This window comes from Streptococcus sp. HMSC067H01, from assembly GCF_001814775.1.
Classification (GTDB): Bacteria; Bacillota; Bacilli; order Lactobacillales; family Streptococcaceae; genus Streptococcus.
Window position 1 is genome coordinate 32531 of the sequence record NZ_KV817803.1, and the last position, 57671, is coordinate 90201.

56 protein-coding genes (1 of these 56 cut by a window edge) are annotated in these 57671 nt (G+C 38.9%); 5 read left to right on the forward strand and 51 right to left on the reverse strand.

All coding sequences use genetic code 11. The features are described from left to right. Positions 1-236: 236 nt before the first annotated feature. From HMPREF2987_RS06650 to HMPREF2987_RS06745, 20 genes are all read right to left on the reverse strand, one after another. Positions 237-1391, reverse strand: coding sequence for an MFS transporter (locus tag HMPREF2987_RS06650; RefSeq protein ID WP_075229850.1), 1155 nt, complete (start codon positions 1389-1391; stop codon positions 237-239). Positions 1392-1661: 270 nt separating this feature from the next. Continuing rightward, complete coding sequence (ftsX, locus tag HMPREF2987_RS06655; protein WP_060955459.1) at positions 1662-2588, reverse strand: permease-like cell division protein FtsX; 927 nt, start codon at positions 2586-2588, stop codon at positions 1662-1664. Beyond that, the gene (gene ftsE, locus HMPREF2987_RS06660) at positions 2581-3273 is read right to left on the reverse strand and encodes a cell division ATP-binding protein FtsE (RefSeq protein WP_075229851.1); all 693 of its coding nucleotides are present in this window, start codon (positions 3271-3273) and stop codon (positions 2581-2583) included. Before ftsE ends, ftsX begins: the two co-directional genes overlap by 8 nt. Positions 3274-3288: 15 nt before the next feature. Further along, positions 3289-4384, reverse strand: a protein-coding gene (prfB, locus tag HMPREF2987_RS06665) for a peptide chain release factor 2 (RefSeq protein ID WP_142995376.1) whose coding sequence is annotated in 2 segments (ribosomal slippage) — positions 3289-4311 and positions 4313-4384 — 1095 coding nt in all. Because the reading frame shifts where the segments join, the coding sequence is not laid out codon by codon here. A 297-nt stretch (positions 4385-4681) separates the two neighbouring features. Then, on the reverse strand, positions 4682-7216 hold the full coding sequence (locus HMPREF2987_RS06670) for an MBL fold metallo-hydrolase (protein ID WP_142995381.1): 2535 nt from the start codon (positions 7214-7216) through the stop codon (positions 4682-4684). Positions 7217-7289: 73 nt separating this feature from the next. Then, a complete protein-coding gene (locus HMPREF2987_RS06675) occupies positions 7290-8000 on the reverse strand; it encodes a LicD family protein (protein WP_075229852.1) in 711 nt (236 codons plus the stop codon). Positions 8001-8003: 3 nt separating this feature from the next. Then, entirely contained in the window at positions 8004-10151 is a 2148-nt protein-coding gene (locus HMPREF2987_RS06680; protein ID WP_075229853.1) for a LicD family protein, read from the reverse strand. 8 nt (positions 10152-10159) lie between these two features. Beyond that, positions 10160-11128: a glycosyltransferase family 2 protein gene (locus HMPREF2987_RS06685; protein ID WP_180364510.1), complete on the reverse strand. Its 969-nt coding sequence runs from the start codon at positions 11126-11128 to the stop codon at positions 10160-10162. After that, on the reverse strand, positions 11125-11961 hold the full coding sequence (locus HMPREF2987_RS06690; RefSeq protein WP_075229855.1) for a LicD family protein: 837 nt from the start codon (positions 11959-11961) through the stop codon (positions 11125-11127). Before HMPREF2987_RS06690 ends, HMPREF2987_RS06685 begins: the two co-directional genes overlap by 4 nt. A 144-nt stretch (positions 11962-12105) precedes the next feature. Further along, positions 12106-13416, reverse strand: a complete 1311-nt coding sequence (locus HMPREF2987_RS06695; protein WP_075229856.1) for an LCP family protein — start codon at positions 13414-13416, stop codon at positions 12106-12108. Next, on the reverse strand, positions 13413-14261 hold the full coding sequence (gene pheA, locus HMPREF2987_RS06700) for a prephenate dehydratase (protein WP_075229857.1): 849 nt from the start codon (positions 14259-14261) through the stop codon (positions 13413-13415). The genes HMPREF2987_RS06695 and pheA overlap by 4 nt, the downstream gene beginning before the upstream one ends. Then, positions 14258-14734: a shikimate kinase gene (locus tag HMPREF2987_RS06705; RefSeq protein ID WP_075229858.1), complete on the reverse strand. Its 477-nt coding sequence runs from the start codon at positions 14732-14734 to the stop codon at positions 14258-14260. The genes pheA and HMPREF2987_RS06705 overlap by 4 nt, the downstream gene beginning before the upstream one ends. Further along, the gene (aroA, locus tag HMPREF2987_RS06710) at positions 14727-16010 is read right to left on the reverse strand and encodes a 3-phosphoshikimate 1-carboxyvinyltransferase (RefSeq protein ID WP_075229859.1); all 1284 of its coding nucleotides are present in this window, start codon (positions 16008-16010) and stop codon (positions 14727-14729) included. Before aroA ends, HMPREF2987_RS06705 begins: the two co-directional genes overlap by 8 nt. Before the next feature lie 89 nt (positions 16011-16099). Beyond that, the gene (locus tag HMPREF2987_RS06715) at positions 16100-16438 is read right to left on the reverse strand and encodes a YlbF/YmcA family competence regulator (protein ID WP_075229860.1); all 339 of its coding nucleotides are present in this window, start codon (positions 16436-16438) and stop codon (positions 16100-16102) included. Positions 16439-16449: 11 nt separating this feature from the next. Continuing rightward, positions 16450-17553, reverse strand: coding sequence for a prephenate dehydrogenase (locus HMPREF2987_RS06720; protein ID WP_075229861.1), 1104 nt, complete (start codon positions 17551-17553; stop codon positions 16450-16452). Between the two features lie 9 nt (positions 17554-17562). Continuing rightward, positions 17563-18729, reverse strand: coding sequence for a chorismate synthase (gene aroC, locus HMPREF2987_RS06725; RefSeq protein WP_075229862.1), 1167 nt, complete (start codon positions 18727-18729; stop codon positions 17563-17565). Between the two features lie 9 nt (positions 18730-18738). Continuing rightward, the gene (gene aroB / locus HMPREF2987_RS06730) at positions 18739-19806 is read right to left on the reverse strand and encodes a 3-dehydroquinate synthase (protein WP_075229863.1); all 1068 of its coding nucleotides are present in this window, start codon (positions 19804-19806) and stop codon (positions 18739-18741) included. 18 nt (positions 19807-19824) lie between these two features. Further along, a complete protein-coding gene (locus HMPREF2987_RS06735) occupies positions 19825-20679 on the reverse strand; it encodes a shikimate dehydrogenase (protein ID WP_075229864.1) in 855 nt (284 codons plus the stop codon). Next, positions 20669-21346 carry a type I 3-dehydroquinate dehydratase gene (aroD, locus tag HMPREF2987_RS06740; protein ID WP_075229865.1) on the reverse strand — a complete coding sequence of 226 codons (678 nt, stop codon included), beginning with the start codon at positions 21344-21346 and terminating at the stop codon, positions 20669-20671. The genes HMPREF2987_RS06735 and aroD overlap by 11 nt, the downstream gene beginning before the upstream one ends. Further along, positions 21343-22506, reverse strand: a complete 1164-nt coding sequence (locus tag HMPREF2987_RS06745; protein ID WP_075229866.1) for a class I SAM-dependent rRNA methyltransferase — start codon at positions 22504-22506, stop codon at positions 21343-21345. Before HMPREF2987_RS06745 ends, aroD begins: the two co-directional genes overlap by 4 nt. 258 nt (positions 22507-22764) lie before the next feature. Here HMPREF2987_RS06745 and HMPREF2987_RS06750 point away from each other — a divergent pair, with 258 nt between their 5' ends. Next, positions 22765-24216, forward strand: coding sequence for an alpha-amylase (locus HMPREF2987_RS06750; RefSeq protein ID WP_075229867.1), 1452 nt, complete (start codon positions 22765-22767; stop codon positions 24214-24216). Between the two features lie 198 nt (positions 24217-24414). Here HMPREF2987_RS06750 and HMPREF2987_RS06755 read toward each other — a convergent pair whose 3' ends face one another. From HMPREF2987_RS06755 to cdaA, 12 genes are all read right to left on the reverse strand, one after another. Next, a complete protein-coding gene (locus HMPREF2987_RS06755) occupies positions 24415-25089 on the reverse strand; it encodes a DnaD domain-containing protein (protein ID WP_075229868.1) in 675 nt (224 codons plus the stop codon). A gap of 8 nt (positions 25090-25097) precedes the next feature. After that, positions 25098-26042: a homoserine O-acetyltransferase MetA gene (metA, locus tag HMPREF2987_RS06760; protein WP_075229869.1), complete on the reverse strand. Its 945-nt coding sequence runs from the start codon at positions 26040-26042 to the stop codon at positions 25098-25100. A 191-nt stretch (positions 26043-26233) separates the two neighbouring features. Then, positions 26234-26746 (reverse strand): adenine phosphoribosyltransferase, encoded by a 513-nt coding sequence (locus HMPREF2987_RS06765; protein ID WP_075229870.1) that lies wholly within the window; start codon positions 26744-26746, stop codon positions 26234-26236. Positions 26747-26886: 140 nt separating this feature from the next. After that, a complete protein-coding gene (locus tag HMPREF2987_RS06770; RefSeq protein WP_075229871.1) occupies positions 26887-27480 on the reverse strand; it encodes a hypothetical protein in 594 nt (197 codons plus the stop codon). Next, positions 27480-29348, reverse strand: coding sequence for an ABC-F family ATP-binding cassette domain-containing protein (locus HMPREF2987_RS06775; protein ID WP_075229872.1), 1869 nt, complete (start codon positions 29346-29348; stop codon positions 27480-27482). Before HMPREF2987_RS06775 ends, HMPREF2987_RS06770 begins: the two co-directional genes overlap by 1 nt. After that, the gene (locus HMPREF2987_RS06780; protein WP_075229873.1) at positions 29345-30544 is read right to left on the reverse strand and encodes a CCA tRNA nucleotidyltransferase; all 1200 of its coding nucleotides are present in this window, start codon (positions 30542-30544) and stop codon (positions 29345-29347) included. Before HMPREF2987_RS06780 ends, HMPREF2987_RS06775 begins: the two co-directional genes overlap by 4 nt. Next, a complete protein-coding gene (dapB, locus tag HMPREF2987_RS06785) occupies positions 30541-31308 on the reverse strand; it encodes a 4-hydroxy-tetrahydrodipicolinate reductase (RefSeq protein ID WP_075229874.1) in 768 nt (255 codons plus the stop codon). The genes HMPREF2987_RS06780 and dapB overlap by 4 nt, the downstream gene beginning before the upstream one ends. A 274-nt stretch (positions 31309-31582) precedes the next feature. Further along, positions 31583-32431, reverse strand: a complete 849-nt coding sequence (locus HMPREF2987_RS06790) for a DegV family protein (RefSeq protein ID WP_075229875.1) — start codon at positions 32429-32431, stop codon at positions 31583-31585. Positions 32432-32434: 3 nt separating this feature from the next. After that, positions 32435-32809, reverse strand: a complete 375-nt coding sequence (locus tag HMPREF2987_RS06795) for a DUF1149 family protein (RefSeq protein WP_001050083.1) — start codon at positions 32807-32809, stop codon at positions 32435-32437. Positions 32810-32880: 71 nt separating this feature from the next. Next, positions 32881-34230 (reverse strand): phosphoglucosamine mutase, encoded by a 1350-nt coding sequence (gene glmM, locus HMPREF2987_RS06800; protein ID WP_075229876.1) that lies wholly within the window; start codon positions 34228-34230, stop codon positions 32881-32883. Positions 34231-34251: 21 nt separating this feature from the next. Further along, positions 34252-35043, reverse strand: coding sequence for a CdaR family protein (locus HMPREF2987_RS06805; protein WP_075229877.1), 792 nt, complete (start codon positions 35041-35043; stop codon positions 34252-34254). Next, on the reverse strand, positions 35030-35887 hold the full coding sequence (cdaA, locus tag HMPREF2987_RS06810; protein WP_075229878.1) for a diadenylate cyclase CdaA: 858 nt from the start codon (positions 35885-35887) through the stop codon (positions 35030-35032). The genes HMPREF2987_RS06805 and cdaA overlap by 14 nt, the downstream gene beginning before the upstream one ends. Before the next feature lie 133 nt (positions 35888-36020). On the opposite strand from cdaA, the gene HMPREF2987_RS06815 reads away from it, so the two are divergent. After that, on the forward strand, positions 36021-36989 hold the full coding sequence (locus tag HMPREF2987_RS06815; protein WP_075229879.1) for an NAD(P)/FAD-dependent oxidoreductase: 969 nt from the start codon (positions 36021-36023) through the stop codon (positions 36987-36989). 381 nt (positions 36990-37370) lie between these two features. On the opposite strand, the gene HMPREF2987_RS06820 is transcribed toward HMPREF2987_RS06815, so the two are convergent. From HMPREF2987_RS06820 to rlmD, 18 genes are all read right to left on the reverse strand, one after another. After that, complete coding sequence (locus HMPREF2987_RS06820) at positions 37371-38750, reverse strand: sensor histidine kinase (protein ID WP_075229880.1); 1380 nt, start codon at positions 38748-38750, stop codon at positions 37371-37373. After that, positions 38741-39400 carry a response regulator transcription factor gene (locus HMPREF2987_RS06825; protein ID WP_075229881.1) on the reverse strand — a complete coding sequence of 220 codons (660 nt, stop codon included), beginning with the start codon at positions 39398-39400 and terminating at the stop codon, positions 38741-38743. Before HMPREF2987_RS06825 ends, HMPREF2987_RS06820 begins: the two co-directional genes overlap by 10 nt. A gap of 19 nt (positions 39401-39419) precedes the next feature. Further along, on the reverse strand, positions 39420-40157 hold the full coding sequence (locus HMPREF2987_RS06830) for a lantibiotic immunity ABC transporter MutG family permease subunit (protein WP_075229882.1): 738 nt from the start codon (positions 40155-40157) through the stop codon (positions 39420-39422). Beyond that, entirely contained in the window at positions 40157-40894 is a 738-nt protein-coding gene (locus HMPREF2987_RS06835; RefSeq protein ID WP_075229883.1) for a lantibiotic immunity ABC transporter MutE/EpiE family permease subunit, read from the reverse strand. The genes HMPREF2987_RS06830 and HMPREF2987_RS06835 overlap by 1 nt, the downstream gene beginning before the upstream one ends. Before the next feature lie 2 nt (positions 40895-40896). Next, complete coding sequence (locus HMPREF2987_RS06840; protein WP_075229884.1) at positions 40897-41592, reverse strand: lantibiotic protection ABC transporter ATP-binding protein; 696 nt, start codon at positions 41590-41592, stop codon at positions 40897-40899. A gap of 306 nt (positions 41593-41898) precedes the next feature. After that, a complete protein-coding gene (gene whiA, locus HMPREF2987_RS06845) occupies positions 41899-42810 on the reverse strand; it encodes a DNA-binding protein WhiA (RefSeq protein WP_075229885.1) in 912 nt (303 codons plus the stop codon). Continuing rightward, positions 42807-43784: a YvcK family protein gene (locus HMPREF2987_RS06850; protein ID WP_075229886.1), complete on the reverse strand. Its 978-nt coding sequence runs from the start codon at positions 43782-43784 to the stop codon at positions 42807-42809. Before HMPREF2987_RS06850 ends, whiA begins: the two co-directional genes overlap by 4 nt. After that, the gene (rapZ, locus tag HMPREF2987_RS06855; RefSeq protein ID WP_075229887.1) at positions 43781-44671 is read right to left on the reverse strand and encodes an RNase adapter RapZ; all 891 of its coding nucleotides are present in this window, start codon (positions 44669-44671) and stop codon (positions 43781-43783) included. Before rapZ ends, HMPREF2987_RS06850 begins: the two co-directional genes overlap by 4 nt. A gap of 51 nt (positions 44672-44722) precedes the next feature. Next, a complete protein-coding gene (locus HMPREF2987_RS06860) occupies positions 44723-45103 on the reverse strand; it encodes a RidA family protein (protein ID WP_075229888.1) in 381 nt (126 codons plus the stop codon). A 9-nt stretch (positions 45104-45112) separates the two neighbouring features. Continuing rightward, complete coding sequence (yihA, locus tag HMPREF2987_RS06865; RefSeq protein ID WP_049494688.1) at positions 45113-45700, reverse strand: ribosome biogenesis GTP-binding protein YihA/YsxC; 588 nt, start codon at positions 45698-45700, stop codon at positions 45113-45115. 8 nt (positions 45701-45708) lie between these two features. Continuing rightward, a complete protein-coding gene (gene clpX / locus HMPREF2987_RS06870; RefSeq protein WP_075229889.1) occupies positions 45709-46941 on the reverse strand; it encodes an ATP-dependent Clp protease ATP-binding subunit ClpX in 1233 nt (410 codons plus the stop codon). Between the two features lie 32 nt (positions 46942-46973). After that, a complete protein-coding gene (locus HMPREF2987_RS10780) occupies positions 46974-47144 on the reverse strand; it encodes a hypothetical protein (protein ID WP_000442255.1) in 171 nt (56 codons plus the stop codon). Next, positions 47144-47650: a dihydrofolate reductase gene (locus tag HMPREF2987_RS06875; RefSeq protein WP_075229890.1), complete on the reverse strand. Its 507-nt coding sequence runs from the start codon at positions 47648-47650 to the stop codon at positions 47144-47146. Before HMPREF2987_RS06875 ends, HMPREF2987_RS10780 begins: the two co-directional genes overlap by 1 nt. Before the next feature lie 126 nt (positions 47651-47776). Then, the gene (locus tag HMPREF2987_RS06880; protein WP_075229891.1) at positions 47777-48295 is read right to left on the reverse strand and encodes a Dps family protein; all 519 of its coding nucleotides are present in this window, start codon (positions 48293-48295) and stop codon (positions 47777-47779) included. 147 nt (positions 48296-48442) lie between these two features. Continuing rightward, positions 48443-50224 carry an ABC transporter ATP-binding protein gene (locus HMPREF2987_RS06885; RefSeq protein WP_075229892.1) on the reverse strand — a complete coding sequence of 594 codons (1782 nt, stop codon included), beginning with the start codon at positions 50222-50224 and terminating at the stop codon, positions 48443-48445. A gap of 10 nt (positions 50225-50234) precedes the next feature. Further along, positions 50235-51971, reverse strand: a complete 1737-nt coding sequence (locus HMPREF2987_RS06890) for an ABC transporter ATP-binding protein (protein ID WP_075229893.1) — start codon at positions 51969-51971, stop codon at positions 50235-50237. Positions 51972-52095: 124 nt separating this feature from the next. Then, positions 52096-52854 carry a triose-phosphate isomerase gene (gene tpiA / locus HMPREF2987_RS06895; protein ID WP_075229894.1) on the reverse strand — a complete coding sequence of 253 codons (759 nt, stop codon included), beginning with the start codon at positions 52852-52854 and terminating at the stop codon, positions 52096-52098. Between the two features lie 116 nt (positions 52855-52970). Further along, positions 52971-54338 carry a 23S rRNA (uracil(1939)-C(5))-methyltransferase RlmD gene (gene rlmD, locus HMPREF2987_RS06900; protein WP_075229895.1) on the reverse strand — a complete coding sequence of 456 codons (1368 nt, stop codon included), beginning with the start codon at positions 54336-54338 and terminating at the stop codon, positions 52971-52973. Positions 54339-54393: 55 nt separating this feature from the next. Between rlmD and HMPREF2987_RS06905 the strand changes: the two genes are divergently transcribed. From HMPREF2987_RS06905 to HMPREF2987_RS06915, 3 genes are all read left to right on the forward strand, one after another. Next, a complete protein-coding gene (locus HMPREF2987_RS06905) occupies positions 54394-55167 on the forward strand; it encodes an aminoglycoside 3'-phosphotransferase (protein WP_075229896.1) in 774 nt (257 codons plus the stop codon). A 9-nt stretch (positions 55168-55176) separates the two neighbouring features. Next, positions 55177-55953 carry a recombination regulator RecX gene (recX, locus tag HMPREF2987_RS06910; protein ID WP_075229897.1) on the forward strand — a complete coding sequence of 259 codons (777 nt, stop codon included), beginning with the start codon at positions 55177-55179 and terminating at the stop codon, positions 55951-55953. Between the two features lie 88 nt (positions 55954-56041). After that, entirely contained in the window at positions 56042-56575 is a 534-nt protein-coding gene (locus HMPREF2987_RS06915; RefSeq protein WP_049504712.1) for a nucleoside tri-diphosphate phosphatase, read from the forward strand. Positions 56576-56933: 358 nt separating this feature from the next. Here HMPREF2987_RS06915 and HMPREF2987_RS06920 read toward each other — a convergent pair whose 3' ends face one another. Then, a protein-coding gene (locus tag HMPREF2987_RS06920) for an Rgg/GadR/MutR family transcriptional regulator (protein WP_075229898.1) crosses the window boundary here: on the reverse strand, positions 56934-57671 show its 3' portion. 120 nt of this gene lie beyond the right edge of the window; only the last 738 of its 858 coding nucleotides appear in the window; the start codon falls outside the window, past its right edge; it ends in the stop codon at positions 56934-56936.

Genomic DNA, 57671 nt, shown 5'->3' on the forward strand with positions numbered 1-57671 from the left:
TAGTTTGCTCTTTGATTTTCATTGAGTATAAAATTACAAAAAAGAATGAGGCCGGGACAAAATCCCGACCTCTTTTTTTATGAATATTGAGCCTTTGATAAAGCAACTGATTGGAGCTTTTCTGAGCCTTCTAAACTCCATAAAACTCTATTGATCATAACTTTATTTTTTTCTACATAACTTTCAACACTTCACTGTATGCTTAAGGACTCGCAAACTCATCATCTTTTCGCTTTTTAAACTCTCTTTTTCAACAGATAGGAAACCAGACAAGAAGTAACAATCATCCATACTCCTAGAATGATAAAGGTCATTCGACCATTCGTTGTTACTAAGCCAATTCCTGAAAGAACAAAGGGTGTTAATGACGCACCAAAACTACATCCCAAAACTGCAAAAGAAGTTGCTTTGTTGAGAAGTTTTGCTGGGATTCTTTCAGATATCAATTGAAAGACTGTCGTAAGAGCGATACTGTAGGCAAATCCTCCTAAGACCGAACCTGCAACGACTACCCAGAGAGAAGGTGAGAGAGCAATGATGATTTGCCCGATACCAAAGGTTACACCCGCAACCAATAAAAGTTTTTCCTTAAAGGCAGAGATGAGGAAAGAAAAGCTAATTCCCGCCAGAATCCCAATCAACTGCATGGCACTGAGTACCAGGCTTGACAATTGAGCATCTCCAAAGCCCGCCTCAATCATGAGACTAGGAATACGGAAGGTAATGGCTGTATTGGTACATACAATGACTGCAGCCCCGATGGCTAGAAAGAAAATCAACTGTTTCATAGAGCGAGTCAATCTTACTACTTCTTCTGTCTTTTGCTTGGACTCATGAACTTCTTCTTTGTTATAAGGGACAAAGAGAAGGAAGAGTACAAGAACCACTAAACCTGCTGCATAGGCTAGGAAGGTTGCGGTCCACCCAAAGGCCAAAAGTTGCCCAACCGCCAAGGTTAAGATAGAGGCACCTACTACCTCGGCAGAACCACGAAAGCCAAGCATCTGGATACGAGTTTTACCATGGTATCGCTCACTGATGATTGAGATAGCCTTGGCGTTCAACATCCCAACACCCAGTCCAAAAAGAAGACGAGTGACAAAGACAAAGTAGTAACCTTGATACCAGAAAGGTGCAGTTCCACTGATTGAAAGGATCAAAAGTCCCAAGGTTAATTGGAGACGCTCAGGAAAAATGCGTTCCAAAACTCCGTTCAATAAGAGCATGGCCATAATTCCAAAGGAAGGGAGACTGACCAAAAGCTCGACCTGACCTGTCGAATAACCCTGGTAATAGTCAAACATAGCAGGGAGGGCACTCGAGATTGAAAACGATGTGATCAATACTAACGACAGAGAGAGCACGCTCGCCTTTTCTAAAAATTGTTTCATCTTATCCTCATATTTCATTCATTTTAGCTAGAAAGAGCTCGTGATTGCTTGTATCGCTTGATGAAAGTGTTTATTCACTACTTCTATCATCGGATTGCCAGCCTCCTTCATCAGCTCTTATGACAAAAAGGTCCTTTCTTATCATACACTGTTTCCAGCAAATTGGCAAGCAACTTGTAGGGCAAGTTCAAAACAAAAAAGCAGGGCAATCTGACTCTCTGAGTCCTCGATGGCATCCCACTTTTAGGTGTTTTATCAATAATAATTGTCTTAGATTTTCAAGAATCGACGCATTGAGATTCCTGATCCAAGTGAACCAATACAGATTCCGATAACAAACAAGAGACCAACCATCAAAGGAATAAAGGTATCTGGTGTAATCAGAGATAGGTTTTGTCCAACCAATGATGGATTAACAGATTGGTAGACACGGTTATAGATAAGATAAACCATGATAGATGGAAGGGTTGCTCCCAATAGTCCAATGAAGGCTCCTTCCAGCAAGAATGGGCCACGGATGTAGCCGTTCTTGGCACCAACCAAACGCATGATTTGGATTTCACGACTACGTGAAATGATGGTAATACGGATGGTATTTGAAATCAAGAAGACTGCGATGAAAATCAAGAGTCCTGCAATGACCAATCCCCATACACGGATGAAGGACGCCAACTTGAAGAGACGCTCCGTATTGGCACCACCGTCTTGAACCTCAGAAACTCCTTCGATTTTCTTAGCTTCTTCAGCGACTGGTTTCACATCACTTGGTGAATTGGTATCGACAATGTAGGCATCATGAAGGGGATTGGCATCACCTTCAAAAACCTTCCACTCGTCACCCATGGTTTCAGTCAGCTTTTCATATTGCTCTTCTTTACTTGAAAAGGTTACATTTTTAACTGATGGCAAAGCCTTAAGGGCATCATAGACCTTGTGGTAATCATTGTTAGTGACTGTCTGGCCTTCTTTAACAATGGTTTCGCTATTGTCTTCAACATCTTTACGAACATAAACCATGACGCGGACGTTGTTTTCAATATCCGTCGCCAATTTTGCAGTATTAAAGATAACTGAGGCAAAAATAGCAACCAAGGTCAAGGTAATCATGACCGAACTGACAGCAGCAATGGTCATCCATCCATTACGCTTTAAACTCTTTAAAGCTTCTAATAGATGGCGGAAAAATCTACTAATCATCGTATCCGTACTCTCCTTTCGCTTCGTCACGAACCACGCGACCATTCTCGATGGCAATGACGCGGTGGCGCAAGGTATTTACGATTTGACTGTTATGGGTTGCCATCAAAACTGTGGTTCCTTGAAGATTGATACGTTCCAAGAGGTTCATGATTTCCCATGAGTTATCTGGGTCCAAGTTACCTGTTGGCTCGTCCGCAATCAAAACCTTAGGATTGTTTACGATAGCACGCGCAATGGCGATACGTTGTTGCTCACCACCTGACAATTCATTAGGGAATGAACGAACCTTGTGTTTCAAACCGACAAGATCCAAGACTTCCATAACACGTTTTTTGATATTACGACGACTTTCACCGACAACCTCCATGGCATAAGCAATGTTCTCATAAACGGTTTTCTTTGGCAAAAGTTTGTAATCCTGAAAGACAACTCCTACGTTTCTACGCAAAAGTGGTACATCTTTCTTTTTAATCTTCACGAGATTAAAACCTGCAACCTGCAAGCTTCCTTTTTCTACTTTAACCTCACGATACAAGGCACGGATAAAAGTTGACTTACCTGCACCTGAAGGACCTACGATATAGGCAAACTCTCCTGGTTCAATACTCACAGAGACGCCACGTAGGGCTGTTGTCCCGTTGTCATACTTTTTGACAACATCTCTCATTTCAATGATCGACATGTGACTTCCTTTCTATTAACTAATACGCCATTTCAGATAAGCATCAATGAATCCATCTAAGTCTCCATCCATAACCTTATCTACCTGCGCAACTTCAAAGCTGGTACGATGGTCTTTGACCATGGTATAAGGGGTAAATACATAGGAGCGAATCTGGCTTCCCCATGTGATTTCTTTCTTATCCCCCTTAAGGGCATCTACTTCCGCAGCTTTCTTTTCCTGCTCCATCTGATAGAGTTTCGCCTGGAGCATCTTCATCGCACGGTCACGGTTTCCGTACTGAGTACGGTCAACAGTTGATGCAACAACAATCCCTGTCGGAATGTGGGTCAAACGAACACCCGTAGAAACCTTGTTGACGTTCTGGCCACCTGCTCCACCCGATCGGAAAGTATCCATCTTGATATCATCTTCTCGGATGTCAACTTCAATAGTATCATCCAACTCTGGCATAACTTCTACAGAAGTAAAGGAGGTGTGACGACGCTTAGCTGAGTCAAATGGTGAGATACGTACCAAACGGTGAACTCCCATTTCTGACTTGAGAAGCCCATAAGCATTTGGCCCTTCAAAAGACAAGGTCACCGACTTAATTCCTGCTTCATCACCAGCTTGATAGTCCAAGACTTCAACCTTGAAGCCTTTAGCATTTCCGTAACGAGTGTACATACGAAGGAGCATATCTCCCCAGTCTTGGGCTTCTGTTCCTCCAGATCCTGGGTGAATCTCTAAAATAGCATTATTATGATCATAAGGCTCTGACAAGAGCAGAGTCATCTCATAGCTAGTCATCATCTGATCTAGCTCAGCTAGCTTCTCAACCAACTCATCCTTGACAGACTCATCCTCTGCTAAAAAGTCTAGTAAGATTTCAACCTCATCCTGCAACTCTTCCATAGTATGGAAGGTATTGTAGGTATTTTTAAGTTCATTTAATTCTTGCGACGTTTTTTGAGCCGCGATATTATCGTTCCAAAAATCAGGTTCTGTCATTTTGTTTTCCAAAATGGCAATTTCTTCTTCTAACCCTTCGAGGTCAAAGAGACCCCCTAAAAGAAGCTAATTTTTCACGATTGGCGTCAATTTTTTGACGAATTTCTGAAATGTCCATATATACTCCTTTTTTGCATCGTTTTATTATACCATAATTTTTCTTATTTATCTAATCAGTCGGTTTTAAAATTTCTTATCAAAATATTTCGATTTAAAGACAAAGAGGATGTTTTCAACAACTTAGGGTATAAAGAATCAAAAAAACACCCCAAAGCTGATCAATATTCTCATCCTAAAAACATTGATCAATTCTTTGAGATGTATATAAATACTATTTCATGAGAAAACTAGGTAGTGAGTGAAAGACTAGCACAAAGGAAGTTTTCTCGAAAACTTAGTAAGAGGTAAAAAGCACTTATTCTTTATCTGCCTTCAAAGTCGGTTTTGTTTCAGCAGCTTCCTCTTTTTCATTGGCTTCTGCTGACTTTTCTTCCTTATCTGCTGGCTTATCAGAATCCCTCTTAGGATCTTCTTGACTTCCCTGAACTTCTTCTTTGTCAGGATTTAAGCTCCAAATGCCATCTTTATTGACCTTGTAGCCATCAGGTGTTGTTCCATTTCTTAGAAGTGAACCATCTGCTTGGAAATAATACCAATTGCCATTCAGCTGTTTCCAACCAGTTTGCATAGCACCATTAGCATCAAAGTAATAACTTTCACCATTTACTTTGTATAGTCCAGTTGCCATCTGACCAGTTTCAACGTCAAGATAATACTTAACCCCTTTATCTTGGAACCAACCTGTCTTCATAGCTCCGCTACTTGCAAAGTAGTAATAATGATTGTCTAGCCATTTCCAACCAGTCTGCATAGCTCCGCTTGCATTAAGGTAATAACGAGTGCCATCAATTTCTTGCAGGCCTGTGAGCATGATACCTTCCTTGTCTAGATAGTACCAGATATCCTTATCTTTGAACCAGCCAGTCTTCATGGCTCCGCTACTTGCAAAGTAGTAGTAATGATTGTCTAACCATTTCCAACCTGTTTGCATAGCTCCACTTGCATTAAGGTAATAACGAGTGCCATCAATTTCTTGGAGGCCTGTGAGCATGATACCTTCCTTGTCTAGGTAGTACCAAAGGTTCTTATCTTTGAGCCAACCTGTCTTCATCGCTCCACTGCTTGTGAAGTAGCTATAATGATTATCAAGCCACTTCCAACCTGTTTGCATGGCTCCACTTGCATTAAGATAATAACGAGTTCCTTCGATCTCTTGTAGGCCAGTTAGCATAACACCTTCTTTATCCAAGTAATACCAAGTTTCTTTATCCTTAATCCAGCCTGTTTTCATTGCTCCAGAACTTGCAAAATACTTCCAATGACCTTCAATAAGGGCCCAGCCTGTCTGCATGATACCATTGTTATCAAAGTAGTAGCTTGATCCATTGATTTGCTTCAAGCCAACTGTTCGAATACCATCTTCATCATAATAATACCAGTTTGAACCTAGCTTTTGCCAACTAGAAGCTGTACCATCTGTTTGCAGAGCACCATTACTTGCAAAGAGCATCTTCTTGCCTTTGAAGACTTGTAAGCCCGTCAGCATTTTCCCATCTTTATCAAAGAGGTACTTTTGCCCATCAATTTCAGCTAGTTCATTATAAAGTCTTGCGCCTGTAGAGCTGATATAATACCATGAGCCATCTTGCTTAAACCAGCCCTCATACTGCATCTTACCATTGCTATTGAGGTAATACCAGTTGCCTTCCAATTTTTCCCTGCTATCATTCAAATGAATCCATTTGTTTGCCTGCATTTGACCTTTACCGTTAAAGAAATAATAGATATTATCTATCGTTCGCCACCCAATGGCCATTTCATTATCAGTCAAACGATATTTCCAGTAACCATCTTCTTGATACCATCCTTCAGTTACTGTAGGAATATCTGGGAAAGAATTAGAAACGTTTGTAAATCCAGTATCACTAATATTAAATACTGTCGCATCTTGAGTTTTACTTGAAGCATGAACTACCTGAATATTCTTCTTTTTCAAGTAGTCTCTAGTTGAAGCCAAATTTGCATCATTAGATGATGTATGTACCACCATACTAGGTGAAAGAGAATCTAAAAAAGGAATTGTATTTGAAATTTGAGCATCATAATGATGATTCCATTTCATCATGTCTACTTTGCCAATTTCTGGACCTAATCTATCCTCAGCACCTTCAGCATTATCTAAGTCACCACCAAGATATATCTTTTTCCCTGCAACAGTCACTACTGCAACCAAGGAATTCGAATTATCATCATAGACTCTTTTCAATTTGCCATCCGGACCATACTCATTTTTATAGTTGTAGAGTTGGATATCCATATCACCCAATTTGAAGCGACTATCTTCTTCCTTAATATCTTGAACAATAGTTACTCCTTTTTCACGGGCAACATTGAGTGCATTATCATAATTAAAAAGATTATCCCACAAACGCCACTTACTAGTAATTCTCTCATCAGTATATTTTTTTAAATAAAGTTTTCCGACTGGATAACGTTTTAGAATTTCATCCGCGCCACCGATATGATCACTATGGACGTGCGTTCCTAAAATAAAATCCAATTTTTGGATACCAAGTCGATTTAAATGACGAAATAGTCTATCTTCCAAAACTAGTTCATTCTGTCTTGAGATACCAACTCGACTTGGATAACGTGGATCCGTTCCATCTGGAAAATCATAATCTTCCCCCATGTCAATTAGGGCATAGTGACCATTGCTCTCCAATAGAATGGCATCACTTCCTGAAGCTCCCTTGGTATTGATAAAGTGAATACGATTCCCAGAACCTGCCGAAATAGTGTCAGCCTTTACTGCTTGCAGGTGATTTGCAGTAACTGACAAGAGTATGATACTAAATAAGATTGACTTTTTTAACTTTTTCAAATCTATCACTTCTTTCCTTAAAACTTATCTGGTGTCATTCACAAATAGACTTTGTAATTCATTTGTAAGTGTACTTAGCTTATTTCTTTAAAACAACTCGGGCTAATTTTGCATCACCTTGTTTATAGATTGGATTTTCTTTCCAATTATAATTGGTATTTGGAGTTTCAAAATCAGCTCCATACAAGTGACTGATATAGTCTCTAGTATTCTCTGGAATTTTCACATCTACGCCCTTAAAGTTAGAAACTTGCAATTGACTGAATGGCAATTCGTAATGATAGACCTCATGACGAGTTGGTACTCCCAAAGCATTAATCATAAAGAAAATCGTATCGGAGGAGATTGTTTCCCCTTTTTTATCATAAACAATAAGATCTACATTCAAACCTTTAAAGCTGTATGATAGTTCTACCAATTGTTCATTGTAGTAAAATTCTTTGGTTCTTGAGAAACCTCTTTCCAAGAGATATTGTTCATCCTCTACAAAGCGTTGATAATCTGGAATAATGATGCCAAAATCCATATCCAGGTCATGGCTAATAAAATCATTTTCTCTAAAAAAGCCTAATAGAGTCCCAAAATCCAACCAAATATCATAATTTTTTAAAGGAGAACTATAAATAGTTTGAAGAATTTCTTCAAAGTTGTCTTTTAACAACTCACTTCTTTTGGAGTCCAATTCAACGTTCGCTTTGTCATTGAGACTTTTAATGATTGGTAAGTTCTTGATGAGGTCTTTCTTGTCCCCTAAAAGACTTGCCAAACTTCTTTTTAACCATTGTAACACGTCTTACACCTCTTTTATATAAGCGACAAAATCATCATGTTTCACTCGTTTTTCAACTGGTGGAATTTCCATAAAATCATCACCGTAGATAGCTGACAAGATCTGGTGAGAAGCTTCTGGAATTTTATAAATTCTATCTTCGAATGGGCTATCCATTACTTTATCAAGCAACGTCTTCTCAAATTTTGTAGAAGTTCTCTTATTTTCCATCAAGTAATCAATCGAATCATTATCATTAGCCTGCATTGAGAGAAGGTTCATTTTTTTATTCCAAGTTTTAACTCTTGTTAAACGGAAAACAAGTACTAATAGATATCTGACAATATTCTTCAATCCGGCATTTTTACTATGAATACCATAGAGAGTATAAACAGAAAGTCTGCGATAGGTATCTAGTTTAACCATCTCTTTATTGACATCAGCATAATAATCAAATGGGAATACATCCACACAAATTCCTAGATCGATATCATTTTCAATGTAATTGTTTTCATACACCGTACGAGCATCATAAACTCGATAAAATGGATAAGGATAGCGACTGTCATTTTCCCAAGATACTACTTTGTAGATAGGGTCATTGTCCCGTAGAACTGCTTGGTATAGCTTGTCATACTCATCACGTTTCAATGAGATATCAACATCATCATCCCAAGGAATATACCCCTTATGTCGAACGGCTCCTAATAGAGTTCCATAAGCCAAAGAATAATTAATATTCTCTTTTTCACAGAGATTGTGGATATAATCCATTACCCCTAATTCTACTTCTTTAATCTCTTCTTCAGACAGTCTTCTGTATCCATCTCTCTTTTTAGAAATAACAGAGAAATAATAGCCTGAGATTATAAACAGAATACAACCTAATAATGAGATACCATAGAAGGTTGAACTCAAGAATAAGTTAGAAATCAAGATAACGACTGTCATCAGTAATCCTGAAACAAGCTCATGATCAATTCTATCTTCCTCTTTGTCTTTTTTGAATTTTCTAAGACTTGCAAAGATAAATGAGAGCATAAAAATAGCGATCGGCATGATACCAAAGATTCCGTTATAGAATAATAACTCTAGGTATCCATTGTGAGTTAAGTAATGTTGTTTAATGATGTATGCACTTGCATCATAAGTTTTCCCTAACTCATACCAGTTTCCTGCTGAGTAACCAAATAGAGGTCTCTTTGGAATAAACGAAGCTGTCGATTGCCAAATTGCAAAGCGGTTATTGGAAATATTTTCTTCGCTAGTATCAGTTCGCTCTAAAGTCAAATTATTGTTTTCACCTTTTTCTTTATTGAGCTGAATTTCTGCAGAGTGAGCTTTCAAATACAGATCACTACTGTACTTGACACCATTATAAGATAAAAATACTAGTCCAACTGTTAACAATACAGCGACAAAAGATTTTAGCTTGTTACGGAATTCAAATTTCACTAAAGAATATAGAAAAGCGGCCACAACCAAACAGATGTAAGTCGTTCTTGAACCAGATAAAACGATATAAGCGAAATTAAGAATAATGGATGAAATAGCTAAGGTTTTAACTAGTTTACTGAAGAAAGTTAGTCTCATCCCTAAGTAAATAATAATAATTAAGGAAATAATCGATAAATAGTTAGGACTTGCTAAAATACCAAATAGACGGGATTCAACAAATCCTTGACGAATTAACAAGCCTTTATAGTCGAAAACTCTGTAACCAATCAACATTAAGAATTGAACAAGAGAAATGAAAACTCCCACAGTATTAGCTACAGTAATCACTGAGAAGAATAGGTTAAATAAAAGTCGAGACTTTTCTTTGGTAAAGGTCTGAAAAATTGGATAAATAGCAAAGAAATAAATAAAGAATACTACTAAGTTCTTAATATTCGTTGAAAAGCCATACTTAATCACCAGTAAACTTGTGATAATATTCATGGCAAAAAAGAGGATTAAGTACTCAATTTTTCTAACAAATAAATAAGCTTTTTTTACAAAGAAATTATACAAACCTAGTAAAACTCCCATCAGAGTCATACCTAAGGTAACAAATTTATTTGCAGAGATGAATTGAAGGGGGACAATGAGTCCCGCCATACAATAAAAAGATATGACTGATAAAAATACCAGATTAATTTTAAAATAGTTTTTCTCAATAATAGAAATCATTTTCTCTCCTAACGGTTATGTTGACCAAGTAAAATCTGTGTGTAGAGCTTTCTGCTGAATAGTAGAGCTAGGAAACTTATTTTTCTAGCATTGGTAAATCTAGCATCTCTTAAAATGTTCACTCTATTCTGTTTTAGATAGTGTATCAATTTATCTTCCAATAGTTTATCTTTAAAATCAGAATCAACTAACAACCTATCCAAGACATAGAAATAGGCCCAATTTAAACGCATCGTTGCAACATCAGCGATTGCGGGATAGTGCTCTCTTATTATATTCGCATTTTGCTCATATGCTTCAATCACATTTAAGAATTTTAATGAGAATTTTTGTGTAGTAATACTGTTTTCACGATGAACATAATAATACTTCTTCTCATTAGTCGCAACAACATTCTGGCACTGATCCAATAAACGAATCATAATAAAAGCATCTTCAGCAATTTTTCCAACTTCAAATCTAAGATGATTAAAGAGTTCTTTTTTATATAATTTATTAACAGCAGTCACAGACAAAATCTTTGCTTCCATGACCATTTTTATGGCTTCTTCTGAAGAAAGTTCCCAAGTTTTAATCTCTGAGACTTGTTTTTCAGGTATTTGATGATAAACATCATAATGTCCACACATAGAGAGATCTGCATTTGCCTCTCTTAAATGATGGTAGAGAGTCTCGTACATATCTTCGTCAATATAATCATCGCTATCAATAAAGCCAATTAAATCTGAACTTGCTTCATCAATTCCTCTATTTCGAGCATCAGACAAACCACCATTTTCCTTATGAATAACCCGAATTCGTTGATCTCTAAGCGCAAGTTGATCACATAGTTCACCACTCTTATCAGTCGAACCGTCATTGACAAGCAGTATCTCAAGATTACTATAGGTCTGTTTTAAAATAGACTCTACACATCGTTCCAAATAAGCTTCTACATTATAGACAGGAACAATAACACTAATTTTTTCTTCCATCATGCTCCATATTCTCCCTTATATTCTCTATAACTCTTATCCATATCTGCTATAACGGCATCATGGTGAGGGACTTGCTTATCCGCTGGAGGCGGTGTCATGTAATCACCAAAAGCAATGCTAAGATAGGCATCATAACCAATCGGAATAGGCATTTCTGTTCCTTCAAATGGCAAGAAAATATTATCTTCAAAGGCTTGGATTGGATATTTGTTTTTCATATAGCCAGGCCCTGAACATAATTCTGTAATGCCATCACTGTCAGCTGGTCCATACTTGGTCATTTCTTTTTCAGCCTTTTTCCAGATACGATAGCGAAGCGATTTAGGAGTCAATCCTAGTAAAATGGTACTACCCCACTTCATGAGAGCTCCATGCTTTTCTGGGATGGTTTGAGCACAAAAAAGGGAATAAATGAGAGCCCAACGGACTTGTTTCTTGCGCTCAGTTGGATTTTTAGGATAATAGTCCAAGGGTAATACATCCAAGGCCAAGCCATGTGGAAGGTCCAAATCCTTCTGATAAGGCTTGATACACGTCGTTTCCTTATCACGGATTGTGATAAAAAGGTTGCGATCTACATAGTCTTTGTGACTCTTTGACAAGAAATAACGCTCATCCGCAAATTGAGGCCAAAGCTCTGCTAATTTTTCATAGTCCTTACGAGGCATAAAGAAATCTAAATCATCATCCCAAGGAATGAAACCCTTGTTTCGTAAGGCTCCAATGGCTCCACCACCACATAGATAACAGAGCAAGTCATGTTTTTTACAAAATGCAACAAAATACTCAGCCATTTCTAGACTACGAGTTTGAATTGCCTTTAAATCACTCATCTATTTTTCATCCTCTTCTATAGAATACATCATTCTATTATACCACAAAAATGGCTTATAAATCCAACCAACTATGTGAAAAATCAAAGCCCAAGGCATCTGTTTTTACAGATGTATCAAGCTTTGATTTCCATTTTTTCGATTTTATCTCAAGCCCATTTGCGCGAGTTTGGTCTGGTAGGCAGCTTGATCCACTCGAAGGGATTGGCCTCCATAGACGTCATAGTCATCCACCCAATCACCAAGTTCTGGGACTGTCAGTTTTTCAATCCCATTTTGAGCTCCTTCAAGAACAGATAGGCCATTGGTCAATAAGAAGGTATAAGGTAGGTTTGTTGAGGTCATCGCAAAAACTTTCCCTAGAGCCTCTGAACCAGTGAACAATTTTGTCGGGTCTTTGATTTGTTGTAGAACCGCGGTCATAACCTGTTGTTGACGACGAGTTCGTCCGTAATCACCTTCATCATCGTCACGGAAACGAGCATAGTTAAGAAGAGTTGAACCGTTCATTTGCTGTTTACCGGCTCGAATAGTTTGAGTAGGTGACTCAGTTGCCGTTGCGTGCAAGTCATCACCCACTGTCGCTTCTGTGACTGGAACTCCATTTAAAGTTGAAAATTGGGCATCGATGGTTACACCATCTGGGAAAAGGGTATCAATGGCTGTCGCAAAGGCTTGGAAATCAACGAGCGCATAATATTTGATATCCAGATCAAAATTATCCTTGAGGACCTTGCGAACCATTTCGGCTCCTTGTTTTCCTTCTTGTTCCCCTAATTCGTAGGCCAAATTTAATTTGTGATCAGCTTGTTTCTGACCATCGATAACCTGACTATAACCATCAATGTAAACTAAATTGTCACGCATAAAGCTAACGAGCTTGATTTTTTTATCCTTACCACTTACGTTTAGAACCATGACAGAGTCTGTCCGCGTTTCGGAACTATCTTGTCCAATCCGTCCATCTGTTCCCAAAATCAGAATATTTACTCCATCACGAGTGTCTTGACCGTTAAAAACTTCAACTTGAGCCGCTTTAGCATCCTTAGGATTATTAGAGTTAGCAGATTGGAAGCCTTTTAAGAACATGACGATCATTCCTACTGCTACACAAAGCAATATCATCCCTAACCAAGCAAATAAGCGTTTAAAACGAAAACCTCTTTTTTTCTTTTGCTTCTTAACTTTTGGAATCTTCGTTTCCAGTTGATCTCCACTACTACGGCGACTAGAGCGACTACGGTTAGCATAGGTTGGCAGGTCGATACCAGAGTCTGAAAGAAGTTGTTCTTTGGCTTCTGGATTGAAAACTTCTGCTGAATCTTTTTGACCTTCTAACTTGGCTTGTAAAAAGGCAAATTCTCTTTTTTCCTTATCATTCAAATAATGAATATTTTTCAAAAGATAGTCATAGCGTAGTTTTTCATGATGTGTTAAAGGATTCTCTCTAGTCATAGGTTCTCCTTCCCTTTATCTTGTATGGTATAGATAGGGTAAGCTCCCAGTACTTTATACTGGATTCCAATTGTTTCTAATTCTTCTTGAGCAAAACGGACCAATTCTTTATCTCTATAGTCAACGTCGATGATAAAGAAGTATTCTCCAAGTGCAGTTTTAAGGGGACGGCTCTCAATCTTGGTCAAATCGATTCCTCGCCAAGCAAAGGTCGAGAGTGCCTTGTAAAGAGCACCAGGAAGATTGTCTGGCAAGGTAACTGCTAGGCTCATTTTTTCAGTTGCATCCTGTAAAGGAATCTGTGGCAACTCTGCCCCCAACACCCAAAAACGAGTGAAATTGGCTTCCATTTCTTGGATATCTTCCGCAATCAATTCTAAGCCATATTCCTCAGCAGAGCTTCTCGGAGCAATGGCAGCAAAGGGCTGGTCGGGGTGTTCTGCGATAAATCGAGCTGCATATGCTGTACTGGCAGTGACTTCTAGTTGAGCATCTGGATAATGCTCATCGATAAATTTCTTCCCTTGAGCCAAGGCCTGCGGATGAGAAAAGATTTTCTCAATTTTAACTTGTCCTGGCACCGCCATCAACTGTTGATGAATTGGCTGCACAATCTCCGCCACAGCCTGAATACGAGCTTGATGAAAAAGATAGTCCAAGGTTTCATGAACACTACCTTCAATGGAATTTTCGACTGGGACAACAGAAAAATCAACCAATCCCTGTTCATAAGCCTTGATAACATCTGTAATATTTGAAAAAGGCTCTAGTTCCTCATGAGGAAAAGCCGTTTGCACAACATGGTGCGAAAAAGATCCTTTGGGACCTAGATAGGCAATTTTCATCTCAATTCCTCTATAATTTCCTCTGGGCTTAGCTTGGACACATCGATAACTTTACTAGCCACTTCCTCATACCAAGCCTGTCTTTCTTTAAAAATCGCAGCCAAATCTTCCTTGCTATTCTTTAAAAATAGTGGACGTTGATTGTCCTTATCGGCTGAAATTCGCTGGTAAAGAGTCTCAAAACCTGCTTTTAGGTAGATATTATCAGCATTTTGCTTGAGCAAGACCCGATTACGCAGAGAAATGACTACGCCTCCCCCAGTTGACACCACTTGGTCCGTTTTTAGTAAGTCATCTAAAACTTCTGATTCCACCTGACGGAAGGCTGCTTCTCCTTTTTCTTCAAAGAAACGAGCAATCGACATCCCTAGTCGTTCTTCCAGCATAGCATCCATGTCTACAAAGTCAGGATCTAATCCTCTAGCGATGGTAGATTTTCCTGAACCCATAAAACCTAGTAAAACCTTAGCCATGAATCAATATCTCCAAATCATCAAAGAAGCTTGGGTAGCTAGTATTAATAGCTTCGGCACGATCTAATTCAACTTCTCCATCCGCAACTAAAAGAGCTGCAATGGCTGTCATCATGCCGATACGGTGGTCACCAAAGGTATTTACTCTGGCTCCATGGAGAGCAGATTTCCCTTTGATTATCATGCCGTCTGCTGTAGGAGTAATAGTTGCTCCCATGCTATTTAAAGCATCCGCAACAACTTGAATGCGGTCAGTTTCTTTGACCTTGAGTTCTTCTGCATCTTTGATAACTGTTTGACCTTGAGCTTGGGTAGCAAGAAGGGCGATAATTGGCAATTCATCAATCAAACGTGGAATCAAGGCTCCGCCAATCTCAGTTCCTTTTAGGTCTGACGTCTCAACAGTCAAAGTTGCAGACTTGGCAATTGGATCAATATCAGTAATCTCTAATTTCCCGCCCATAGCTCGGATAACATCGATAATCCCTGTACGAGTTTCGTTAATACCGACATTCTTAAGTACCACTCGAGAATTTGGCACAATCAAACCTGCTACCAACCAAAATGCTGCACTAGAAATATCTCCTGGCACGACAACCGTTTGTCCACTAAGTTTCTGTGGCCCTTGAACAGTGATTTTCTTACCATCGACACTCAATTCACCTCCGAATTGTTGGAGCATATCTTCTGTGTGGTTACGAGTGCACTCCTTCTCAATGATGACAGACTGACCTTGAGCCCGCAATGCTGCAAAAATCAAGGCTGACTTAACTTGTGCAGAGGCGATTGGCAATTCATAATGAATAGGTGTTAAATTTTTTGTACCTGTTAAGTGCAAAGGTGGCAAGTCTCGCTCTGTCTGACCAGAAATGCTAACTCCCATTTTTTTCAAAGGAAGGGTCACACGGTCCATAGGGCGTTTAGAAAGACTATCATCTCCAAACATTTCTACTTCAAAGTCTGCACCAGCAAGGACGCCTGAAATCAAACGAATAGAGGTGCCAGAATTCCCCATATCGAGAGCATTCTGAGGGGCTTTCAATCCATCCATCCCAACACCTTGTATGGTAACGACACCGTCCTTGTCCTCAATCTCTACGCCGAGGTTCCGAAATACTTGCATGGTTGAAAGAACATCTTCACCACGCAAGATATCATAAACCTTCGTTTCACCTTCAGCCAAGCTTCCAAAAATAATCGAGCGATGACTGATGGACTTATCCCCAGGTACGCGAATACTACCATTTAAGTGCTTAATGTTTGTTTTTAATTTCATACCGGCCCTCATACTGACAATACTTTTTCTTATTTTATCATAAAAAGTCAGAAATTTCTTAAAAATTCCTGACTTTATGAGGTAAATTCTTATTTTAAAAGTTCTGAAATTGGTTCAAAGACAATTTTTTCAATATCAGATAGATAAATAGAAAGTTGTTGCTGTTTGGCAAAGAAGGCTGACAGGAGAGAGTTGCCTTGAATCTTGTTGCCAAAGTCTTCCATTTTTTCTTGGAAAGAAGCATCTGGAATTTGACCAGTTTGGGCCATGATTTGGATTTCATGTTGAAAAGCAATATAATCTGCAAAGATTTTACTAGCTTCTGCATCGGCTTGGATAGCATCTCTAGCTTCTTTAACCGCCTTGTATTCTGGCAATTCGCGTAGTCCACGACTTAGTGCATTTGCACTATCATAAATATTTGACATAATTGTCCTCCTTATTTAATAACGACTGTGTAGTCAGTATTTTCTGTAATGACTTGCTCAGCACGTTTTAAATCCTGAGCATTTTTAAATGAAATTTGTAAAATCCCGTGAATATCCTCACGGTTTTCCTCGTTGATGTGGATGTTAACCAAGGAAGTTCCACGTAGCAATTCCAAGATGCGTAAAATCACATCTTCCTCATCGGGAACATCTACATAAAGGTCAAATGAGCTATCTACTCCTCCGCGTTTATGGATTTCCATAGCCTGACGTTGCTCACGCGCTTGATTGAAAAAATTCCAGATTTGGCTTTCATCACCCTTACTGATAGCTTGTCCAATCTCGTCCAAACGGCCCTTGAAGTCCTCGATGCGTTCAATAATGGTATCCCGATTGGATAAGAGGATAGAAGTCCACATGCCTGGCTCACTTTCGGCAATCCGAGTCATATCACGAAAACCACCTGCCGCAAAGCGTCGCGCCATTTCATGCTCTTCAGCATAACTTGCAGTTTGTTCCATCAAGCCTGATGCTAAGATATGCGGAAAATGGCTAATCTGAGAAGTCACTCGGTCATGCTCTTCAGCATCGATTTCGATGAAACGAGCATGAAGACCTGACAGCAAGTCTTTCATTTCTTCGAGCGTATCCGGAGTTGTCAGACTAGATGGCGTGAAGATATAATAGGCATTTTCAAATAGATTGATATCGGCAGAGGCAGCTCCTGTCTTGTGGCTCCCTGCCATAGGATGAGCTCCAACAAAGCGAACAGACTTATCTGCAAAACACTTCTCAGCTGTAGCCACGATAGCTGACTTGGTCGATCCAGCATCGGAAATAATGACACCTTCTTTCAAGTCCAAGTTGGCCAGTTCCTTAATAAAGGCAATGGTTTGCTTGATTGGCAGGGTAAGAATGATGACGTCTGCAAGTGGAGCAAAACTGGCAAAATCATCCGTCGCACGATCAATCATTCCTAGCTCCAAAGCAATATCTCTAGACGCTTGACTACGATTGTATCCTAAAATTTCATAATCAGGATGATCCCGCTTGATTCCGAGTGCCATGGAAGCACCAATCAAACCTAGTCCTGCGATATAGATGGTTTTTGCCATAAGAACTCCTTAATAATTCTTTGTATACTCCCGATGTTTCGCAACAGCTTCTTTTAATTCTTCCAGATTATCAGAGGAGAATTTCTCAAGGATTTCTTGAGCCAAAACCGTTGCTACGACTGCTTCCATAACGACACCTGCTGCTGGAAGAGCAGTTGGATCACTTCTCTCCACCGTTGCCTTATAAGGCTCATGGGTTTCAATATCGACACTCATTAATGGCTTATAGAGAGTCGGAATTGGCTTCATAACTCCACGAATGATAATCGGTTGGCCGTTGGTCATACCACCTTCGAAACCTCCAAGGTTATTAGTGCGACGAGTATAGCCATCTTCTGATGACCAGAGGATTTCATCCATGACTTGGCTACCCTTAAGATGGCCTGCTTTAAAACCAAGACCAAACTCCACACCCTTAAAGGCATTGATAGAAACAACAGCTTGAGCTAGCCTTGCATCTAGTTTACGATCCCATTGGACATAAGAACCAAGACCAACCGGAACACCTCCGACAACTGTTTCCACAACACCTCCGATGGTATCCCCATCTCGCTTAATCTGGTCAATATAGTCCTTAATCTCCTGCTCACGTTCTTGGTTAACGATAGAAACTTCAGACTGGGCAGCCAGTTTCTTAATCTCTGAGACTGTTAAGTTTTCTGGAACGTCAATTTCCTTGCCACCAAAAACAACAACATGGTTGGCAATTTCGATATCAAGCTCAGTCAATAAACGCTTGACCACAGCTCCAACTGCTACTCGCATGGTCGTTTCACGAGCAGATGAACGTTCCAAAGAATTTCGCAAATCATCAAAGCGGTATTTGATACCTCCTACCAAGTCAGCGTGACCTGGGCGAGGATGTGTGATTTTTCGTTTACTTTTAAGTTTATCCTCAATATCCTCAGCAGACATGATATCTAGCCATTTTTGATGGTCTTTGTTAATGACATCCATGGTAATGGGAGCCCCTGTCGTCTTCCCGTGGCGAACACCAGAAGTAAAGACAACTTGGTCACTTTCAATCTTCATACGACCACCACGTCCGTATCCACCCTGGCGACGTTTGAGATCCTCATTGATATCTTCTGCAGTCAAAGGCAGTCCTGCTGGGATTCCTTCAATAATTGCTGTCAGACGAGGACCATGTGATTCTCCTGCTGTTAAATATCTCATACATTCTCCTTATTTTACCAAGTAATCTTTCATTTCTTCGAGAGAAACTGGGTGAATCGTCGCTGAACCAAGCTCAGGTACCAAAACTAACTTCATGGTATTGCCACGCGCTTTTTTGTCATGAGTCAAAGCCTGATAAAGCTTGTCAACATCCCAGTTTTCATAATCAACAGGAAGACCAAACTTCTCACACATCTCTCGGATAGACTGAGTGATTCCAGCTGGCATAAGACCTTTTTGTTCTGCTACCTTAGAAACCTGAACCATTCCCATCGCTACTGCCTCACCGTGCATGACTTTTCCGTAACCAGCAGTTGCTTCAATGGCATGGCCAATTGTGTGACCAAAGTTGAGATATAAACGAATGCCATTATCCAACTCATCTTCAACTACCATCTTGCGCTTAACCTGACAAGAATGCTCAATCAAACTCTCGGAATGTTCCAATATGCTTTCGATAGAACCATCCATATCAGATAATAAGTCCCAGAGTTCTGGATCTTCGATGAGGCCATACTTGATGACTTCACCCATTCCTTCAATCAACTCTCTCTTACCCAAGGTCTCAAGAACAGTTGGGTCAATCAAAACACCATCCGGCTGGGCAAAAGTCCCCACCATATTCTTGGCAAAAGGGGTGTTAACTCCAGTTTTTCCACCGATAGACGAGTCCACCTGGGCAGTCAAACTGGTTGGAATTTGAACGAAATGAACTCCTCGCATATAGGTTGAGGCTACAAAGCCAGCCAAATCACCAACTACACCACCGCCGAGGGCTACGATGCCATCACTACGAGTTAAACCTTGCTTAACTAAAAATTCATAAGCCTTTTGAACCGTGGTTAGATTTTTTCGTTCTTCACCTTCTAAAAAGTCAAAAACTGCCACTTGAAAACCAGCAGCCTCTAAGCTCAATTTTACTTTTTCTGCATAGAGAGAAGCCACATGGTTATCTGTAATGATAACGACTTTTTGCGGTTGCCAAAGTTCGCGCAACCATTTTCCTGCTTGAGACAGGCATCCTTTTTCAATCTGAATATCATAGGGATGATGTGGAAGGTCTATTCTGATTTTCATAGCAGGTCTCCTTTTTCTTTATTGGTACTTTTGTTTTAATAATTCCCAGATTTGATCTGTTGGCATTTCCTTGCCTGTCCATAACTCAAAAGCTTCAGCAGCTTGGTAAAGCAGCATGCCAAGGCCATTGATAGATTGATTCCCCTGACTTCTAGCCCATTTCAAAAATGGGGTTTCAAAGGGTTGATAAATCACATCAGCTACCAAAAGCTTCTCTGGTAAAACGATGCTGATCGGGATCGGCTGAGAGGAACCATCCATGCCCACACTAGTAGCATTGACCAAGAGGTCAGCTTGAGTGATACTGTCTTGAAGGTATTGAACATCCTCTAAGGCAAATAAATCTACTCTAAATCCAGTCGCATTCTGTATTTTTTCTAAGTAAAGTCTTGTTTTTTCCATGGATGACAAACGAACAAAGACAGAAACTTGACTCACTCCATCCAAGATTGCCTGTGCCAAAATTGCCTTGGCTGCACCGCCTGCACCTAACAAAACCATTTTTTCCCCTGATATTTTAAAAGAAGGCAAGCTCTTAAAGAATCCCTTGCCATCTGTGTTATATCCAATTAATGTTCCTTCTCGATTCACAACTGTATTAACTGCACCAATAAGACAAGCTTCCTCACTCAACTGATCCAGATAAGGAATCACTTGCTCCTTGTAGGGCATAGAAAGATTGATTCCATACATCTGATAGCGACGAATATTGGCAACTGTTTCTGCCAAGTCAGTAGCTTCTACTTCCCAAGCTAGATAAACACCATTGGTATGAGTTGCCTCAAAAGCACTATTATGAATGAAAGGAGAAATAGAGTGTTTGATAGGATTTGCGACCACAGCTGCCAGACGTGTGTAGCCATTAATCTTCATTCAAAATCTCCCGAATTTTTACCATATTGGAGAGTGAGATTTGTCCTGGGGCACTTGCTGCATCTAAACTTGCAAATGACCAACTTGAACCCGTTACATCTGAAGTGATACGAGATACCTTACCCACTTTGCCCATAGAAATAGTTACATATTCTTGTTCAGGGTTGAGGGTTTTAAATCCTCGTGTGAAATTCATGAGGTCTAATACATCTTGTGCTGTATGTGCCATTACAGATACCTTAACTACTTTCGGAGTTAGGCTAGTTAGTTCTGACAAAATTTCCATCATATTGTCTGGAGTTTCCTGGAAATTATGGTAACTCAAAACCAAATTTGGAAAATCGAGCATCTCTTCGAAAACATCCTTGTGACCAAAATACTCAAAATCAAGGTATTCAGGTTGATAGAGTTGAGCTACATCCTTGATAATCTGAACATACTCTTCCGAAGACAGGTCAATCTCTCCTCCTTCAGCACGTGTGCGCAAGGTAAAGAGAAGTTCGCGACCTGCAAACTTTTCAAAAATGGCAGGCGCTACCTGTAAAATAGCTTCTTTTGGTAGAAAATCAGCACGCCACTCAATGATATCTGCATCTATATAACGCATGGCATCAAGCCCTTGTGCTTCTTCTAAATTCTTTGGCATTACTGAAACGACTAATTTCATTTAGTTACCTTCATGCTAATCACCTTGAGGTAATTACTGCTTTCATCTTTTTTGTTATAGACAAAATCTGCTGGAAGTCCATAATTATTTAAAATCTGGTAACTTCTTCCTGCAAAACCTTTGTCGATTTGTTCGGTGAACTTTTGACGGGAAACATTGGCAGCATTGGTGCTAGCAATGATAATACCTCCCGGATTTAAAATCTCTAAACTTTGGGAAATCAACTTGTGATAATCCTTGGCTACAGAGAAGGTTTGTTTTTTATTACGAGCAAAGCTAGGCGGATCAAGAACGATTACATCGTAAGATAGACCCTTACGTTTTGCATATTTGAAGTATTCAAACACATCCATGACAATGAAACGATGATGATCCAAAGCCAGTCCATTGGCATGAAAATGAGCTTCTGATAGTTCTCTGGAGCGCTTGGCTAAATCAACAGAGGTAGTCTCACTGGCACCTCCCATAGCAGCAGCTACTGAAAAGGCAGCCGTGTAGGAAAACATGTTGAGCAGGGACTTGCCCATGGCTAAACCATCTACCAAACTACCACGGACTTCATGTTGGTCCAAGAAGATGCCTGTCATAAGGCCATCATTCATGAAGACTTGATAAAGAACTCCATTTTCAAGAATCGTAAAATTATCTGGCGCTTCTTGACCATAGATATGAGCAGACTCAAATTCTAGACCTTTAAAACGTATCTTTTCATAGGCACCCAAGACTTCAGGAAAGACCTGAACAAAGGCGGCTAGGATCTGTTGACGAAGCTGATAAATATAGGAGTTATACCAAGAGAAAACAACATAATCCCCATAGAGATCCAGAGTCATTCCACCAAAACCGTCGCCTTCTTGATTAAACAAGCGAAAGGCCGTTGTTAAATCATCTTGGTAGTAGGTAGAACGTTTTAGTTTGGCTTTAGTAAATAGATTTTCAAAGAAAACTTGGTCAAAAGAAACTTTCTGATTAGTTACGAACCAACCAATCCCTTTATTTTGACGAGATAGATAAGCCTTACCCAAAAACTGTTTATCTTGACTAAACAGCTCGACTTCCTGGTCAGTTTCAGATAGGTCAGGAAAATCAATTTCCTCCAAAACTATCTGACCCTTATTTAGCTTTTTTTCAACACGTCGGCTGACGAATACTTTTTTCATAAATACTATTATAACAAATTTTGTGACAATTCACAAAATAGAAACCATTTACAGCTTTTATCCCATCACTCTTCATGACAAGAGCAAGATGTACATCTTTCTATAATTCTTTTATAATATTTCAATTTTGCAGGTCTCTGCCCATTCTTCAAAAAATAGACAGAACATTCAAAGAGTTTAATTTTAGCGCAAACGTTTGCGTAGAAACTGACTTTATGCTACAATAATTCTCATCACTGTTAAGTAAGAGGACTATCTATGAAAAATCAAACCCTAATGCAATATTTTGAATGGTATCTACCACATGACGGAAAACATTGGAAGCGACTTGCTGATGACGCTGAACACCTAGCAGATTTGGGAATCAGTCATATTTGGATGCCCCCTGCTTTCAAGGCAACCAATGAAAAGGATGTCGGTTATGGCGTCTATGATTTATTTGACCTTGGAGAATTTAACCAAAAAGGAACTGTTCGTACCAAATACGGTTTCAAAGAAGACTATCTCCAAACCATCCAAACCTTAAAATCTCACGGGATTCAACCCATGGCCGATGTGGTACTCAATCATAAGGCTGCTGCAGACCATTTGGAATCTTTCCAAGTCATCGAAGTTGATCCAGAAGATAGAACTGTTGAACTAGGCGAACCTTTTACCATCAATGGTTGGACAAACTTTACTTTTGATGGCCGCCAAAACACTTACAACGATTTCCACTGGCACTGGTACCATTTCACTGGGACTGACTATGATGCCAAAAGACGGAAGTCTGGTATTTACCTTATCCAGGGAGATAATAAGGGTTGGGCCAACGAGGAATTAGTCGATAACGAAAATGGTAACTATGACTATCTCATGTATGCTGACTTGGACTTCAAACATCCTGAAGTTATCAAAAACATCTATGACTGGGCTGACTGGTTCATGGAAACGACTGGTGTAGCTGGTTTTCGTCTAGACGCGGTTAAACACATCGACTCCTTCTTTATGGGGAATTTTATCCGTGACATGAAGGAAAAATACGGTCAAGATTTTTATGTTTTTGGTGAATTTTGGAATCCAGACAAGGAAGCAAATCTGGATTACCTTGAAAAGATTGAAGAACGCTTTGATCTTGTCGATGTCCGACTCCATATGAATCTCTTTGAAGCCAGCAAGGCTGGAGAAGACTATGATTTAACAACCATCTTTAATGATAGTCTGGTTCAAATCAAGCCAGATAAGGCTGTAACCTTTGTCGATAACCACGATACTCAACGTGGCCAAGCACTTGAATCCACTGTTGAAGAATGGTTTAAACCAGCAGCCTACGCCCTCATTCTTTTGCGTGAGCTGGGGCTCCCATGTGTCTTCTATGGGGACTACTATGGTATTTCTGGTCAATATGCTCAGCAAAATTTCAAAGATGTTCTTGACCGTTTGCTAGCTATCCGAAAAGATTTGGCTTATGGAAAGCAAACTGACTACTTTGACGACCCTAATTGTATCGGTTGGGTTCGTTCAGGAGCTGAAAATCAATCACCACTTGCCATCGTGATTTCTAATGGCCAAGAAAACTCCAAAACTATGTTCGTCGGTCAAGAATGGGCTGAACAAACTTTTGTTGATTTGCTTGGTAATCATCCTGACCAAGTAACTATTAATGCTGAAGGTTATGGAGATTTCCCAGTTACAGAACGCTCTCTTAGTGTATGGGGACTGGCTAACTAATCAATTAATACTCTTCGAAAATCTCTTCAAACCACGTCAGCTTCCATCTACAACCTCAAAGCAGTGCTTTGAGCAACCTGCGGCTCACTTCCTAGTTTGCTCTTTGATTTTCATTGAGTATAAAATACACAAAAAATGCCCACAAGCTAGATTTTCTTTCTAGTCTGTAGGCATTTTTTCTATTATCAATACTTAACATTAGTCTTTCCAAAGGTCCATGGCATTTTTAAAATCAGATGAAACTTGAACATTTTGAGGATTAGTCGCTTCTCTCTCCTGACGCTTCGCCTCTACCTGGACTACACTCTTAATGCCTTCATGACGCCAGTTTCGTAGGATAGCTTGGATATACTTCCAGTTTGGTTTTCCATTCAAAACAGCCTCACGTAAGGCTTCTTTGATTAGGTTCGCACTGGTTCCGTCTTCTTTCAAACTCTTTTCTAAATCTTCGATCTCAAAAGGACTCAGGAGACGACCTAACTCTTGTTGGAAGGTTTCCACCAAGTCTTTCAAATCATTTTTAGCAGGTACAGCTTGGCTTGGTTCTTGTTTTTCAAAAAGCTGGTCCAAACGTTCTAAAGCAAGGGTCGCATCAAAAATAACTTCTATTTCTCCATTGAGTTCAATGGTACGATATTGGAGTAAGCCTTTTTCTGTCAATCTGGAAATCGCTTGATTGACTTCATAGACTTGCTTGCCTATTTTCTCAGCGATTTGACTTGGGGACAATTCCCCTAAAACTGTTGTATTTTGTAGGTAAAAGAATTGCCAAACTAAGAAATCATCGCTTGATGAGAAAAGTTGATTGTAGTTTAAGAGCAGAGCACTTGGTAAGACCAAGTTCCCTGATTTGAAAGCGTCTAAATATGTCATAATTCCTCTTATAAATATCCAAAATGAGAGACATCATCCTCCACACTCTTCCACTCAAAAGGCGTTTCTTGGTAAACTGCATAATTTACCCAGTTACTGAAAAAGAGAGCTGCTGAGGAACTCCAACGCATACAAGGAAGTTCATGGATGTCATCATTTTTGAAATAATTTTCTGGTATATGGGGATCTAAACCAGCATCTAGATCTCTAAAATATTCCTTGGCTAGCGTATCACGATCATACTCCAAATGCCCAAAGCTATAAACTTCTCTTAAATCTCGGCTTGCAAGGATAGAGATTCCCACTTCTTTTCCAGATGCTAAGATCTCTAAATTTGTTTTATTTACAATGTCTTCTTTGAGAATTTCTGTGTGACGAGAATGGGGAGACACATACAAATCATCAAAACCTCTCAGCAAAAGATGACCTTCTTTTAAAACATCCTGAGGATAAATTCCCGAAAGTTTTTGAGCCATCTGGTGTTTATCTACGCCGTAACGATAGTAGAGGCCAGCCTGTGCTCCCCAGCAAATATGCAGGGTTGAAAAGACATGAGTCTTTGACCAATCGATGACCTGAGTAAATTCCTCCCAGTAGTCCACTTCTTCAAAAGGAAGATGTTCGACTGGTGCTCCTGTGATAATCAAGCCATCAAAATACTGGTCTTGAACTTCTGAAAAGGTCTTATAAAAAGTCTCCATATGTTCAGAACGAGTTGTTTTCGATTGGTGACTTTCCATATAGAGAAATTCAATATCCAACTGTAAGGGAGTATTAGCCAAATGCCTCAAGAGCTGGGTTTCCGTTACAATTTTTTGAGGCATCAGATTTAAAATCAGAATTTTTAGCGGGCGGATATCCTGATGAGCCGCTCGTTGGTCATCCATGACGAAAATATTTTCCGTTCGTAAAATCTCAACTGCTGGTAATTTTTTATCAATTCGAATCGGCATGGAAATCTCCTTACTCTATCAATACTGGACTCAGGTAAACATAGTATCGTCAACGGGAAAAATGCTGACGTTTCTCTTTCCCTTTATTATACTGTAAGAAGATATAGTTTTCAATTATAGTTTTTCTCTAACTAGGTATAGCTTATTTTTATATCAAATGAAGAGAAAACAGCCCTAGGGACTGTTTTTCATTAATAATGCATAAGCACCTTGTAGTCGTAATCTCCGATAGCTTCACGACCTTTAAGCTCATCAAGTTCGATCAAGAAGGCACAACCTGCCACGATTCCACCTAATTTTTCAATCATTTCGATGGTAGCCTTAACAGTACCACCTGTTGCCAAGAGGTCATCTACGATAAGAACACGTTGTCCTGGTTTGATAGCATCTGCGTGCATAGTCAAAGTATCAACACCATATTCTTTTTCATAGTCAGCTGAAACAACTTCACGTGGTAGTTTTCCAGGTTTGCGAACAGGCGCAAAACCGATTCCCAATTCAAAAGCGACTGGACATCCAACGATAAATCCACGCGCTTCTGGTCCAACAATCATATCGATTTTTTTGTCAGTAGCGTATTGGACGATTTCACGAACAGCATAGCTGTATGCATTACCATCAGCCATCAAGGGACTGATATCACGGAAGACAATTCCTTCCTTAGGGTAGTTTTCAATGGTTGCAATGTAATCTTTTAAGTTCATAGCATTTCTTTCTTTTAAAATTTTTACTCTCTATTATAACACATTTCTCAGAAAAGAGAAATAGAAAGAAGCCTTGACACTTGGTACAAGACTTCTCATTTTTTCCTTCAATTGTTGCTATTATTGACTGAATGAAGTTCTTACTTCTTTTTGCTTTTAGATTTGTGATTGCCTTGACGATTTTGTTGGATACGCCATTCTCTTTCAAAGTAGGTCATTGTTTCAAATACTCTGCCTGGTAAACCGACATCCAGTAAGTAGATTGGAATTTTTAAAACGTTAGAACGTTTAGCAGCCGTAAATCTACTTCGTAGACGATTCCATAGAGATTTTGTTTTTACAAGGTCTTTGTCAAAAAAATAAACTTCAATCTGATAAAAATCCCTCGAACTTCTACCACCCTTAATTCTCATAAGAGAAAATGTTTCTACTTGTCCCCAAGAATAAAACTGCCAGTCTTTCTGGGGATATGGTTTATAGGAAAATCCTTGAGGCGTACATTTCAAATACTCTTTATCTGACAGAAGAATTTGAAAACGTTCATACAAAATCCATCCAACAATGATGATTAAGAATAAGACAAAGAGTCTTAGTGCTACTAATTCAATAGCTGCTTCTTTGGGATAGGTCATCATAAAATATAGGATCCAAAGCAAAAAAGCTAAATCCACAAAGCAGAGTACAATATTCCAAATGATTTTCCTACTACTCCATTTGATGATTTTCTCTTTCATTAAACCAACTCACTTAAATATTCATAGCGTTCATATTTTTCCAGCAAGGCTTCATTCTTCTCGTCTAATTCTTTCTGAAGAGTCGCTAGTTTCCCAAAGTCAGAGCCATTTACCTGCATCTCTTCTTCAATCTCAGAAATACGGTTCTCCAAGTTTTCGATATCGCCTTCAATACTTGCCCACTCCTGCTTTTCTTGGTAGGTCATGCGTTTCTTTTCTTCACGGACTTTGACGACTTTTTCCTTCTCAGCCTTTTGAACTTGGCTTTTCGTTTCTGCTTCAAAGGCCTTTTCATCCAGATAGTCGGTATAGTGGCCAAAGAAGGGACGGATGGTGCCATTCTCAAAGGCAAGGATCTTAGTCGCCACCTTATCAAGAAAATAGCGATCATGACTAACTGTCAAGACTGGACCTGCAAAGCCCTGTAAGAAATTTTCCAAGACTGTCAAAGTCGCAATGTCTAGGTCATTGGTCGGCTCATCTAAGAGGAGAACATTTGGTTTTTCCAGAAGTAGTTTAAGGAGGTAAAGTCGTTTTTTCTCACCACCCGACAACTTCTCAATCAAGGTTCCGTGAGTTGAGCGTGGGAAAAGAAACTGTTCTAACAACTCCGCGATAGAGGTCGTAGAGCCACCACTGGTCTTAACCTCTTCTGCCACTTCCTGCAAATAATTGATAACCCGCTTGCTTTCATCCAAGCCTTCGATTTGCTGAGAGAAATAGGCGATGCGAACCGTTTCGCCGATGATAACTTGTCCATCAGTTGGTTCAAGACTTCCTGCAATGAGGTTAAGAAGGGTTGACTTCCCAACACCGTTGTCCCCAACGATTCCGATACGGTCTTTGGCTTGTATCAAAAGGTTAAAATCTTGCAAAATCGGTTTGTCATTATAGGCAAAGGAAACATCCTTAAACTCGATAACTTTTTTACCGATACGGCTAGTTTCAAAATTCATGCTCAAGTCTGTCTCAAGGCTAGTATCTGAAACTTCCTTTTTCAAGTCATGGAATCGATTGATACGTGCTTGTTGCTTGGTTGCACGAGCCTGTGGTTGTCGTCTCATCCAGGCCAATTCCTGCTTATAAAGTTGCTCTTTTTTGTGGAGAAGAGCAGCATCACGCTCATCCTGTTCAGCCTTGAGACGAACATAGTCTTGGTAATTTCCTTGATATTCGGTCAAACCAGCTCGGTCCAACTCGAAAATTCTCGTTGAAAGCGCATCTAGGAAATAACGATCGTGGGTGATAAAGAGAACCGTTTTCTTGGAATTTTTCAAAAAGAGGGTCAGCCATTCAATGGTGGCAATATCCAAGTGGTTGGTTGGTTCATCCAAAAGCAAAAGATCGTGATTTCCTAGCAGCACTTGGGCCAACTGGACTCGTCTTCGCAAACCACCTGAAAGAGCTCCAACTGGAGTTGATAAGTCTTGAATACCCAGTTTACTGAGAACAGTCTTGACCTGATTTTCGATTTCCCATGCTTGGAGAGAATCCATCTCGGCCATGACCCGTTCCAAACGAGCTTGCTTATCTTCACTGTAGTTGAGCATGAGCAATTCATACTCACGGATCAACTGGATTTCTTTCAAATCGCTCGATAGAACAGTATCTAAGACAGTCTTGCTGTCATCAAAATCTGGATCCTGAGTCAAATAACCAATCTTGTAATCGTTTTTTGCCGAAAAAGGGCTTACGTCACCATCAAAACCAGAAACTCCTGAAAGCACATCTAAAAGGGTTGTTTTCCCAGTTCCGTTGACACCGATAAGACCGATTCTATCCAAGTCATGGATGATAAAGGAAATATCCTTAAAGACGGTCTTGTCCCCAACGGATTTACTTAGTTTTTCAACAATAAAATCACTCATTTTTTCTCCCTCAAGTAGGCATGAATAGCTTCCAAGTTATTTTCCAAATCTCCATCCACAATAGCATACTCAATCTCTGCTAAAATTTCTCCCATTTCTGGTCCTGGTTGATAGCCGTATTCCTTGATCAAAATCCCACCATTGATTTGAATTTCTTTTTTATCATGGATGGTTAGGCTGAGATAAGTCTCTTCGATAGCCTGTGGATTAACTTCTTTTCCTTGAGCCTGACGAAGATTTTCAGCCTGTAAAAGCAAATCTAGATCAAAGCGGTAGCAATCACGCTTGCTTAGTTCTCCTTCTTCACGAAGTCCTAAGATTGTTAGCAAATCTTGAACTTGCTTAGCGAATTGACGCGAAGTTTTCCAATGTTTCAAAAATTGTTGGGCATCTTTCACTTCTAAAACCCATAAAAGTGCTGCCCAGGCTTGTTCAGAAGATTCAAAGGTAAAATCAGCCTCTAAGTCAAACAAAGATTGGAGTTTGTCCTGACTACCAGCCATATCTGGAAGATAATCATAAGCTTTACTTGCAGTCATAGAAGACAGACCTACTCGCCAATGAGGAGCTAGTAAAAGTTTATCAAATTCAACAAAAGTACGTTCCACAGAAATTTTCTCTAAGAGTGGGGTTAAGGTCTTCATCGCTTCAAAGGTTTCTTGCTCGAGTTCAAAACCAAGACTAGCTTGAAAACGAAATCCACGCATGATGCGTAGAGCATCTTCATTAAAACGTTCACTAGCTACACCAACTGCACGTAAAACTTGATTTTCTAGATCTTGTAAACCATCAAATAAATCAACGATTTCCCCTTCTTCATCCAAGGCAAAGGCATTGACTGTGAAATCTCGGCGTTTGAGGTCCTCTTCTAACGAACGAACAAAAGAAACTGAACTTGGTCTACGGTAGTCTACATAGACATCCTCAGTTCTAAAAGTGGTCACTTCGTACTCTTCATCTCCGTCTAAAACCAAAACGGTCCCATGCTCAATGCCAATGTCAGCTGTACGAGGGAAAATCTGCTTGGTCTCCTCTGGATAAGATGACGTCGCAATATCCACATCATGGATGGGACGATGGAGTAGGGCATCCCTAACAGAACCTCCAACAAAATAGGCTTCAAAGCCTGCTTCTTTAATTTTTTCTAATACTGGTAAAGCCTTCTGAAATTCAGAAGGCATTCGTGTTAATCTCATAATAAGTGTTCTAATCCATAGACAAGCTCATGACGCTTGACAACTTCTTTGATTCCCAAATTCACTCCTGTCATGAAGGAGCTACGATCATAGGAGTCATGACGGAGAGTCAATCCTTCTCCCTGATTTCCAAATATAACTTCCTGATGAGCTACCAAACCTGGCAAACGGACTGAGTGGATTCGCATACCATCAAAATTAGCTCCACGTGCCCCTGAAATGAGTTCTTCCTCATCACTAGCACCTTGTTGGATAGACTCACGAACTTCTGCCATCAATTCCGCTGTTTTGATAGCTGTTCCGCTAGGAGCATCTTTTTTCTTGTCATGGTGAAGCTCAATAATCTCTACATTTGGGAAGTATTTTACAGCTTGTGTCGCAAATTGCATGAGTAAGACAGCACCCAAAGCAAAGTTAGGAGCAATCAAGCCACCCAAGTTTTTAGAACGAGAAAATTCTTTTAGTTCTTCAATCTCTTGACTAGTGAAACCTGTTGTTCCAACTACTGGAGCAAAGCCATTTTCAAGAGCAAAGCGTGTATTCTCATAGGCAACAGCTGGTGTTGTAAAGTCAACCCATACATCTGCCTCAAAACCTGCCAAGTCATTCTTATCATTGAATACTGGAATTCCCTGCCAGTCAGATGCAGACTCAAAAGGATCTAATACTGCTACTAGTTCAAGTTCAGGATCAGACACAACCATCTGACAAGCAGATTGGCCCATTCTCCCCTTAAAACCAGCAATAATCACTCGAATACTCATCTTTACTCCTATCTAAGATACAAAGGACGTTAGCTGCCCATGAAAAATAGGGAATGGCGCTGACTTTCCACGAAAGGCAAGACAGGCATCTTTTTTCAAGAGGCAGATAGTCCGTGTTCAATTTTAAGATACAAAGCCTGTAAGAACACAAGGTGAAAATAGGAAGTCTGGTCAAGGAGTGTATACTTCTTGGAAGAACTATCTTTTTCACACAGGGTTTCAGGCGTGTTGAATTTCAAGATACAAAGGACCTTTGCTGCCCATGAAAAATAGTCTAGATTATGGGTGTATATCCCAGAGCAATACTTCCTTCTCCCAGGTGAGTCCCAATAACACTACCGAAGGTTGCAATTGAAACATCTGTAGCCACTCCACCATCGATTAAAAGCTGGCGCAAATCTGCTGCTTTTTGAGGAGCATTTCCGTGAATGACAGTAATCTGGTAATTCCCATTAGCTGTTGCTTCTTTAACAATTTCAACTAAGCGTTTTGTAGCCTTTTTCTCTGTACGAACCTTTTCATATACTTCTATCACACCTTGGTCATTGAAATATAGGATTGGCTTAATACTTAGGAGATTCCCCAAAATAGCCGCACCATTAGAGAGTCGTCCACCCTTAACTAGATGGTCAAGATCATCCACCATGATAAAGGCTGAGGTATTTTCAATCTGTTCAGTTACTTTATCTAAGATAGACTCAAAGCCATCTCCTTGCTCTGCCCATTTCAAGACACTCTCAACCATATAGCCTAGGGGAGCGCTTGTAATACGGGTATCAGGAAAGGCAATGGTTAACCCTTCATATTCATCCTTCATATACTGGATATTTTGGTAAAATCCTGATATTCCAGAAGATAGGAAAAGACCTAAGGCATGTGTATAGCCTTTAGCTTTTAATGATGATAAAATTTCAGCCAGCTTGGCAATACTTGGTTGGCTCGTTTTTGGTAATTCGCTTGCTGAAGCCATTTTTTCATAAAATTCTTGAGCGGTTAGATTTACACCTTCAACATACTCCTGCCCATCGATATTCACAGGAATGTCTAGCACAAATAAATCTTCTTTCCGCAAGGTTTCCGCTTGTAGAAAAGCAGACGAGTCTGTTATGACCGCTAATTTCATTTCTTAAAACTCCAAATTAATTCCCGGTAAATCAAGGGCAATTTCTGTTACTTCGTATGTCAAACGATTAAGCATATCCAAACATGGACGAGCTAGTGTCTCAACTTCTTCTTGGTTGAAATCACTTGGTTGGTCGACAATACGACCTTCAACATGATTGACTTGAGAAATCGTTCCACTAATGACAAATCTATCAAAGACAATCATAAAGCTCAAAACAACTACCAAAGAAGTAACTTGATTATCTTGATCATGCTGAAGCAACTGGAAGTTTACATCAACCTTAGTTTCAGGTGCTCCATTTTCATTTTCCCATTCAAAGTTACGCGCATCAAAGTGATACTGGCTGACAAATTCTTGTTCACGTTTTAAATTCATTTTCATCTCCATATGTACAATTACAATATAGTTGCCATTGTACCATATTTTTTTATTTTCTGCTAGATTTACTAAATACCAATCTCAGTTTTAACAACTTGGGCAATCGTATCCACGTAGTAGTCTACTTCTTCCGTTGTAGGTGCTTCAGCCATGACTCGCAAGAGTGGTTCTGTTCCGCTCGGACGAACTAGGATGCGACCATTTCCTGCCATTTCTGCTTCCATCTTCTCGATAATAGCTTTGATAGCAGGAACTTCCATGGCCTTTTCTTTCATGCTATTCTCAACTCGAATATTGACTAATTTTTGTGGGTAAATAGTCACTTCTGCTGCCAACTGAGACAAGCTCTTACCTGTTTCTTGCATGATCTTCGTCAATTGCACAGCTGATAGTTGCCCATCACCAGTTGTATTGTAGTCCATCAATATAACGTGACCAGACTGCTCACCTCCAAGGTTATAGCCAGACTTTCTCATTTCTTCAACTACATAGCGGTCTCCAACAGCAGTGACTGCTTTATTAATACCTTCACGGTCCAAGGCCTTGTGGAAACCAAGGTTAGACATAACGGTTGTTACGATCGTATTTTGAGCCAATTGACCTTTTTCAGAAAGGTATTTCCCGATGATGTACATAATCTTGTCACCATCAACGATTTCTCCATTTTCCTCAACAGCAATCAAACGGTCGCTATCACCATCAAAGGCCAAACCGATAGCTGACCCGCTTTCTTTTACAAGTTCTTGCAAGGCTTCTGGATGAGTTGAACCAACGTTCAAGTTGATGTTAAGACCATCTGGTGTTTCACCAATAACTGTTAATTGAGCACCTAGATCTGCAAAAATTTGACGAGCACTTGTTGCAGCTGCTCCGTTAGCAGTGTCCAAGGCAACTTTCATCCCTTCAAGAGGAGTTCCAGTTGAAACCAGGTAGGCTTCATACTTACGCAAACCTTCTGGATAATCAACAACAGTACCTAAACCTTCAGCGCTTGGACGTGGAAGAGTATCTTCGCTCGCATCAAGCAAGGCTTCGATTTCTGCTTCCTTGTCATCGTCAAGTTTAAAGCCGTCACCACCAAAGAATTTAATTCCGTTATCAAGGGCTGGGTTGTGACTAGCTGAAATCATGACACCTGCACTTGCTCCCTCAGTTTTAACCAAGTACGCTACTGCTGGTGTTGCAAGTACACCAAGTTTATAAACGTGAATTCCCACTGAAAGAAGTCCAGCAATAAGAGCAGCTTCAAGCATTTGACCTGAAATACGTGTATCACGTCCTACAAAAACCTTAGGTGCTTCAGTCGTATGTTGACTGAGAACATAACCTCCAAAACGTCCCAATTTAAAAGCTAATTCTGGCGTTAATTCTACGTTTGCTTCTCCACGGACTCCGTCCGTTCCAAAATATTTACCCATGTTATATCCTTTTCTAATTTTTTAGTCTTTCTTTGAAGAGTCTGGTTTGGTTTCAGAACCAGTTGAAGACGAATTGTCCGAAGATGAGCTTGTCGTTGAAGAGTTAGAACTACTTGCTGATCGAACTTGTTTCGTCGTTACTTTCATAGTTGTTTCATAGGGTGTAATGACCGTTGGTAAAACTGTTCCATTTTTATCAACTGCTTGAAGAGGCACCGAACCAGAGTAATTCCCTGAAATTTGCTCACTCGTTGGTAAAACAGCCACAATCTTATCAATCTTAGACAGGGTGTCAGCATCACTGGTAACTGAAACCCGTTGATCTGAAACTGTCACACTATCAATAAGAATCCGTTCATCAATCTGACTGGAATCAATTTGTGGAACAACTGGTAGATTGTCCCGTGTTACCTTTTTCCCAATTTTAACAGTAATTTTCTGTGGCGTTGCGATAGCTGTTAAGCCACTGGGAAGATTTTCAATGCTTAGAGGAACTTCTATCGTCCCTTCGGTAGCTTGCGTTAGGTCTGCCTTGACGGTAAACTTACGGGTGCTTTCTTGCATCTCACTAGCCAAGGTCACTCGATTAGATCCACTCAAGAAGACTGTCACTTCTGAACTAAAACCACTAATAAAGTACTGATCGCTGTCATATTGGATATCAATCGGTACATTTAAGACTGTATTGGTATAGGTCTCTGTCCTAGTTGTTCTAGCATTATTCGTATTTTGATAATTGATAGAGGTAGCATAGATAAATAGCACACAGGCAAAGAGGAGCGAGGAAATGATATATAAACTATTTTTTTTCATTCTTCCAGCCTCCAAATATACGTTCCGTTAAACTTGGCTCTTGTGAATTTTCTGGAATAAGAATACGACGTAGTTCTCCTTCAAACTCTTCAATTGTCAAACCATGCTTAAAGACACCACTATGGGTTATTGAAATACCCCCAGTTTCCTCTGAAACTACAAAAGTAAGCGCATCTGAGACTTCAGACAAGCCAATGGCTGCCCGATGTCGCGTTCCAAATTCTTTTGAAATACCTGTATTTTCCGTCAATGGTAGATAGGCAGAAGTTACGGCTAGGCGATCCCCTTTAATAATCACTGCCCCATCATGTAAAGGTGTGTTTGGGATGAAGATGTTGATCAAAAGTTCTGCTGATATCTTAGCATCTAGAGGAATCCCCGTTGCAATATACTCCTGCAAGGTCCTGACTCGCTGTACAGCTACTAAGGCTCCAATCTTTCTCGGGCTCATGTATTCGACTGCTTTGACAAATGCCTGAATCATCTGTTCTTCTGAACTGATGGGTGTACTTGAAAAGAAGTCTGTTGCACGCCCCAATCGTTCCAAGCCTGTCCGAATCTCTGGAGAAAAGATGACAACTGCTGCAATAACCCCATAAGTAATCAATTGATTGATCAACCAGGAAATGGTTGTCAAGCCTAGAGTGTTGGCGATAATCTGAGCTAGAATAAAGACCAAAACCCCACGAACTAAAATCATAATTTTAGTTCCTGCAATTGATTTTGTAAACTGATATAAGAAATATGCAACAATTAGAATATCAATCACATTTATCGCAATACTCCAAGGACTGGAAAACAAACTAGACCAGTATTGAAGATTAGATAATTGCTGAAAATTCATTCTAGGCCTCCTCTCCATAAAAAAACTTCTCTTCATTATATCATTTTCTATGAAAATTTTCTTCATCCTACTTCATTTTACATTAGCAGAAAATATGATAGAATAAGAAAATAGAAATTATTAAGGAGAAATCATGTCTGAATTATTTGATATTACCATTGTAGGAGGTGGTCCTGTCGGTCTCTTCGCAACCTTCTATTCTCATCTGCGCCAGGCCAAGGTCCAAATCATCGACTCTCTTCCTCAACTAGGGGGGCAACCTGCCATCCTTTATCCTGAAAAACAAATTCTCGATGTACCAGGTTTTCCAAACCTTACAGGGGAGGAATTGACTAACCGCCTTTTGGAACAACTTGAAGGGTTTGAGACACCTGTTCACCTCAATGAAACTGTCCTAGATATAGTCAAAAACGAGGACTATTTTACTATTACTACCAATAAAGGAAATCACCTGACTAAAACGGTCATTATTGCTATGGGTGGTGGAGCCTTTAAACCTCGTCCACTAGAACTAGAAGGCGTGGAAGGCTATGACAATATCCACTACCACGTTTCTAATATTCAACAATATGCTGGCAAGAAGGTAACCATCCTCGGTGGTGGCGACTCAGCTGTGGACTGGGCACTAGCTTTTGAAAAGATTGCTCCAACTACACTTGTGCATCGTCGCGATAACTTCCGTGCTCTTGAGCATAGCGTCCAAGCCTTGCAAGAGTCTTCTGTGACTATCAAAACACCTTTTGTGCCAAGTCAGCTTCTTGGAGATGGAAAAACTTTAGACAAGCTTGAAATATCAAAAGTTAAATCCGAGGAGACCGAAAACCTTGAACTAGATCATCTCTTTGTCAACTATGGCTTCAAATCTTCTGTAGGTAATCTTAAAAAATGGGGACTTGACCTTAACCGTCACAAGATTATCGTCAATAGCAAGCAGGAGTCAAGCCAAGCTGGAATTTACGCTATCGGTGACTGCTGCTACTATGAGGGTAAGATTGACCTGATTGCGACAGGTCTTGGGGAAGCACCAACTGCTGTCAACAATGCCATTAACTACATTGACCCAGAACAAAAAGTTCAACCAAAACACTCAACAAGTTTATAATGTCAAACTTTCAATTTTATTAAAAAATCAAGTAAAATTTCATGATAAAACGCATAATAACAAGTATCTAAAGATCTTGCGATTATGCGTTTTTGTGATTTTAAAGACTTTTCCACTAACCTCATTTATTTGCTTTTTATAGAAAGTATAATACTTATTGATCAATTTTTTAATATTTCCCTTATTCCGACATATTAAGACTAACAAACTCTGTGCACCGTATGAGTAATACTAGATAATATTCTATCTTAGTGTAATTTGTAGTGAAACTTCGAAGTTAACATTTACAAATTGACGTTAAATACAGTTATGAACATGTTATAAAGTTTGATGTTAGTGGCTGTTAGATTAATTATTACATAAGTTAAGTGTTAAACTGGCTCATTTATTATTCTGTATCGGTAATCTAAATTTAACTTCAGCACCACAACAATCTTCTCTATTTTTCAAGATTACTGATCCACCATGTAATTTAATTATTTGTTCAGTAATAAATAGTCCAATACCATAATTGGTTGCAGAATGCCTGCTATAATCTCCACGATAAAACTGTTCTTTTGCGTGAATTAAATCGATATCAGAAAAACCTTTTCCGTTATCTAATACTGATATTTCTAAAAATTTATCTACAGTTTTTATATTCAATTCCAATGTAACTATTCCATTATTATTTTCAATTGAATTCGCTAAGACATTTTGTAATGCTCTCTCTAAGAGTTTCAAGTCTACACTCATTATACCATCTTCAACTACTACATTAGTTTTTAGATTGTTAGAATTAATTGACATTAGTTCTTTAGAAACTGTTACCAATTGTTCTGATACAGTTTTTACTGCCAACGATTGTGGCTGGTATTCAGTAGCATTAGAATTCTTATTCATGATTAGAAGTGTTTTTATATATTCAGATATTCTATTGCTATTCCTCAGTATATAATCTATATAAATACTCTGGTCCTCTGTCATAGATGTCTTTTTAAGCAACTCAGCATTTCCTTGAACAATAGATACTGGGGTTTTCAAGTCATGTATCAAAGCAGAAATCTGTTTTTGCTTATTTTCTTCCTGTATCCACTCTTTGATTAATGACTCTTGCAAAGCATCTCTCATTTTCTCCAAACTAAATAGAACTTCATTAAATTCTTTGACTCTTGAATAATGCAGTTCAAAATCTAAAGTTTGTTCTGATATTTTTTCGGAAACAGCAAATATAGGTGAGAGCTGTTTTACAAGATACTTAGCCCATACTATTGTAACAACCAATGTATTTAGTAAACTAACTAAAATAAGAATACTGACATACACTGTATTGACATTAGGAAAATATTTTGCCATGAAGTTATTTGTAAAATAGGGTTTTACTGAATATTGAATAATACAATAACCGTCATTTCGTAAAATTTCTATATAGCTATAAGATGGGGTATTATATACTTTCTCATTATTATAGTATCGAATTGCTCTATCTTCTTCATCTTTACTCATTGAACTAGAAATGATATTCCCATCCTTTGAAATTAATAGATATGAAGCATTATCTGGTATAAGATTTTTATCAAAAGTCTCTGTATTGGCTATCGCATTCTTCCTCTCATAAATCTGATTTTCTGTGTAATCGGCAGGTAAAATAAATCCTAATGAATACATGGTGGTGAACATCAGAATTACTAAACCAACTGAAAGAAACAGTACAATTCCTACACTTATTAGATATTCTAAAAATATTATTCTTAGCGATTGCCCTTTTAATTTTATTCCCATTTATATCCAATCCCCCATACAGTTACAACTGGAGATACACCTTCCTTCTGTAGTTTTGCGCGAATATTCTTAATATGTTCTGAAATAGCTGAAGAATTACCTATCCCATCATATCCAAATATCATCTCATAAATCTGTTCTCTTGAAAATACTTGCCCGCGCCTACGTGCCAGAAGTTCACAAATTCGATACTCAGATTTTGTAAAAGGAATTTTCTTATCATTTACATAAATTATATTCGCTGATAAATCAAATCTAATTTCTCCAAGATTTAAACTTAAATGTCTCTCTCGGTTTTCTCGACGTAAATGGGCATCAACTCTCGCAATTAATTCATTTACTCCAAAAGGTTTTAGAATGTAATCATCAGCTCCTGTTGATAAACCCGAAACAATGTCACTTTCCAAAGATTTTGCAGTTAAAAATAAGATGGGACAGTCTACTCTATCTCTAATAGATTTACAATAAGATATACCATCGATTTTTGGCATCATTATATCTAACAAGATTAAATCATACTCTGTTAATTTAGAAATAGGTACTTCTGTTGGATTTTGAAAAATATCTACATGGTATAATTTTTGCGTTAAAATATTTTTGATTAAGATCAAAAGATCCATTTCATCATCTATAGCCAATATTTTCACCATCTTATTACCACCTTCATTTCTATTCCATATTAGTTCTGCCGTTCCATTTATTAAACCAAATCAAACTTACAAATAAAATTACAACTATCATTGGTGTTGCAACTAAAGACCACTTAAAAAATTCATAATAAAATAAGTTTTCACCAGATATTTTATCTACAAAGTAAAGACCACAAAGTCTTGAAGACCAAGAACTTGGTATGTAATACCAAATCTTATCCCCCATACTTGTAACAGCAAGCAGAGCTATCAATGTTTCAAAGAAACCAAGACCAATAGAGGCACCACTCCCAAATCTGAGGCTAATAACCAGATGTATTAAATATAACGGAACAACTCCGATAATCATTAAGACTAATTCCAATATCAAATCATAAAATTCTTGATAATTAAAAAACATCAAAAAACTACTTTGGAGTAAAACAAGTGATAGAGATGCACACAACAATAAGGATAATAACTTACCAATATATAGACTCGTTCTTGATTGCGAACCCATTAACATTATCTGAAAGCAACCTGCTTCTGCTTCCATTTCTATTACCTTTGCAGTAATAAAACCAATAATAATCGGGAACAATGCACCTAACGTAATCAAATAATTTAATGTGACATCCTCAATTGAATACCTACTTAGGCTCGTAAATTTAAAACCAGCATATATCATAATCACAAATAGTATTGGGAGAAACAGATATAACCAGGGTAACCAAGTATGTTTTATCTTATATAGTTCAGACTTTAAAATATTTATCACTATCCCACCTCCTGTTTTGTAAACCAAATAGATGATAAGTAAGATAATAGAAGAAATAACAGAATTGAGAAGATACATGGAAGCAAAATTGATGTGTTTAACATCATATTTCCTGCATCTGCTGGTAGTCCATTTGGCATAATTTTCAGCATTGGAACCATAGCTCTTATACTCCAACTATATGGGGAAAACAACCAATAATCTCCAGCAGAAAACATAATTCCAAGTACAATACCTAGTAAACCATTTATCATAAGACTAATAGAAAAACCAAACTTTTTAGCTAATAGTAGGCAAAATGGAATTTGCCATATGCTTGATACCACTAATACTATACTCGAAACTAATAAAGTACTAAAGCTATAGCTTAAAAATATTTGTTTTCCAAAAATAAATTGCACAATTAAAACTGCTATCAAATGAACCAAACTTGTCATCAGAATCAAACAGCTTGCTACAATAATTTTTGATATCCAAATCTTTCTTAAATCAATACTTAGAGGATAAACTGCCCTATATTTTATTTTTTTATCTTCGTATCGATTCATTAAAGCAGGAATCAGTGCATAAGTAATTGGCATAATTATAGTATACCACCAATTATATGAATCTACTGTAAAATATGGTGGTGCCAGTATATAAGAAAGAATTATCAAAGATATAGGTATTATATAGATTATTTTTTTTAAAAAAGTTCTTTTATATTTTAAATAATCACTAAGGATATAATTTATCATTTTTAATTCTCCTTCTTTACTACTTCCAAAAATAAATTTTCTAAACTTTCTTGAGAGTTTTTTATATCTTGGTATTTTAATTCGCCTTCACATATTATTCCGATATAATCTGCAACTTGCTCAACTTCGGAAATATTATGGCTGGATAGAATTACTGTAATGCCTTGTTTTGGAAAGCCAAGAATCATCTCCCTTAATTCTTGAATTCCCAATGGATCTAAGCCATTGGTTGGTTCATCTAAAATTAATAATTTAGGATTATTTAACAGTGCTATTGCAATTCCTAATCGTTGTTTCATTCCCAAAGAAAATTTTCCACTTCTTTTTTTACCTGTATTTGATAGACCAACGATTTGTAGAACTTCATCAATTCTTGATTCGGGTAATCCAAGTAACATTGTTCTTACTTTTAAATTTTCTCTTGCACTTAAGTTCTCATACAATGGAGGTAACTCTATCAAGGCACCAATTTGTTCGAGATCCTTTCTACTCCATATATGATCATTAAATATAATATCTCCGGACGATTTATGGAGCATTCCTGTTATCATCTTTAGTGTAGTTGATTTCCCAGCACCATTTGGACCAAGTAATCCGTAGATACAATTCTCTTTCACTTGTAATGAAATATTATTCACTACAAGTTGATTCCCAAATTTCTTTGACAAATTCCGTGTCTCTAAAATATTTTTTTCCATTTTGATCCTCCTTAAATTTACGCATCAATAATAAAATATAAATTTAAAGATTTTATAAAGAAAATACATAACTATCTATTAATTTTTTAAAAAACTATAACTACGCAATTTAATGAAGATTAAAAATAAAAATTTGAAATTTTTAGAATTCTATCTAGAACCTTAATCTCTTAAAACAACGAATCCTCTGAAAATGAAAATTCTACTGAATGAAACTTCAGTAGAATTTTTTAAATTTGAGGTTATTTTAAAAATTTTTAAACATCAATCTCGATATATCTTTTTTGAATATCAATATCTTATATTTTACAATTCCTCTGCAATTTTATTTATCTTTCTCAGTCTGTGGTTGACACCACTCTTGGTCATGGGATTACTGAGACTATCTGCTAATCGTTGGATAGAGTAATCAGGGTGCTGGATCCGCAGACGGGCGACTTCCTGCAAATCTGCTGGAAGATTATCCAAGCCAATTCTATCTTTGATTTTACTGATATTGTTGATGGTTTTCATGCTTGCTGAAACCGTCCGAGCAATATTAGCCGTCTCTGCATTATTAGCACGATTGAGATCATTACGGGTTTCACGTAAAATTTTGATGCCTTCGAAAGTATCACGCGCCTGCATGGCTCCAATAACTATGAGAAAGTCCATGATATCCTCAGCACGCTGAAGATAGGTCACTGCACCTTTTTTTCGTTCAATCACCTTGGCATCCAACAAGAAATGCTGAAGAAGCGCCGCAATCCCTTGGGCATGGTCCAGATAGACTGAGCTGATCTCAAGCTGATATTTACCAGAGTCTGGATCCCGAATACTTCCGTTTGCCAAAAAGGCTCCACAGAGATAGGCACGACCTGCTTCCTCATCTGCTAGAATTTCAGGTGCAATACCTGTCTCTATTCCAAAGAAGGAGTCTGCCAAGTGCAAATCACTCAGTAGTTCTTGAACTCGCTCATCCGTAAAAACAGTATAGACGCGATTTTTACGAAGATTACTCCTCTGATGGTGACGAATTTCTGATTTAATCTCATAGAAGTGCAAAAAAGATTCATAGAGATGACGAGCCAACTTAGCATTTTCTGTAATGACGGACAAGGTCAACCCAGAATTCGATAAACCAATACTACCAGACATCTTAATAATGGCAGATAGTTCGTGGCGACTCAGATGGTGCTGACCCAAAATTTCTTCTTTTACTGCTACTGTAAAACTCATTTTCTCACCTGTATGATCCGCATGAGCTCATCTACGATTAAATCACCATCGTGAAAGGCTCCTCCATTTTCCAAGCGTAGAAAGTTGGATGAAATGACACGTGGGACTTGCTTACGCAAACCTTCAAAATCATGCTCAACCTGCACCAAATATTCATCAAAACGGTTGGTATCCATATAGTCCCTCGGAACCTTTTCGATATTAACAAGGACAGTATCGATAAATGGACGGCCCAAATGACGATGCAGGACTTCTACGTGATCACTATCTGTGAAATGCTCGGTCTCTCCACGCTGGGTCATGATGTTGCAGACATAGGCAATTTCAGCCTTGGTTTCCAGAAGCGCCTGACCAATTTCTTCAATAACAATATTAGGCAAAATCGAAGTAAAGAGTGAACCTGGTCCCAAGACAATCATATCACTTTCGAGAATAGTGTTAACCACCCGGCGGCTAGCTTCAGGTTTCTCATCATCAAGCGTATTAGTGACGTAAACATGATCAATCATGCCTGGATGATCAGCAATGTGACTCTCGCCAGCCACCTCTGTCCCATCTTTAAAGACAGCATGGAGGGTCAAGGGATGGTCGCTAGATGGATAAATCTTGCCTGTTGTATGGAAAAATTTACTCAGCAATTGCATGGCATTATAGGTCGAACCCTGCATTTCAGATAATCCAGCTATGATAATGTTTCCTAATGGATGACCAGCAAAGGCACCTGCATCCTCAGAAAAACGATATTGAAAGACCTTTTCATAGAATTTTGGCATATCTGACATGGCTACAAGGACATTACGCAAATCACCTGGTGGTGTTAACTGTTGAATGTTTTTACGAAGTTCACCTGAAGAACCTCCATCATCAGCAACAGTTACAATCGCTGCGATCTCGACATCCTTTTCCCTTAAACTTTTTAAGATAACGGGGATTCCAGTTCCCCCACCAATCACCGTAATTTTGGGTTTTCTCATGAACGGTTTACCGTTTCCTTTCTTCGGTCTTTATCACGATGACTTTCATTTACAGACCAATTCTTAGACAAATCATTGGCTATGCGTTTGGCAAATGCAACACTTCGGTGTTGTCCACCTGTACAACCTACAGCAATGGTTAAAACTGATTTGCCCTCTTTTTTATAAGCCGGTAAAATTGGCTCAATTAAGGCCAACAAGTGACGGTAAAAGTCTTCGGATTCTTCATGTTTCATGACATAGTCGTAAACAGCTTGATCTTCACCTGTTTGATTACGAAGTTCTGGAAGATAGTAGGGATTTGGGAGGAAACGGACATCAAAAACTAAGTCGGCATCAATGGGAATGCCGTATTTAAAGCCAAAAGACATGACCTCAATACGGAAGGACTGAGCTTGTTCTTGATCTGAAAATTGCTCTGCAATCGCCTTACGAAGTTCACGAGGGGTTAGTTCAGTAGTATCAACGACATTTTGGCTCATATTTTTCAGTGGAGCCAAGAGTTCACGTTCCAACTTAATCCCATCTAAAATACGACCATCTGCTGCCAGAGGGTGACTTCTTCTGGTTTCCTTATAGCGTGCCACCAATTCCTTATCCGCTGCATCCAAAAAGAGAATTTTAAAGTCCAAATCATCTTGATTTTCCAATTCATCCAAGACAGCCTGAATCTCTGAAAAGAAGGAACGGCTACGCATATCCACTACCAAAGCTAATTTGTGGTCATCATCCTTAGTCTCAACCAACTGCAAAAATTTTGGTAAGAGGGCTGGTGGCATATTATCAATGGTAAAATAGCCTAAATCTTCGAAGGATTGAATAGCTACAGTTTTTCCTGCACCACTCATACCTGTTACAATCACCAGGTGAAGTTGTTTCTTTGTCATCATTGTCTCCTTATATCAAAAGAAGTTTGGAAGAACCAAACTTCAACTCGCTTATCCAATCTCTGCGATGACTTCAATTTCGACTTTTACATCGCGAGGTAGACGAGCTACTTCTACAGCTGAACGAGCTGGAAACTCCCTATTAAAGGCTGTTTGGTATACCTCATTGAAGGGTACAAAGTCGTTCATATCACTCAAGAAACAAGTTGTTTTAACAACATGGTCAAAATCTGTGCCTGCTTCTGCCAAAATAGCGCCAATGTTTTTCAAAACTTGTTCAGTCTGTTCTTGAATCGTTTCTCCTACGATTTCTCCAGTTTCAGGAGATAAAGGAACTTGACCGCTAGCAAACAACAGATTGCCAACGATTTTTCCTTGAACGTAAGGTCCGATTGCCTTTGGAGCTTTATCTGTATGAATTGTTTTTGCCATATGTATTCCTCACAATTTTTCTAAAATAGCATCCCAAGCCTGGTCCATTCCTGCTTTTGTTACGGATGAAAAGAGGATAAAGTCATCACTTGGATCAAAGTTTAATTTCTTTTTAATAGCTGATTCGTGCTTGTTCCATTTACCACGCGGAATCTTGTCTGCTTTTGTCGCTACAATGATGACAGGAATCTCATAATACTTAAGAAATTCGTACATCTGTACATCATCTGCTGACGGATCATGTCGAAGGTCTACAAGACTGACAACTGCTCGAAGATTTTCTCGAGTAGTTAAATATTCCTCAATCATACGACCCCATTTTTCGCGTTCCTTTTTGGAAACACGGGCATAACCGTAACCAGGTACATCTACAAAACGCATCTTATCATCAATATTAAAGAAATTAAGTAGTTGTGTTTTTCCTGGTTTTCCTGAAGTACGAGCTAGATTCTTACGATTGAGCATGGTATTGATAAAACTTGATTTACCAACATTTGAACGTCCTGCGAGCGCAATTTCTGGAAGTTCATCCTGTGGATAGTGAGATTTGTTAGCTGCACTCAGCAAAATTTCAGCATTGTGTGTATTGATTTCCATAGTCACCTCTAGGCTGTCTCTAGGATTGGCTTAGCTGTTCCATTAACGGCTTCTTTTGTGATACGAACTGTTTTCACATTTTCTTGACTTGGCACTTCAAACATAACATCCAGCATGGTTTCTTCGATGATTGAGCGAAGACCACGCGCACCAGTCTTACGTTCAATAGCTTTGTTAGCAATCTCTTGGAGAGCCTCATCGTCAAATTCAAGCTCAACATCATCATATGAAAGCAAGGTCTGGTATTGTTTAACCAAGGCATTTCTTGGCTCTTTCAAAATGCGAACCAAGTCATCTACTGTCAACTGCTCCAAGGCTGCAAAGACAGGCAAGCGTCCAATCAACTCAGGAATTATACCGAATTTTTGAATATCTTCTGCAATGATTTCTTGCATGTAAGAACTGTTTTCGTCAATAGCCTTACTATTTTGTCCGAAACCGATAACTTTTTCACCAAGACGCTGTTTGACAATTTCTTCGATTCCATCGAAGGCACCACCCACGATAAAGAGGATATTCTTGGTATCTACTTGAATCATTTCTTGTTGTGGATGTTTGCGTCCACCTTGTGGAGGAACACTTGCTACTGTACCTTCGATAATCTTGAGGAGGGCTTGTTGCACACCTTCACCAGAAACATCACGCGTGATAGAAACATTTTCACTCTTCTTAGCAATCTTGTCGATTTCGTCTACGTAGATAATTCCACGTTCTGCACGTTCGATGTTAAAGTCAGCTGCTTGCAAGAGTTTGAGGAGAATATTTTCAACGTCCTCACCTACATAGCCTGCTTCTGTGAGAGCCGTTGCGTCAGCGATTGCAAAAGGTACATTCAAACTTTTAGCAAGAGTTTGAGCTAAGAAAGTCTTTCCTGAACCAGTTGGACCAATCATTAAAATGTTTGACTTTTGCAAGTCAACATCTTCTGTCTCTTCGCGATTATCATGAAAATTGATGCGTTTATAGTGGTTATAAACCGCAACAGCTAAGGCACGTTTAGCACGATCTTGACCTATAACGTAGTGGTTTAAAATATTGAGAAGTTCAATTGGTTTTGGAACTTCTGAAAGATCTGTCAATACTTCCTCTGCCAACTCTTCTCGGATAATCTCCTGAGCTAGCTCCACACACTCATTACAGATAAAAGCATTGTTACCTGCTATAATTTTTTGTACTTCATCTTGGCTCTTGCCACAAAATGAGCAATAAACCATCATATCATTTTTCCTATTCGTCGGCATGATTTCCTTCCATTTCTAATCATTCATTCTATCTAAAACAAGGTCATATAAAAAGCATGAATACTATTTACCAAGTTTGTAAAAGCATTTAGCCAAAGTAGAGTAGCAAGTCCAAAGCGCTTTTTACGAAAAGCGTGTGTTCCAGCCACAAGACAGACAGCACACAAAAGAGCTGTGAAAAAACCAAAAATACTACGCTCCATTAGACTTCCTTTCTCTTTCTGTATTCGATGGTAAAATCATAGGCATTTTTCTCATCTTTACTATAGAACTTGCTTGCAACGGTCTCAAAAGCAGTCAAATCAAAATCCTCTGGGAAATAGGTATCTCCCTCAACTTGAGCATGAATTTGCGTCACGATAATCTCATCCAGATAAGGTTCAAACAGCTGAAAAATCTGCTTGCCACCAATGATATAAAGATTCTTATCCTGCTGTTGGTACCAGTCTAAAACATCCTCAACATTTTGAAAGACCAGAACACCCTCAACTGACTCTTCGAGATTACGCGTCAAAATCAAGGTTTCACGTCCTGGAAGCAATCGTCGCCCCATCCCATCAAAGGTTACACGACCCATTAAAATGGCATGATTCAAGGTTGTTTCTTTAAAATGTTTTAACTCTGCTGGCAAATGCCATGGCAAGCGATCCTCTTTTCCGATTACACCCTTTTCATCTTGAGCCCAAATGGCTACGATTTTCTTTGTCATGCTTTCATCCTTTTTATTGATAGTTCTATTTTATCAAAAATCTTCAAAAAAGACTGTTTTGGGGTGCCCACCCAAATAGAAAAATCCGTAGAAAACTTCTACGGATTGTTGTTTATAGGTAGTTTCTTACAAACCTGGTGCTTGACCCAACTCAGCTGCAAGCATCCAAACAGTTTTTTCAAGTTCCGCTTTAGCACCAACGAAAATGTCATTAGAAACATCATCGCCTTCTTCATCAGTTACATCCAAAGCTTTTTGGAAAAGAGTGATAAGGTAACGATAAATAGCTAGAACACGCTCCAAGCTTTCTTCAACGTTACGGAATTCTCCTTCTTCTTCTTCGATTTCACTGTGTTGAAGAAACTCTGTCAAAGTAGAATAAGGTTTACCACCAAGAGTGATCAAGCGTTCGCTGATTTCATCAAGGTAAGCATCTAGACTGTCCATGTATTCATCCATCTTAGGATGCCATACTTGGAAACCACGACCACGCATGTACCAGTGTACTTGGTGAAGGGCAATGTGAGCCACATACAAGTCTGCTACTGCTTGGTTAAGCACTTCCTTTGTTTTTGCTAGCGCTTCAGGCGCTGATTTAGATAATGTTGTTACGTCTTTTAAAGCATCTTTTTTCAATTCAACCATATTTCTTACCTCTTTTCATTTTTTATAGCCACTTTATCAGTGGTTATAGTACAAGTATACCACTCCCAGAAAACGATAGCAAGGAAAGTGTACTATCTGAGAAAAGTCTTAATAGACTGATAATTTAAGAATAGGAAACTGTAATTTTTAGTTGTTTTCTGTGCCTTTACCAGAGAATTGACTTTGATAAAGGTCATAATAGAAACCTTTTGCAGCTAGGAGACTTTCATGATTTCCTTGTTCGATAATCTGTCCATCTTTCAGCACCAATATCTTATCAGCTTCCTGAATAGTCGAAAGTCGATGGGCGATAACAAAACTTGTTCTCCCCTTCATCAAACGTTTCATGGCCTTTTGAATCAAGAGTTCTAAACGAGTATCGACTGATGAGGTTGCTTCGTCCAAAATTAAGATTTTAGGATCCGCCAAGAGGGCACGCGCGATAGTTAACAACTGTTTTTGCCCAAGAGAAATATTACTTGACTCTTGGTTCATTTCCATATTGTAGCCACCAGGAAGAGTACGGATAAAATGGTCAACATTGGCCGCCTTAGCAGCTTCAACGATTTCTTCATCTGTTGCCTCAAGATTTCCAAAGCGAAGATTTTCCTTGATGCTACCTTCATAGAGCCAGGCATCCTGTAAGACCATGCCAAACTGGCGACGATAGTCCTGACGAGACAAGTCACGAATATCTTGGCCATCCACTAAAATAGCACCAGCTGTTACATCGTAAAAACGCATGAGAAGGTTAATCAAGGTTGTTTTACCTGCTCCAGTTGGTCCTACGATGGCTACCATCTCTCCAGGTTCAACATCTAAGTTAAAATTGCGAATCAATGGTTTGTTTTCTACATACTGGAAATCGACATTTTTGAAACTAACTTGACCTGTCAATGGTGCCAAGTCTTTTACTTCAGCAGTTTGGACTTCTTCCTGTTCATCTAGAACTTCGAAGACGCGATCAAGCGAAGACTTAGCACTTTGCATTTGTCCTGCTAATTGAGTAATATTTTGGATCGGCTGGCTGACTTGCCATACATATTGAACGAAGGCCTGCATGTTACCAATCGTCAAGCGCCCTGCAATAACCTGCAATCCACCTAAGACAGCTACAATTAAGTAAGTTAAATCAGACACGATGTGAAGAGCAGGCATCATCAAACCTGAAATAAAGCTAGCCTTAAAACCAACCTGTTGCAATTCATCTGTAATAGCTGCAAATTCCTGCTGCGAGTTTTCTTCACGTCCATAGAGCTTCAAAACATTAAAACCTGTCAAGTTTTCCTGTACAAATCCATTCATGCGTCCCAAGATAGCTGCCTGTTGTTTAAAATAAGGCTGGGAACGATTTAGAATCGTTTTAGCTCCAAAATAAGTCACTGGAATCGACAAGATAACAATGATAGCCAGCTGAAGATTTAGATAGAGGACCATTCCCATAACAAAAATAATGGTAAAGACTGCATTAACAATCTGTAAGAAGGATTGTTGGAGTGCATTAGATACGGTCTCTACATCACTAGTAAAACGTCCCAGCAAATCTCCAAATTGGTGCTTGTCAAAGTAAGACACAGGGATGCGGTTGATTTTTTCGCTCATTTCATTTCGCAAATCCTGTATCATGGACTGCACCGCATTGGTCATGAAATAGTTTGAGTAGTAAGAACCCAACTCATAAAAAAGGCCACGCAAGAGATAGATCACCAGAATCACTGCGATATAGCTAGTATTAATCCCTGCTCCTGCAACACCATTTGCCATGGCAAGAAGATTGCTGGTTAACTCAGTGATAGCAAGTCCCAATACGAAAGGCTCGATAACACTCATAATGACGCTGACTATTTTCAAGAAGACTGCAAAGAAAACAGAGAAGCGGTAGGCTTTTAAATAGCTCCATAGACGAGCTAGACTAGATTGTTGTTTCATCCTTTACCTCCTATTCTTCTGTCAGAGACGCATTTTTTAACTGCGACTCAGCAATTTCTCGATAGATGTCATTGGTTTCCATCAATTCTTCATGACGGCCACGACCAACGATTTCGCCCTTATCAAGGACGATAATCTGGTCCGCATCCATAATGGTTCCAACACGTTGCGCAACAATCAATACCGTAGCATCTTGAGTCACTTCCTTGAGACGACGGCGCAAGATAGCATCTGTACGGTAGTCCAAGGCTGAGAAGGAATCATCAAAGATATAGATATCTGGACCCTTGATGACTGCGCGGGCAATCGACAAGCGTTGCTTTTGACCACCTGATAGATTGCTTCCCCCTTCAGCCAGATGAGTTGCAAAACCTTCTTCTCGACTTTCGATAAAGTCTTTGGCTTGGGCTACATCAGCTGCTTGGTGCAAGTCCTCATGACTGGCGTCCTCTTTTCCGTAACGGAGATTATCTGCGATAGTCCCTGTAAAGAGCAAGGCTTTTTGTGGAATAAAACCAATTTTCTGGCGGAGTGATTTGAGACGGTAATCCCGGACATCAACACCATCGACCTTAATTTTCCCCAGTGTAACATCGTAGAAACGTGGAATTAACTGAACTAGAGTAGACTTACCTGACCCAGTCGAACCAATAAAAGCAATGGTTTCTCCCGGTTTAGCAGTAAAGGAAATATTATGCAAAACAGGGCTTTCCGTTTCGCCAGGATAGGCAAAGGTTACATTATCAAATTCTAGATAACCATGGGTTTCTGTTTCTTGAACTCCGTCCTCATTTGGATCAATGGAAATCGGCATATCCATGATTTCCTTCAAGCGTTCACTGGATACAGCCGTTCTAGGGTACATGGTAAAGAGGTTTGACAAGAAAAGGAAGGACAAGAGAGCGTGGAAACTATACTCGATAAAGGCCACCAAATCCCCAATCTGCAAACTTCCCTGTTTGAGAGGATCTAGAGCAAACCAAACGATAGCTACAATCATAGCGATAATGATTTGCACAAAAAGAGGTTCGGTCAAACCCGTCAATTTAAATAAGCGGTTCGAATTGTCAGCATAGATTGCATTTTGTTTTTCGAAACGTTGCTCTTGAAATTCCTCACGAGCAAAAGCGCGAATGACACGAAGCCCCATCAAATTTTCACGGACATATTGATTTATCTTGTCCAGTGTTTTCTGTTGTTTTTCAGATAAGGGGCGCGTTTTCACTGCCACATAAAGGACTACTACAGCTAGGAAAGGAACAGAAAAAGCGACAATCCAGGCTAGTGAGGGACTAGTCAAGAAAATCATGAGAATACTCGATAGCATCATCATGGGTGTGATAACTCCCAACTTAAGCGTTTGTTCTGCAAACTGCATGAGAACAAAGGCATCACTGGTAATACGAGTCACCAATGAAGAAACACCAATTTGTTCATATTCGTGATGAGAATACTCTTGTAATTTAGCATAAACATCATTTCGCATGTCCTTAACCATATTGGTGGTCAGTTTACTAGCAGCATAGGATAGAACAACCCGGCCAAATGTTCCCAAGACGATAATAACCAACATTACGATAGCCCAAAAATAGAGCTTTTCTTCATTACCTTGATTAATCCCCTGGTCAATCATGCGAGCAAGAACAGTCGGTAGCCCAAGATTGACAATGACAAAGAAAATCGCCCCGAGAAAGTCTAATAGTAGCCACTTGGGATAACGTTTGAGATAAGACCAAATATAAAGCATAATTCTCCTTTCTTTTTCATTCAAAATGCAGAAAAGAGCGTGCTTACGCACGCCTTTTTACTAAAAAGAAGACAGGCAGTCTTAACCTCGAGGGAGGGAACTGTCTGTCTCAGATATTTGAAGCTTATTTTACAAACTCAAGCAATGCCAAGAAGCTTTCTGGATCAAGTGATGCACCACCAACAAGAGCTCCGTCAACGTCTGGACAAGCCATGTATTCTGCAACGTTTTCAGGTTTAACTGAACCACCGTATTGAACACGTACTTTATCAGCTACTTCTTGACCAAAGTCAGCTGCTACAACGTCACGAACAACTTTACACATTTTTTGTGCGTCATCTTGTGAAGCAGATTTACCAGTACCGATAGCCCAGATTGGCTCGTAAGCGATAACTGATGAAGCTACTTGCTCAGCTGTCAATCCAGCAAGAGCAGCAGATACTTGAGCACCTACGAATTCTGCTGCTTTACCAGCTTCGTAAGTTTCAAGTGACTCACCACAACAGATGATTGGAAGCATACCGTTAGCAAAGATTGCTTTTGCTTTTTTGTTGATGTCTTCATCTGTTTCGTGGAAGTAGTCACGGCGTTCTGAGTGACCGATCACAACGTAGTCAGTACCGATTTCTTTCAAAACTTGTGGGCTAGTTTCACCTGTGAAAGCACCTGCGTTTTCAAAGTAGCAGTTTTGAGCAGCAACTTTAAGGTTAGTTCCTTTAGCTGCAGCAAGTACAGTTGTCAAGTCAAGTGCAGGAACTGCGATACCAGCTTCAACAAGATCAGCTGAAGGAAGTTTTGATGCTACTGCTTCAACAAATGCTTTTGCTTCTTCTGGGTTTTTGTTCATTTTCCAGTTACCAGCGATAAATGGTTTACGTGACATTTCACATACCTCTTTTTTCATTTTATTTTCTATTATTTTATCATATTTATAGATAGCTTGCAAATCTTACTCTGTAACTAGAAGCCTTATTTTCAAAAACTTTCCAGTTGCCGTTTTTATCTAGAAGCTGGCTTTTTCCTGGTTAATTTGACCACTGCTTCTGTCCTAGCCGTGTGCGGGAACATATCAACCGACTGGATATAATGCAGGTCATAGACTTCAACCAAGCGGACTAAATCACGCGCCAGGGTAGATACATTGCAGGAAATGTAGACCATCTTTTCAGGAGCATATTTGACAATGGTATCCAAGAGCTTGTCATCTAAACCGGTACGAGGCGGGTCTACAATCAAGGCATCGGCACGGTATCCTTCCTTGTACCAACGAGGAATAATTTCTTCTGCAGTTCCTGCTTCATAGTGAGTATTGGTATAACCCATGCGCTTGGCATTTTCTTTGGCATCCTCAATAGCTTCTGGAATAATATCCATTCCTCTCAAACTTTTAACTTTTTTAGCAAAGGCAAAACCAATGGTACCAACACCACAATAGGCATCAATCAGATGGTCATTCTCATTTATGTCCAAGGCCTTAACGGCTTCACTATAGAGAATTTCTGTCTGTTCAGGATTGAGCTGGTAAAAAGCTCGAGGTGAAAGAGAAAATTCATAATCAAGAACACCCTCGCTTATACTATCCTGCCCCCAAATAATCTCTGTCTTATCCCCATAAATCTCACTGGTTTTTGCAGTATTGGTATTGACTGCGACAGTCACTACTTCAGGATAATCCTTGACTAGGTCTTTCACAAATTGAGTCAGATTTAATTGACGATTGGTCACAATGATAATCTGAACTTGCCCAGTTTTCCGTGCGCGACGAACCATGAAGGTCCGAACTCCAAGGATTTTCCGTTCATCCGTAATCGGAATTTGATGATAGGTCAAGAGTTCAGCAATGCGATTGGCAATAGCTTGCGTTTCCTTGTCTTGAACCAGACAGTCTTTTAGTTCAACCAAGTAGTGAGAATTCTGAGCATACAAACCTGCCTTGACTTGACCCTTAAACTTTCGAGTTTGGAATTGTAGTTTAGCTCGATAATACTTGGGTTCCTGCATACCAATAGTTGGTCTGATCTCATAGTTTTCGTAGCCTGCAGGCGCAAATTTTTTCAGAGCTTGATGGAGAAGGTCCGTCTTAAACTCCAGCTGCTTGTCGTAATGCAGGTGCATGATTTGACAGCCTCCACACTCATTATAAATAGTACAGTCTGGAACCACTCGAAACTTAGATTTTTTATTGACCTCAAGGAGTTTAGCCTCAACAAAGTTACGCTTAACCGAAGTCACCTGACAATAGATATCTTCTCCCTTGAGGGCACCTGGAACAAAAACGAGGGTTTTCTGGAAAAATCCGATACCTTCCCCGTTAATCCCCATGCGCTTGATTTTTAATGGAATTTTTTGTTTGACTTTTAGATTCATAAGTCTATTATACCACGTAGTTTCTCAATGGTTAAGAATATGTTACAATAAAATCATGAATACAAAGATATCTTTTTCCTCATTGGATTTTCCTGAGCAATTACGAACTTATATAGAGGGGACAAGCCTTTCTGACAGCTCTTCTCATTCAGGCGCAAGGGTCCTTTATCTTGACTCGGGTTACTATTTAAAAATAGATCAAAAGGGAAGATTAGAGCGAGAAGCTAGCATTGCAAGGTGGTTTCAAACCAAAGGACTGGGAACTCCAGTCATCCACTATCTATCTAAATATAAAGACTACCTCCTGACTAAAGAGGCTATTGCCCATGATGCTCTCGCTTTTTTAGATCAGCCAGAAAAAATCTGCCGAACAATGGCAGAGGCTCTTAAAAAACTTCACAGCTTAAACCCACAAAATTTTCCATCAGAAAATCATTTACAGACCTATAAAGACAGAGCCTTTAAAAACTATGAAAAAGGGGAGTTCTATGCCAAGGCGCTCCTACGCCAATTCCAGATTAGCAGTCGCGAAGAGGCCTTCCAACTCATCCAAGAACAAGGACACCTTTTAAGTACAGATGCCTTCATTCACGGAGACGCCTGTCTACCAAACTTTATTCTCAAAGATGCTGACCACTTCTCTTGCTTTATTGACCTTGGCCTAGCTGATTTCAGTGATCGACATATCGATCTCTTTTGGGCGATTTGGTCCCTCAACTATAACCTACATGACCCTAAATACGCTGAACTATTTCTTGACTATTATGGGAGAGAACAGGTCGATGTAAATAAACTTCGACTCGTTGCTGCCTTTGAAGCATTTGGGTAAGAGGAAAATATGAAAATCACAAAACTTGAAAAGAAAAAAAGACTCTATCTGCTCGAACTTGATAGCGACCAAACCTGCTACATTACCGAGGATACCATTGTTCGCTTCATGCTAACAAAAGGAAAGGATATTTCAGTTGACGAACTAAATGAGATTAAATCCTTTGCACAATTCTCCTACGGAAAGAATCTAGCCCTCTACTACTTATCCTTCAAGGCTCGCACTGAAAAAGAAGTCAGAGACTATTTAGTTAAACACGAGATTGATGAGAGAATCATTCAGCAAGTCATTCAGTCTCTAAAGAATGACAACTGGATTAACGACCGTCAGTATGCCTATGCTATTATCAACTCCAATCAGCTTTCAGGAGATAAGGGAAGCTATATGCTGATGCAGAAGATTTCTCAAAAAGGGGTTGCTAAGTCTATCATCCAAGAAGTCTTACAAGAATTTGATATGACGGAAGTCGCAGAGCGTACAGCTGAAAAACTACTGAAAAAATATCAGGGAAAATTGTCAGCCCGCGCCTTGCAGGACAAGATTATCCAAAATCTGACCAACAAAGGGTTTTCCTACTCAGAAGCCAAGGCTGCCTTTGATCAACTAGATAACCAGGTCGATGAAGAAACTGTCCAAGAGCTGATTTTTAAAGAGCTCGATAAACAATACCAAAAATACTCACGAAAGTATGAAGGATACGAACTGAAACAACGTTTGACCCAAGTTTTAGCTAGAAAAGGTTACGATTTTTCGGATATAGCCAGCGCTCTCAGAGAATATCTTTAATTTTTTCATAAAAAAACTAAGAACTTTAAACAAAAATGTGATACAATAGTAAACGATAAACTTATAAATTGTAGAAAGTTGGTTAGTTATGAAACTTCCAAAAGAAGGCGACTTTATTACAATTCAAAGTTATAAGCATGATGGGAGTCTTCACCGCACTTGGCGAGACACCATGGTACTAAAAACAACAGAGAACGCTATTATCGGCGTCAACGACCACACACTTGTTACCGAAAGTGACGGTCGTCGTTGGGTGACTCGAGAACCGGCTATTGTTTACTTTCACAAGAAATATTGGTTTAATATTATCGCTATGATTCGTGATAATGGTATTTCCTACTACTGCAATATGGCAAGTCCTTACTATCTAGACGAAGAAGCTTTAAAGTACATTGACTATGATTTGGATGTTAAAGTTTTTACAGATGGTGAGAAACGCCTCTTGGACGTTGAGGAGTATGAACGACACAAGCGAAAAATGAAGTATTCTTCTGACTTAGACTATATTTTGAAAGAGCATGTCAAGATTCTTGTTGATTGGATTAACAATGAACGTGGCCCCTTCTCAGAAGCCTATGTCAATATTTGGTACAAACGCTACGTAGAACTAAAGAATCGGTAAAGTTGTCAAAGGTCAGGATTTTGTTCCTGACCTTGTTTTTTTGGTTGTGTAAAATATGTTGTGTAAACACAAAAAAAGAATAAAAACGCTATAGTAGAGTTGCAATACATTACTAGAAAGAGATTTATGCAGAATTCACGTGATATACAAAACAAATAGATATACTGATATTTTTTAATTTCTTTGTTCCTTGTAAGTTAAGAACAATCTTCTATCGTTTAATACAAAAAATACGAAGATAATCGGTATAAAAAATACAGGTCACCTTCCTATCAAAATATTTAGTATTGTCTTTCTACATAGCATCAATCCTTTAGAACAATCTTTGGAAAAAATGACTTAACAGAGAAAATGCTATTTAATCTACTAGCTCATTTAATCGTTTTTGAAAATATAAAGCAATATTTTTAGACTCAATAAACTCAAAATATTTAATGACATTTTGCATTTGCTTAATTCCAGATTCTTTAGATTCTGTCAGGTATATTTTATATCCTTCTACAAATTTGAATGTAGATTTTTCAAAAACTTTTGTGTCATCTTTTAATAATTTTTTTAATTTCATTTCAAAGTAGTCTGCATATATTAGATGTGAATTTTCAAGGCAACAGAACCAAAAATTTAAACAAGCTGACACAACTAAATGTCTATTCTTGCCGATTTTTTCGTAATAATGTGTACGCTCTAGTATTTCTTTTCCGACCCTGTAAATATAATCTATCTCAAAAAGATGATATAAATTGCCAATTAGCGTTATCTCATAGGACTCCCATCGTTCCTTCTGGAATAAATAGTCATATACTAAATTTAGATCATCTCTACTAACTATATGATTACAATCTATCTGATTTAATAATCCCTGAACCATAATTGTATTTATTTTATGAGTTTTTTCCCCACTCTTCTCAAAAAGTTGTTGTTGCTCATTTTTTATTTCCTTCAATCCTTTAGTATTCAAACTATAAAAATTTGGAGATAAATTAACCAAAAAATTATCAAGCTCTGATCTTTTATAATCTTCTAGATAATTACAAAAATTCTCTATCGAAACATTGATATTTGATAATAATTCAAAAAACGTTGAAAGAGAAATTTC

Coding starts and splice junctions, on each gene's coding strand:
- HMPREF2987_RS06650 (WP_075229850.1), bottom strand. CDS start 1,391: ATGAAACAATTTTTAGAAAAGGCGAGCGTGCTCTCTCTGTCGTTAGTA.
- ftsX (WP_060955459.1), bottom strand. CDS start 2,588: ATGATTAGTAGATTTTTCCGCCATCTATTAGAAGCTTTAAAGAGTTTA.
- ftsE (WP_075229851.1), bottom strand. CDS start 3,273: ATGTCGATCATTGAAATGAGAGATGTTGTCAAAAAGTATGACAACGGG.
- HMPREF2987_RS06680 (WP_075229853.1), bottom strand. CDS start 10,151: ATGATTTCTATTATTGAGAAAAACTATTTTAAAATTAATCTGGTATTT.
- HMPREF2987_RS06685 (WP_180364510.1), bottom strand. CDS start 11,128: ATGATGGAAGAAAAAATTAGTGTTATTGTTCCTGTCTATAATGTAGAA.
- HMPREF2987_RS06690 (WP_075229855.1), bottom strand. CDS start 11,961: ATGAGTGATTTAAAGGCAATTCAAACTCGTAGTCTAGAAATGGCTGAG.
- HMPREF2987_RS06695 (WP_075229856.1), bottom strand. CDS start 13,416: ATGACTAGAGAGAATCCTTTAACACATCATGAAAAACTACGCTATGAC.
- pheA (WP_075229857.1), bottom strand. CDS start 14,261: ATGAAAATTGCCTATCTAGGTCCCAAAGGATCTTTTTCGCACCATGTT.
- HMPREF2987_RS06705 (WP_075229858.1), bottom strand. CDS start 14,734: ATGGCTAAGGTTTTACTAGGTTTTATGGGTTCAGGAAAATCTACCATC.
- aroA (WP_075229859.1), bottom strand. CDS start 16,010: ATGAAATTAAAAACAAACATTAAGCACTTAAATGGTAGTATTCGCGTA.
- HMPREF2987_RS06715 (WP_075229860.1), bottom strand. CDS start 16,438: ATGTCAAATATTTATGATAGTGCAAATGCACTAAGTCGTGGACTACGC.
- HMPREF2987_RS06720 (WP_075229861.1), bottom strand. CDS start 17,553: ATGGCAAAAACCATCTATATCGCAGGACTAGGTTTGATTGGTGCTTCC.
- aroC (WP_075229862.1), bottom strand. CDS start 18,729: ATGAGATATTTAACAGCAGGAGAATCACATGGTCCTCGTCTGACAGCA.
- aroB (WP_075229863.1), bottom strand. CDS start 19,806: ATGAAAATCAGAATAGACCTTCCACATCATCCCTATGATATTCAGATT.
- HMPREF2987_RS06735 (WP_075229864.1), bottom strand. CDS start 20,679: ATGAAGATTAATGGCTACACACGTCTGGCAGCTGTGGTCGCAAATCCT.
- aroD (WP_075229865.1), bottom strand. CDS start 21,346: ATGAAATTAGTCGTTTCAGTAATGCCAAAGAATTTAGAAGAAGCACAA.
- HMPREF2987_RS06745 (WP_075229866.1), bottom strand. CDS start 22,506: ATGAAAAAAGTATTCGTCAGCCGACGTGTTGAAAAAAAGCTAAATAAG.
- HMPREF2987_RS06750 (WP_075229867.1), top strand. CDS start 22,765: ATGAAAAATCAAACCCTAATGCAATATTTTGAATGGTATCTACCACAT.
- HMPREF2987_RS06755 (WP_075229868.1), bottom strand. CDS start 25,089: ATGACATATTTAGACGCTTTCAAATCAGGGAACTTGGTCTTACCAAGT.
- metA (WP_075229869.1), bottom strand. CDS start 26,042: ATGCCGATTCGAATTGATAAAAAATTACCAGCAGTTGAGATTTTACGA.
- HMPREF2987_RS06765 (WP_075229870.1), bottom strand. CDS start 26,746: ATGAACTTAAAAGATTACATTGCAACCATTGAAAACTACCCTAAGGAA.
- HMPREF2987_RS06770 (WP_075229871.1), bottom strand. CDS start 27,480: ATGAAAGAGAAAATCATCAAATGGAGTAGTAGGAAAATCATTTGGAAT.
- HMPREF2987_RS06775 (WP_075229872.1), bottom strand. CDS start 29,348: ATGAGTGATTTTATTGTTGAAAAACTAAGTAAATCCGTTGGGGACAAG.
- HMPREF2987_RS06780 (WP_075229873.1), bottom strand. CDS start 30,544: ATGAGATTAACACGAATGCCTTCTGAATTTCAGAAGGCTTTACCAGTA.
- dapB (WP_075229874.1), bottom strand. CDS start 31,308: ATGAGTATTCGAGTGATTATTGCTGGTTTTAAGGGGAGAATGGGCCAA.
- HMPREF2987_RS06790 (WP_075229875.1), bottom strand. CDS start 32,431: ATGAAATTAGCGGTCATAACAGACTCGTCTGCTTTTCTACAAGCGGAA.
- HMPREF2987_RS06795 (WP_001050083.1), bottom strand. CDS start 32,809: ATGAATTTAAAACGTGAACAAGAATTTGTCAGCCAGTATCACTTTGAT.
- glmM (WP_075229876.1), bottom strand. CDS start 34,230: ATGGGTAAATATTTTGGAACGGACGGAGTCCGTGGAGAAGCAAACGTA.
- HMPREF2987_RS06805 (WP_075229877.1), bottom strand. CDS start 35,043: ATGAAAAAAAATAGTTTATATATCATTTCCTCGCTCCTCTTTGCCTGT.
- cdaA (WP_075229878.1), bottom strand. CDS start 35,887: ATGAATTTTCAGCAATTATCTAATCTTCAATACTGGTCTAGTTTGTTT.
- HMPREF2987_RS06815 (WP_075229879.1), top strand. CDS start 36,021: ATGTCTGAATTATTTGATATTACCATTGTAGGAGGTGGTCCTGTCGGT.
- HMPREF2987_RS06820 (WP_075229880.1), bottom strand. CDS start 38,750: ATGGGAATAAAATTAAAAGGGCAATCGCTAAGAATAATATTTTTAGAA.
- HMPREF2987_RS06825 (WP_075229881.1), bottom strand. CDS start 39,400: ATGGTGAAAATATTGGCTATAGATGATGAAATGGATCTTTTGATCTTA.
- HMPREF2987_RS06835 (WP_075229883.1), bottom strand. CDS start 40,894: ATGATAAATTATATCCTTAGTGATTATTTAAAATATAAAAGAACTTTT.
- HMPREF2987_RS06840 (WP_075229884.1), bottom strand. CDS start 41,592: ATGGAAAAAAATATTTTAGAGACACGGAATTTGTCAAAGAAATTTGGG.
- whiA (WP_075229885.1), bottom strand. CDS start 42,810: ATGAGTTTTACAGTAGCAGTAAAAGAAGAAATTTTGGGTCAGCACCAT.
- HMPREF2987_RS06850 (WP_075229886.1), bottom strand. CDS start 43,784: ATGAGAAAACCCAAAATTACGGTGATTGGTGGGGGAACTGGAATCCCC.
- rapZ (WP_075229887.1), bottom strand. CDS start 44,671: ATGACAAAGAAACAACTTCACCTGGTGATTGTAACAGGTATGAGTGGT.
- HMPREF2987_RS06860 (WP_075229888.1), bottom strand. CDS start 45,103: ATGGCAAAAACAATTCATACAGATAAAGCTCCAAAGGCAATCGGACCT.
- yihA (WP_049494688.1), bottom strand. CDS start 45,700: ATGGAAATCAATACACACAATGCTGAAATTTTGCTGAGTGCAGCTAAC.
- clpX (WP_075229889.1), bottom strand. CDS start 46,941: ATGCCGACGAATAGGAAAAATGATATGATGGTTTATTGCTCATTTTGT.
- HMPREF2987_RS10780 (WP_000442255.1), bottom strand. CDS start 47,144: ATGGAGCGTAGTATTTTTGGTTTTTTCACAGCTCTTTTGTGTGCTGTC.
- HMPREF2987_RS06875 (WP_075229890.1), bottom strand. CDS start 47,650: ATGACAAAGAAAATCGTAGCCATTTGGGCTCAAGATGAAAAGGGTGTA.
- HMPREF2987_RS06880 (WP_075229891.1), bottom strand. CDS start 48,295: ATGGTTGAATTGAAAAAAGATGCTTTAAAAGACGTAACAACATTATCT.
- HMPREF2987_RS06885 (WP_075229892.1), bottom strand. CDS start 50,224: ATGAAACAACAATCTAGTCTAGCTCGTCTATGGAGCTATTTAAAAGCC.
- HMPREF2987_RS06890 (WP_075229893.1), bottom strand. CDS start 51,971: ATGCTTTATATTTGGTCTTATCTCAAACGTTATCCCAAGTGGCTACTA.
- tpiA (WP_075229894.1), bottom strand. CDS start 52,854: ATGTCACGTAAACCATTTATCGCTGGTAACTGGAAAATGAACAAAAAC.
- rlmD (WP_075229895.1), bottom strand. CDS start 54,338: ATGAATCTAAAAGTCAAACAAAAAATTCCATTAAAAATCAAGCGCATG.
- HMPREF2987_RS06905 (WP_075229896.1), top strand. CDS start 54,394: ATGAATACAAAGATATCTTTTTCCTCATTGGATTTTCCTGAGCAATTA.
- recX (WP_075229897.1), top strand. CDS start 55,177: ATGAAAATCACAAAACTTGAAAAGAAAAAAAGACTCTATCTGCTCGAA.
- HMPREF2987_RS06915 (WP_049504712.1), top strand. CDS start 56,042: ATGAAACTTCCAAAAGAAGGCGACTTTATTACAATTCAAAGTTATAAG.